This is a genomic window from Stenotrophomonas sp. TWI1409, assembly GCF_039673015.1.
Classification (GTDB): Bacteria; Pseudomonadota; Gammaproteobacteria; order Xanthomonadales; family Xanthomonadaceae; genus Stenotrophomonas; species Stenotrophomonas maltophilia_A.
The window spans coordinates 1-56796 of the sequence record NZ_JBDJKU010000005.1; the positions used below are offsets into that span (position 1 = coordinate 1).

At 66.2% G+C, this 56796-nt stretch carries 51 protein-coding genes and 1 tRNA gene (1 of these 52 only partly in view); 29 read left to right on the forward strand and 23 right to left on the reverse strand.

What is annotated here, in order from left to right; translation table 11 throughout:
* The first annotated feature begins 235 nt into the window (after nucleotides 1–235).
* The 9 genes from ABE423_RS02885 to ABE423_RS02925 all read left to right on the forward strand — a co-directional run bounded on the left by ABE423_RS02885 (nucleotide 236) and on the right by ABE423_RS02925 (nucleotide 13060).
* Complete coding sequence (locus ABE423_RS02885) at nucleotides 236–667, forward strand: DUF2946 domain-containing protein (RefSeq protein WP_346484918.1); 432 nt, start codon at nucleotides 236–238, stop codon at nucleotides 665–667.
* Between the two features lie 72 nt (nucleotides 668–739).
* A complete protein-coding gene (locus tag ABE423_RS02890) occupies nucleotides 740–2803 on the forward strand; it encodes a TonB-dependent copper receptor (RefSeq protein WP_032130215.1) in 2064 nt (687 codons plus the stop codon).
* Nucleotides 2804–3079: 276 nt separating this feature from the next.
* Complete coding sequence (locus ABE423_RS02895; RefSeq protein WP_253144035.1) at nucleotides 3080–4186, forward strand: efflux RND transporter periplasmic adaptor subunit; 1107 nt, start codon at nucleotides 3080–3082, stop codon at nucleotides 4184–4186.
* On the forward strand, nucleotides 4183–7308 hold the full coding sequence (locus ABE423_RS02900) for an efflux RND transporter permease subunit (RefSeq protein WP_346484921.1): 3126 nt from the start codon (nucleotides 4183–4185) through the stop codon (nucleotides 7306–7308). The genes ABE423_RS02895 and ABE423_RS02900 overlap by 4 nt, the downstream gene beginning before the upstream one ends.
* Nucleotides 7301–7840, forward strand: coding sequence for a GNAT family protein (locus ABE423_RS02905; RefSeq protein WP_107432154.1), 540 nt, complete (start codon nucleotides 7301–7303; stop codon nucleotides 7838–7840). Before ABE423_RS02900 ends, ABE423_RS02905 begins: the two co-directional genes overlap by 8 nt.
* A 178-nt stretch (nucleotides 7841–8018) precedes the next feature.
* Nucleotides 8019–9539, forward strand: a complete 1521-nt coding sequence (locus tag ABE423_RS02910) for an alanine/glycine:cation symporter family protein (RefSeq protein WP_125892710.1) — start codon at nucleotides 8019–8021, stop codon at nucleotides 9537–9539.
* Nucleotides 9532–10368 carry a TrmH family RNA methyltransferase gene (locus ABE423_RS02915; protein ID WP_125892712.1) on the forward strand — a complete coding sequence of 279 codons (837 nt, stop codon included), beginning with the start codon at nucleotides 9532–9534 and terminating at the stop codon, nucleotides 10366–10368. The genes ABE423_RS02910 and ABE423_RS02915 overlap by 8 nt, the downstream gene beginning before the upstream one ends.
* A 237-nt stretch (nucleotides 10369–10605) precedes the next feature.
* Nucleotides 10606–11598: a hypothetical protein gene (locus ABE423_RS02920; protein ID WP_125892714.1), complete on the forward strand. Its 993-nt coding sequence runs from the start codon at nucleotides 10606–10608 to the stop codon at nucleotides 11596–11598.
* Between the two features lie 10 nt (nucleotides 11599–11608).
* Nucleotides 11609–13060, forward strand: a complete 1452-nt coding sequence (locus ABE423_RS02925) for an alanine/glycine:cation symporter family protein (protein WP_049399972.1) — start codon at nucleotides 11609–11611, stop codon at nucleotides 13058–13060.
* A gap of 182 nt (nucleotides 13061–13242) precedes the next feature.
* Here the strand turns inward: ABE423_RS02925 and ABE423_RS02930 are convergent, their stop codons facing one another.
* From ABE423_RS02930 to ABE423_RS02945, 4 genes are all read right to left on the reverse strand, one after another.
* Entirely contained in the window at nucleotides 13243–14664 is a 1422-nt protein-coding gene (locus ABE423_RS02930; RefSeq protein WP_049425124.1) for a M28 family peptidase, read from the reverse strand.
* Between the two features lie 242 nt (nucleotides 14665–14906).
* Nucleotides 14907–15311 carry a large-conductance mechanosensitive channel protein MscL gene (gene mscL, locus ABE423_RS02935; RefSeq protein WP_032130206.1) on the reverse strand — a complete coding sequence of 135 codons (405 nt, stop codon included), beginning with the start codon at nucleotides 15309–15311 and terminating at the stop codon, nucleotides 14907–14909.
* A gap of 55 nt (nucleotides 15312–15366) precedes the next feature.
* Nucleotides 15367–16083 carry a fumarylacetoacetate hydrolase family protein gene (locus ABE423_RS02940; protein WP_107432150.1) on the reverse strand — a complete coding sequence of 239 codons (717 nt, stop codon included), beginning with the start codon at nucleotides 16081–16083 and terminating at the stop codon, nucleotides 15367–15369.
* A 75-nt stretch (nucleotides 16084–16158) separates the two neighbouring features.
* Nucleotides 16159–16440, reverse strand: a complete 282-nt coding sequence (locus ABE423_RS02945; RefSeq protein WP_005410817.1) for a hypothetical protein — start codon at nucleotides 16438–16440, stop codon at nucleotides 16159–16161.
* Between the two features lie 178 nt (nucleotides 16441–16618).
* Here ABE423_RS02945 and ABE423_RS02950 point away from each other — a divergent pair, with 178 nt between their 5' ends.
* Nucleotides 16619–16954 (forward strand): Rieske (2Fe-2S) protein, encoded by a 336-nt coding sequence (locus ABE423_RS02950; protein ID WP_049401603.1) that lies wholly within the window; start codon nucleotides 16619–16621, stop codon nucleotides 16952–16954.
* 500 nt (nucleotides 16955–17454) lie between these two features.
* Here the strand turns inward: ABE423_RS02950 and ABE423_RS02955 are convergent, their stop codons facing one another.
* From ABE423_RS02955 to thiS, 4 genes are all read right to left on the reverse strand, one after another.
* Nucleotides 17455–19302: an SLC13 family permease gene (locus ABE423_RS02955; RefSeq protein ID WP_010481466.1), complete on the reverse strand. Its 1848-nt coding sequence runs from the start codon at nucleotides 19300–19302 to the stop codon at nucleotides 17455–17457.
* Between the two features lie 27 nt (nucleotides 19303–19329).
* A complete protein-coding gene (gene trmB / locus ABE423_RS02960) occupies nucleotides 19330–20064 on the reverse strand; it encodes a tRNA (guanosine(46)-N7)-methyltransferase TrmB (RefSeq protein WP_010481468.1) in 735 nt (244 codons plus the stop codon).
* On the reverse strand, nucleotides 20064–20858 hold the full coding sequence (locus ABE423_RS02965) for a thiazole synthase (RefSeq protein ID WP_010481470.1): 795 nt from the start codon (nucleotides 20856–20858) through the stop codon (nucleotides 20064–20066). Before ABE423_RS02965 ends, trmB begins: the two co-directional genes overlap by 1 nt.
* Nucleotides 20859–21011: 153 nt before the next feature.
* Nucleotides 21012–21212, reverse strand: coding sequence for a sulfur carrier protein ThiS (gene thiS, locus ABE423_RS02970; RefSeq protein ID WP_049401605.1), 201 nt, complete (start codon nucleotides 21210–21212; stop codon nucleotides 21012–21014).
* A 207-nt stretch (nucleotides 21213–21419) separates the two neighbouring features.
* On the opposite strand from thiS, the gene ABE423_RS02975 reads away from it, so the two are divergent.
* Together ABE423_RS02975 and ABE423_RS02980 are read left to right on the forward strand one after the other, a co-directional pair.
* Nucleotides 21420–23273 (forward strand): autotransporter domain-containing esterase, encoded by a 1854-nt coding sequence (locus ABE423_RS02975; protein ID WP_032128836.1) that lies wholly within the window; start codon nucleotides 21420–21422, stop codon nucleotides 23271–23273.
* Nucleotides 23274–23401: 128 nt separating this feature from the next.
* Nucleotides 23402–23475, forward strand: a tRNA-Gly gene (locus ABE423_RS02980).
* 137 nt (nucleotides 23476–23612) lie between these two features.
* Here the strand turns inward: ABE423_RS02980 and ABE423_RS02985 are convergent.
* On the reverse strand, nucleotides 23613–24347 hold the full coding sequence (locus ABE423_RS02985; protein WP_125892726.1) for a hypothetical protein: 735 nt from the start codon (nucleotides 24345–24347) through the stop codon (nucleotides 23613–23615).
* A 296-nt stretch (nucleotides 24348–24643) separates the two neighbouring features.
* Here ABE423_RS02985 and ABE423_RS02990 point away from each other — a divergent pair, with 296 nt between their 5' ends.
* Complete coding sequence (locus ABE423_RS02990; protein ID WP_049425112.1) at nucleotides 24644–25048, forward strand: DUF805 domain-containing protein; 405 nt, start codon at nucleotides 24644–24646, stop codon at nucleotides 25046–25048.
* Nucleotide 25049: 1 nt separating this feature from the next.
* Here the strand turns inward: ABE423_RS02990 and ABE423_RS02995 are convergent, their stop codons facing one another.
* Nucleotides 25050–25907, reverse strand: a complete 858-nt coding sequence (locus ABE423_RS02995) for a PoNe immunity protein domain-containing protein (protein WP_346484929.1) — start codon at nucleotides 25905–25907, stop codon at nucleotides 25050–25052.
* 85 nt (nucleotides 25908–25992) lie between these two features.
* On the opposite strand from ABE423_RS02995, the gene ABE423_RS03000 reads away from it, so the two are divergent.
* A complete protein-coding gene (locus ABE423_RS03000; protein ID WP_346484931.1) occupies nucleotides 25993–27204 on the forward strand; it encodes a hypothetical protein in 1212 nt (403 codons plus the stop codon).
* A gap of 125 nt (nucleotides 27205–27329) precedes the next feature.
* Here the strand turns inward: ABE423_RS03000 and ABE423_RS03005 are convergent, their stop codons facing one another.
* Together ABE423_RS03005 and ABE423_RS03010 are read right to left on the reverse strand one after the other, a co-directional pair.
* Nucleotides 27330–27752, reverse strand: a complete 423-nt coding sequence (locus tag ABE423_RS03005) for a thioesterase family protein (protein WP_032128832.1) — start codon at nucleotides 27750–27752, stop codon at nucleotides 27330–27332.
* A gap of 79 nt (nucleotides 27753–27831) precedes the next feature.
* Nucleotides 27832–28197 (reverse strand): hypothetical protein, encoded by a 366-nt coding sequence (locus ABE423_RS03010; protein WP_223224661.1) that lies wholly within the window; start codon nucleotides 28195–28197, stop codon nucleotides 27832–27834.
* 167 nt (nucleotides 28198–28364) lie between these two features.
* On the opposite strand from ABE423_RS03010, the gene rimK reads away from it, so the two are divergent.
* The 5 genes from rimK (at nucleotide 28365) to ABE423_RS03035 (ending at nucleotide 32544) form a co-directional block, all read left to right on the forward strand.
* Nucleotides 28365–29243, forward strand: a complete 879-nt coding sequence (gene rimK / locus ABE423_RS03015; RefSeq protein ID WP_005418651.1) for a 30S ribosomal protein S6--L-glutamate ligase — start codon at nucleotides 28365–28367, stop codon at nucleotides 29241–29243.
* 245 nt (nucleotides 29244–29488) lie between these two features.
* The gene (locus tag ABE423_RS03020; RefSeq protein WP_010481495.1) at nucleotides 29489–29965 is read left to right on the forward strand and encodes a hypothetical protein; all 477 of its coding nucleotides are present in this window, start codon (nucleotides 29489–29491) and stop codon (nucleotides 29963–29965) included.
* A gap of 89 nt (nucleotides 29966–30054) precedes the next feature.
* Nucleotides 30055–30528 (forward strand): hypothetical protein, encoded by a 474-nt coding sequence (locus ABE423_RS03025; RefSeq protein ID WP_071229642.1) that lies wholly within the window; start codon nucleotides 30055–30057, stop codon nucleotides 30526–30528.
* Between the two features lie 8 nt (nucleotides 30529–30536).
* Complete coding sequence (locus tag ABE423_RS03030) at nucleotides 30537–31214, forward strand: response regulator transcription factor (RefSeq protein WP_005410804.1); 678 nt, start codon at nucleotides 30537–30539, stop codon at nucleotides 31212–31214.
* Nucleotides 31177–32544, forward strand: coding sequence for a HAMP domain-containing sensor histidine kinase (locus ABE423_RS03035; RefSeq protein WP_032128829.1), 1368 nt, complete (start codon nucleotides 31177–31179; stop codon nucleotides 32542–32544). Before ABE423_RS03030 ends, ABE423_RS03035 begins: the two co-directional genes overlap by 38 nt.
* 162 nt (nucleotides 32545–32706) lie before the next feature.
* Here the strand turns inward: ABE423_RS03035 and coaE are convergent, their stop codons facing one another.
* From coaE to ABE423_RS03050, 3 genes are read right to left on the reverse strand one after another with little or no spacing between them, the layout of a single operon-like run.
* Nucleotides 32707–33318, reverse strand: a complete 612-nt coding sequence (gene coaE / locus ABE423_RS03040) for a dephospho-CoA kinase (protein WP_346484935.1) — start codon at nucleotides 33316–33318, stop codon at nucleotides 32707–32709.
* An 11-nt stretch (nucleotides 33319–33329) separates the two neighbouring features.
* Nucleotides 33330–34193 carry an A24 family peptidase gene (locus ABE423_RS03045; RefSeq protein ID WP_032128827.1) on the reverse strand — a complete coding sequence of 288 codons (864 nt, stop codon included), beginning with the start codon at nucleotides 34191–34193 and terminating at the stop codon, nucleotides 33330–33332.
* Between the two features lie 8 nt (nucleotides 34194–34201).
* Nucleotides 34202–35461 carry a type II secretion system F family protein gene (locus ABE423_RS03050; protein WP_182266603.1) on the reverse strand — a complete coding sequence of 420 codons (1260 nt, stop codon included), beginning with the start codon at nucleotides 35459–35461 and terminating at the stop codon, nucleotides 34202–34204.
* 361 nt (nucleotides 35462–35822) lie between these two features.
* Between ABE423_RS03050 and ABE423_RS03055 the strand changes: the two genes are divergently transcribed.
* The 3 genes from ABE423_RS03055 (at nucleotide 35823) to pilB (ending at nucleotide 39406) form a co-directional block, all read left to right on the forward strand.
* Entirely contained in the window at nucleotides 35823–36290 is a 468-nt protein-coding gene (locus tag ABE423_RS03055; RefSeq protein ID WP_049413358.1) for a pilin, read from the forward strand.
* Nucleotides 36291–36399: 109 nt separating this feature from the next.
* A complete protein-coding gene (locus ABE423_RS03060) occupies nucleotides 36400–37566 on the forward strand; it encodes an isoprenylcysteine carboxylmethyltransferase family protein (RefSeq protein ID WP_346484938.1) in 1167 nt (388 codons plus the stop codon).
* 112 nt (nucleotides 37567–37678) lie between these two features.
* Entirely contained in the window at nucleotides 37679–39406 is a 1728-nt protein-coding gene (pilB, locus tag ABE423_RS03065; RefSeq protein ID WP_346484940.1) for a type IV-A pilus assembly ATPase PilB, read from the forward strand.
* Nucleotides 39407–39632: 226 nt separating this feature from the next.
* Here pilB and ABE423_RS03070 read toward each other — a convergent pair whose 3' ends face one another.
* Both ABE423_RS03070 and ABE423_RS03075 read right to left on the reverse strand, forming a co-directional pair.
* Nucleotides 39633–41006 (reverse strand): sigma-54 dependent transcriptional regulator, encoded by a 1374-nt coding sequence (locus tag ABE423_RS03070; RefSeq protein ID WP_346484942.1) that lies wholly within the window; start codon nucleotides 41004–41006, stop codon nucleotides 39633–39635.
* Between the two features lie 60 nt (nucleotides 41007–41066).
* On the reverse strand, nucleotides 41067–42680 hold the full coding sequence (locus ABE423_RS03075) for an ATP-binding protein (RefSeq protein ID WP_049401617.1): 1614 nt from the start codon (nucleotides 42678–42680) through the stop codon (nucleotides 41067–41069).
* 405 nt (nucleotides 42681–43085) lie between these two features.
* Between ABE423_RS03075 and sucC the strand changes: the two genes are divergently transcribed.
* The 3 genes from sucC (at nucleotide 43086) to ABE423_RS03090 (ending at nucleotide 47010) form a co-directional block, all read left to right on the forward strand.
* The gene (sucC, locus tag ABE423_RS03080) at nucleotides 43086–44255 is read left to right on the forward strand and encodes an ADP-forming succinate--CoA ligase subunit beta (protein ID WP_004154430.1); all 1170 of its coding nucleotides are present in this window, start codon (nucleotides 43086–43088) and stop codon (nucleotides 44253–44255) included.
* 20 nt (nucleotides 44256–44275) lie between these two features.
* A complete protein-coding gene (gene sucD / locus ABE423_RS03085) occupies nucleotides 44276–45151 on the forward strand; it encodes a succinate--CoA ligase subunit alpha (protein WP_005410793.1) in 876 nt (291 codons plus the stop codon).
* Nucleotides 45152–45375: 224 nt separating this feature from the next.
* Nucleotides 45376–47010, forward strand: a complete 1635-nt coding sequence (locus tag ABE423_RS03090) for an NAD+ synthase (RefSeq protein ID WP_100437657.1) — start codon at nucleotides 45376–45378, stop codon at nucleotides 47008–47010.
* Nucleotides 47011–47179: 169 nt separating this feature from the next.
* Here ABE423_RS03090 and ABE423_RS03095 read toward each other — a convergent pair whose 3' ends face one another.
* Together ABE423_RS03095 and ABE423_RS03100 are read right to left on the reverse strand one after the other, a co-directional pair.
* On the reverse strand, nucleotides 47180–48382 hold the full coding sequence (locus tag ABE423_RS03095; RefSeq protein ID WP_125892739.1) for a lipase family protein: 1203 nt from the start codon (nucleotides 48380–48382) through the stop codon (nucleotides 47180–47182).
* 190 nt (nucleotides 48383–48572) lie between these two features.
* Nucleotides 48573–49460 carry an outer membrane protein assembly factor BamD gene (locus ABE423_RS03100; protein WP_029379759.1) on the reverse strand — a complete coding sequence of 296 codons (888 nt, stop codon included), beginning with the start codon at nucleotides 49458–49460 and terminating at the stop codon, nucleotides 48573–48575.
* 113 nt (nucleotides 49461–49573) lie between these two features.
* On the opposite strand from ABE423_RS03100, the gene rluD reads away from it, so the two are divergent.
* Genes rluD through ABE423_RS03120 form a run of 4 tightly spaced genes read left to right on the forward strand, consistent with a single transcriptional unit; the run spans nucleotide 49574 to nucleotide 52272 of the window.
* Nucleotides 49574–50563, forward strand: coding sequence for a 23S rRNA pseudouridine(1911/1915/1917) synthase RluD (gene rluD, locus ABE423_RS03105; protein ID WP_080291790.1), 990 nt, complete (start codon nucleotides 49574–49576; stop codon nucleotides 50561–50563).
* A complete protein-coding gene (gene pgeF, locus ABE423_RS03110; RefSeq protein WP_346484947.1) occupies nucleotides 50563–51333 on the forward strand; it encodes a peptidoglycan editing factor PgeF in 771 nt (256 codons plus the stop codon). The genes rluD and pgeF overlap by 1 nt, the downstream gene beginning before the upstream one ends.
* A 20-nt stretch (nucleotides 51334–51353) precedes the next feature.
* A complete protein-coding gene (locus ABE423_RS03115; protein ID WP_346484949.1) occupies nucleotides 51354–51860 on the forward strand; it encodes a DUF4166 domain-containing protein in 507 nt (168 codons plus the stop codon).
* Complete coding sequence (locus ABE423_RS03120) at nucleotides 51835–52272, forward strand: thiol-disulfide oxidoreductase DCC family protein (protein WP_293796328.1); 438 nt, start codon at nucleotides 51835–51837, stop codon at nucleotides 52270–52272. The genes ABE423_RS03115 and ABE423_RS03120 overlap by 26 nt, the downstream gene beginning before the upstream one ends.
* Before the next feature lie 72 nt (nucleotides 52273–52344).
* Here the strand turns inward: ABE423_RS03120 and otsA are convergent, their stop codons facing one another.
* The 4 genes from otsA to ABE423_RS03140 all read right to left on the reverse strand — a co-directional run.
* Nucleotides 52345–53709, reverse strand: a complete 1365-nt coding sequence (otsA, locus tag ABE423_RS03125; RefSeq protein WP_253145697.1) for an alpha,alpha-trehalose-phosphate synthase (UDP-forming) — start codon at nucleotides 53707–53709, stop codon at nucleotides 52345–52347.
* Nucleotides 53706–55487 carry a glycoside hydrolase family 15 protein gene (locus ABE423_RS03130; protein WP_346484952.1) on the reverse strand — a complete coding sequence of 594 codons (1782 nt, stop codon included), beginning with the start codon at nucleotides 55485–55487 and terminating at the stop codon, nucleotides 53706–53708. Before ABE423_RS03130 ends, otsA begins: the two co-directional genes overlap by 4 nt.
* Nucleotides 55488–55526: 39 nt before the next feature.
* Nucleotides 55527–56285, reverse strand: coding sequence for a trehalose-phosphatase (gene otsB / locus ABE423_RS03135; RefSeq protein WP_032128814.1), 759 nt, complete (start codon nucleotides 56283–56285; stop codon nucleotides 55527–55529).
* Between the two features lie 146 nt (nucleotides 56286–56431).
* Nucleotides 56432–56796 carry the final stretch of a TonB-dependent receptor gene (locus ABE423_RS03140; protein WP_346484954.1) on the reverse strand. 2071 nt of this gene lie beyond the right edge of the window, so only the last 365 of its 2436 coding nucleotides appear in the window; the start codon falls outside the window, past its right edge; it ends in the stop codon at nucleotides 56432–56434.

The window sequence follows — 56796 nt, forward strand, 5'->3', positions numbered from 1 at the left end:
GGTTGCGGGGGCGTGAGCCGCATGGATGCGGCGACCGAGCTTACATGGACGTACTTGCAGCGGCCCCCGCAACCGGACCCGCCCCGCCTACCCACAGGAAGCCAGCTTTTGATGTTGCTTCGGCTCTTGCCGTGGACGTGGCCTCTGCGGGTGCAGGGCGCAGCCCTGCCGATAAACCCCCTCCTGCGACGGTTCGTCGCACGGGCAACCCTGGACCCGGCTCTACACTAGCGGGGTGACCCGCCTGTCCCGCCCGCAGCGCCTTCTGCTCCAGCTCGCCGTCCTGGCGACGCTGTTGATGGTGCTTGCGCCACTGGTCAGCCGCGCGCTGCAGGCGCAGCCGATGGAGCATGCCGCGATGGCAGGCATGGACCACGCCGCCGTGGGCCATGACATGCACGGCATGGCCATGGCCGGGCACGATCAGCACGGCGCCGCGCCGGCCGCGCCCAGCCGCCCGCCCGACCCCCACGCCATGCACGGCGAAGCCTGCGAATACTGCGTGCTGGCCATGCGCCTGCTGCCGTGGCTGGCGGTGCTGGTGCTGCTGTTGCCGCTGCTGTGGCGGCCGCGCCTGGTGTTCCCGTGGTCGCAACAGGTGCTGCCGGCGCTGCGTTGGCCGGCGCATGCCGCGCGCGGGCCGCCGCGCCTCTCCTTCGTCCGCTGATATCCCTATCGAATCTGCCGCACGACGCCTGACCGGGCGCCGTGCGCGCGTGCGTACTTTGGAGCTGTTCCGATGAAAATGACTTCCCGCCCCGCGGGCGCCTGCGCGCGCCTGCCGGTTGCCCTTGGCCTGGCCGTGGCCGCGTCACTGGCCCACGCTGCGCCTGCCGAAGAGGCACGTACCCTCGACACGATGGTGGTCACCGCCGCCGCACCGTCGTCCCCGCTGCACTGGGTGACCGACCCGCGCCTGCCGCGGCAGCCGGTGCCGGCCAGCGACGGTGCCGATTACCTGAAGACCGTCCCCGGCTTCTCCGCCATCCGCAACGGCGGCACCAACGGCGACCCGGTGCTGCGCGGCATGTTCGGTTCGCGCCTGAACATCCTCAGCAACGATGGCAACCTGATCGGTGCCTGCCCGTCGCGCATGGACAATCCGCTGTCCTACATCGCGCCGGAAAGCTTCGACCGGCTGACCATCATCAAGGGCCCGCAGAGCGTGCGCTGGGGGGCGGGCGCGTCGGCCGGCACCGTGCGTTTCGAGCGCGATACGCCGCGCTTCGAGGAGCCGGGCCTGCGTGCCGATGCCAGTGCGCTGGTCGGTTCGCGCAACCGCAACGACCAGGTGCTGGACCTGACCTTGGGTAACCCGACAGGCTACGTACGCGCCAGCGGCAACCGTTCCGAAGCCGATGACTACAAGGACGGCCACGGTGACGTGGTGCCGTCGAAGTGGCGCAAGTGGAACGGTGACGTAGCCATCGGCTGGACGCCGGATGCCGACACGCTGCTGGAAATTTCCGCCGGTGCCGGTGATGCGATCGCGCGTTACGCGGGCCGTGGCATGGACGGTGCCGCGTTCGAACGCACCAGCTACGCGGCGCGTTTCGAGAAGCGCAACCTGCCGGGGGCATGGGACACGTTGCAGGCCAACGTGTACTACAACAACGCCGACCATGTGATGGACAACTACACGCTGCGCACGCCGAACCCGAACAGCATGATGCCGATGCCGATGGCGTCGAACGTGGATCGCCGTACCCAGGGCGGCCGGGTCAGTTCCGAGTGGCGCTGGCAGGATGTGCAGCTGGTGGCGGGTATGGATGGCGAAGACAGCCGCCATCGTGGCCGCATGGGCATGGGCCGCGACACCTACCGCCAGGCCGCCTGGGAAACCGATGCCAACTTCCGCCGCTATGGCGTGTTCACCGAGTTGACCCTCGGCGCCGGCACCGACCAGCGCTGGATCAGCGGCCTGCGCATCGACCGCGCCAGCGTCCGCGATGAGCGGCAGTCGGTGCGCGGGATGATGGGCAACCGGCCGAACCCGACCGCTGGCCTGCAGCGCAAGGAATGGCTTGGCAGCGGCTTCCTGCGCTACGAGCAGGACCTGGCCGATGGCCTGACCTGGTACGCCGGCCTCGGCCACAGTGAACGCATGCCCGACTACTGGGAGCTGTTCTCGCCCAACCACGGCCCGGCCGGTGCGGTGAACGCGTTCACCGGCGTGCAGCCCGAGCGCACCACCCAGCTTGATGTGGGCATGCAATACAAGGGGCCCCGTGTGCAGGCGTGGGTGTCGGCGTACGCCGGGCAGATCCAGGACTACATCCTGTTCACCTACCACGGCAGCGGCATGATGGGCATGAGCCAGGCCCGCAACGTCGATGCCCGCATTGCCGGTGCCGAGGCGGGCCTGGAAGTGAGCGTGGCCGAGCAGTGGAAGCTGGGCGGCACGCTGGCCTATGCCTGGGGCGAGAACCGCGACCAGCATCGCCCGCTGCCGCAGATGCCACCACTGGAAGCACGCCTGAGCGCGAACTGGGAAGGCCAGCGCTGGAGTGCCGGTGCGCTGCTGCGCGCGGTGACCCACCAGCATCGTGTCGCAAATGGCCAAGGCAATGTGGTCGCGCAGGACCTGGGGCCGAGTGCCGGCTTCGCCACCTTCGCGCTCAACGCTGCTTACCGCTTCAGTTCGCAGCTGCAGCTCAGCGCGGGCGTCGACAACCTGTTCGACCGTGCCTACAGCGAGCACCTGAATCTGGCCGGCAGCGCCGACTTCGGTTTTCCGGCTGACCCGGTGCGCATCAACGAGCCGGGCCGCAGCCTGTGGATGAAGGTGAACTACCGGTACTGATCCGCCGGGTGTAAAAAAAAACCGGGGCCGGATCCCCGCCAGGATCCGCCCCCGCCCGACGCCCTCTGCCGGGCAGCTTCGACTCTACGATGGCAACGCCTGCGGTGCACGGCTGGATACACCTCGACACATGCCGACACCGCTGCGGTCAGCCTTGCACGGAACGGGTTCACGGCGCTATCGCGACGCCGGTTCCACGCCAGTAAACGCTTGGCACATATCGCTTCTGTGGGCGCTTGCCTACACTCGGCGGCCGTGGATCACTCAGGACCGTTCATGTTGGCTCGCATCGCTTCGACCCTGGCCCTTGGCCTCAGCCTGGCCGTGCTGGCCGGGTGCGCGGGCAAACAGGAGGCCGCCGCCCGTCGGCAGGGAGAAGCGGTGCCGGTCACCGCGCAGGTCGTGCAGTCCACGCAGTGGAACGACACGCTGCAGGCACTGGGTACGGCCAAGGCGCGCGAATCGATCAGCGTCACCGCCAAGGTCAGCGAGATCGTCGAGAAGGTGCACTTCGAAAGCGGCCAGCATGTTGCCGCCGGTGCGCCGATCGTGACCCTGCGCGGGCAGGCCCAGGAGGCCGCGCTGGTGCAGGCGCAGGCCACCTTCCATGAGGCCGACCAGCTGTACAAGCGCCAGCGCGAGCTGGCCACGCAGCGGCTGGTGTCCAGCGCCACGCTGGATACGCAGAAGTCGATCCGCGATGCCGCCGAGGCGCGTGTGGCGCAGATGCAGTCGGACATCGGTGACCGCCGCGTGCGTGCACCGTTCGCCGGTGTGCTCGGCATCCGCCAGGTCAGCCCGGGCACGTTGCTGACGCCGACCACGGTGATCGCCACGCTCGACGACATCGAACACATGCACATCGATTTCCAGGTGCCGGAAGTGGAACTGGCCGCGCTCGGCGTCGGTGACAAGGTCAGTGCCACCAGCGTGGCGTGGCCAGGCCGTACCTTCGAGGGCGTGGTCAGCACCGTCGACGCACGCATCGATCCGGCTACCCGTGCGGTGACCGTACGGGCCGACTTCGCCAACGGCGACCATGCCCTGCGCCCGGGCATGCTGCTGGACGTGCGCCTGTTCCACCCCGAGCGCCCGGCGCTGGTGATTCCGGAAATCGCCGTGGTGCAGGTCGGTCGCGATACCTTCGTGTACCGCATCACCGCCGACGACAGCGTCGAGCGCGTGGATGTGGTCACCGGCGCGCGCCGTGCCGGCGTGGTCGAGATCAGGCAGGGCCTGGAAGCGGGCCAGCGCATCGTGGTCGATGGCACCGGCAAGCTGCGCCCGGGCCTGAAGGTCGCGGCCAAGGACGCGGCACCGGTCACGGGTGCGAAGCCGGCTGATGCACCGGCGCCGGTCGCGGCCGAGGGCCACGGCGGATGAAGCTGTCCGACATCTCCATCCAGCGGCCGGTGTTCGCCGTGGTGATGAGCCTGTTGCTGCTGGTGCTGGGCGTGATGTCCTTCACCCGCCTGACCCTGCGCGAACTGCCCGCCATCGATCCGCCGATCGTTTCGGTATCAGTGGATTACACCGGCGCTTCGGCCGCGGTCATCGAAAGCCGCATCACCCAGGTGCTGGAAGATGCGCTGGCCGGCATCGAAGGCATCGATACGATCAACGCGCGCAGCACCAACGGCCGCTCGCAGGTCAGCATCGAGTTCACCTCCAACCGCGATATCGAAGCGGCGGCCAACGATGTGCGCGATGCGGTCAGCCGCGTCGCCGACCGCATGCCGGAAGAGGCGCGGCCGCCGGAAATCGCCAAGGTCGAGAGCGATGCCGACCCGATCATCTGGTTCAACATGGTCTCCTCGACCATGGACACGCTGGAGCTGAGCGACTACGCCGACCGCTACGTGGTCGATCGTTTCTCCAGCCTCGACGGCGTGGCCCAGGTCCGCATCGGCGGCCGCCAGCGCTATGCGATGCGGATCTGGCTGGACCGTGACCAGCTGGCGGCGCGCGGACTGACCACCGGCGACGTGGAAACCGCGCTGCGCAACGAGAACGTGGAACTGCCGGCCGGCCGCATCGAGTCGACCGACCGCGATTTCACCCTGCGCGTGGAGCGCAACTACATCAAGCCCGAAGACTTCGCGACCATCCCGCTGGGCAAGGGTCGTGACGGTTACGTGGTGCGCATGGGCGATGTGGCGAAGATCGAGCTGGCCTCGGCCGAGCGCCGCGCGTACTACCGCAGCAACGGCGAGCCGGGCATCGGCCTGGGCATCGTCAAGACCTCCACCGCCAACTCGCTGGACGTGGCGCGTACTGCGCGCGCTGAAGCCGAACGGGTCGCGCTGACCCTGCCCAAGGGCACGCAGATCTTCGTTGCCTTCGACAACACCACCTTCATCGAAGCCGCGGTGGACCGCGTCTACGCCACGCTGGTGGAGGCGATGATCCTGGTGCTGGCAGTGATCTGGCTGTTCCTCGGCAGCTTCCGCGCTGCGTTGATTCCGGCGGTGACGGTGCCGGTCTGCCTGGTCGCGGCATTCATCGCGCTGTATGCGTTCGACTTCTCGATCAACCTGCTGACCCTGCTTGCCCTGGTGCTGTGCATCGGCCTGGTGGTGGACGATGCGATCGTGGTGGTGGAGAACGTGCAGCGCCGCATCGACCTGGGCGAACCCCCGCTGGTGGCGTCCAAGCGCGGTACTGCGCAGGTCGCCTTCGCGGTGATCGCCACCACCGCGGTGCTGGTGGCGGTGTTCCTGCCGGTCGGGTTCCTGGAAGGCAATACCGGGCGCCTGTTCCGCGAACTGGCAGTGGCGCTGGCGGCGGCGGTGGCGTTGTCCGCCTTTGTGGCGCTGACGCTGACGCCGATGATGGCCTCCAAATTGCTCAAGCCGCATACCGGGCAGGCACCGCGTGGCCTGCATGGCTTCATCAACCGCAACCTGGAACGCCTGGCCGGGGCCTATGGGCGGGTGCTCGACCACCACGTGGACCGCACCTGGATCTACCTGCTGGTGATGGTGGCCGCACTGGCCGCCAGCTGGGGCCTGCTCAAGCTGCTGCCGTCGGAACTGGCGCCGGCCGAAGACCGCGGTTCGTTCCAGATCATGATCGATGGCCCGGAAGGCGCCGGCTACGACTACACCGTGCAGCAGGTGCAGCAGGTGGAATCGATGCTGGCACCGCATGTTGGCCCGGACAAACCGATCGTGCGCGCCAATCCACGCGTGCCCGGTGGTTGGGGTGCCAGCGAGGAAATGCACACCGGCCGCGTCAGCATCTTCCTGCAGCCGTGGCGCCAGCGCAGCGAAGGCACGCCGGAAGTGGCCAACGAACTGCAGAAGGAACTGGACACCATCCGCGGCGTGCGCGTGCGTACGCAGGTGGGCGGTGGCCTGGTGCGCAGCGGCGGGCAGCCGTTCCAGATCGTGCTGGGCGGCCCGGAATATGCCGAGATCGCGCAGTGGCGCGACCGTATCCTGCTGCGCATGGCCGACAACCCCGGCCTGGTCGGCCCGGACTCGGATTACAAGGAAACGCGGCCGCAGATGCGGGTCAACATCGACCGCCAGCGTGCGGCCGACCTCGGCGTGCCGGTCACCGCGATCGGTTCGGCACTGGAAACCATGATGGGCTCGCGCCGCGTCACCACCTTCGTCGACAACGGCGAAGAGTACGACGTGCTGGTCCAGGCCGGTCGCGATGGCCGTGCCAGCCCGGCCGACCTTGCCGCGATCCGTGTGCGCGCCACCTCCGGCGAGCTGGTGCCGCTGTCCAACCTGGTCACGCTCAGCGAAGTGGCCGAGGCCGGCACCCTGAACCGCTTCAACCGCCTGCGCTCGATCACCATCAATGCCGGCCTTGCGCCGGGCTATCCGCTGGGCGAGGCGATTGCCTGGGCGCAGCAGGTCACGCGCGAAGAGCTGCCGCAGTACGCGCAGGTGAACTGGAAGGGCGAATCGCGCGAATACCAGAGTGCCGGCGGCGCGGTGCTGCTGACCTTCGCCATGGCGCTGCTGGTGGTGTACCTGGTGCTGGCCGCACAGTTCGAGAGCTTCATCCACCCGCTCACCATCATGCTGACCGTGCCGCTGGGCGTGCTCGGTGCGCTGGTCGGGTTGTGGGTGAGTGGCGGTACCGTGAACCTGTTCAGCCAGATCGGTATCGTCATGCTGGTCGGCCTGGCGGCGAAGAACGGCATCCTCATCGTCGAATTCGCCAACCAGCTGCGTGACGACGGAAGAACCGTGCGCGAGGCGATCATCGAATCGGCGATGGTGCGCCTGCGCCCGATCCTGATGACCTCGATCGCCACCGTGGTCGGTGCGGTCCCGCTGGTGGTGGCCGGTGGCCCCGGTTCGGCCAGCCGTGGCACCATCGGCATCGTGATCATCTTCGGTGTGACCCTCTCGACGTTCCTGTCGCTGTTCGTGGTGCCGGCGTTCTACGCGCGGCTGGCGCCCTACACCCGCTCGCCGGAAGCGGTGAAGCGTGAACTGGAGAAGCAGGAAGCGGAATCGCCGTCGGTGGGTGGTCATGCCTGATCCGACCACCGTGCTGCGAGGCGACGGCTTCCAACTGCGCCCCTGGCGCCCGGATGATCTGGAATCGCTGCTGCGCCATGCCAACGACGCCGAGGTATCGCGGGGCCTGCGCGATCGCTTCCCGTACCCGTACACGCGCGAGGATGGCGAGGCCTTCCTCGCCGGTCGCGTGCTGGCCCCTGGCACCCTGAACCTGGCCATCGAGATCGACGGCCAGGCCTGCGGCAGCGTCGGGGCCCAGCAGGGCAGTGCCGAGCGCGGGCACATGGCGGAACTGGGCTACTGGCTGGGCCAGGCCTACTGGGGCCAGGGGCTGATGACCCGGGTGGTCGGCCTGTTCGCACCCTGGGTGATGGACGAGCTGCGCCTGTTCAGGCTGCAGGCCGGGGTGGTCGATTTCAACCTCGGCTCGGCCCGGGTGCTGGAAAAGAACGGCTTCCAGGAAGAAGGCGTGGACCGCTGCGCGGTCTACAAGCGCGGCGTGCTGCACGACCTGCGCCGCTTCGCCCGGGTGCGCACGCAGCTGCCCTGAACACGCGGGCCGGCCGCGGTAGAGCCGAGGCCGTGCCCGGCCGCCGTCATCACCACCCCGAGCATGGGCTCGGCTCTACAACACAGCGCTACCGCAGCGGCCTTCGATCAGGGAGAATCGACCGGTCCCTTCCAGCCGACGGGACGTCCTTACAACCCGCCGACTGGAGAGAGCGCGCGTGGAAGCTACCGTACATTTCATCAACAGCATCATCTGGAGCAAGGCACTGATCTTCGTGTGCCTGGGCGCCGGCCTGTTCTTCAGCCTGCGCACGCGCTTCATGCAGATCCGCGGCTTCCTCGAGATGTGCCGCCTCACCGTCAAGGGTGAGAAATCCGACGCCGGTGTGTCGTCCTTCCAGGCCCTGGCCATGTCGATGGCCGGGCGCATGGGTATCGGCAACATCGCCGGCGTGGCCACCGCCATCGCCTTCGGCGGCCCCGGTGCGATCTTCTGGATGTGGGTGATGGGCTTCCTCGGCGCATCCACCTCGTACGTGGAATGTACGCTGGCACAGATCTACAAGACCAAGGACGCCGAAGGCCGTTACCGTGGTGGCCCGGCGTACTACATCGAAAAGGCCATGGGCCTGAAGTGGTACGCGCTGGCCTTCGCCATCGCCACGATCATTGCCGCCGGCTTCCTGATGCCCGGCGTGCAGGCCAATGCCATCGCCGACAGCATCATCAACGCCTGCCGTGGCACCGCACTGTGCGGCCCGCTCGATGGCCAGGCCTTCGGCATGGAGTCGGTGCAGGCGCTGAAGCTGGGCATCGGCATCGTGGTGGCGCTGCTGCTGGGCGTGGTGATCTTCGGTGGCGTCAAGCGCATCGCCAACTTCGCCGAAGTGGTGGTGCCGTTCATGGCGGCAGCCTTCATCCTGACCGCCATCGTCATCATGATCATCAACTACGATCGCGTGCCGGAGATGTTCGGCATCATCTTCAGCAGCGCCTTCGGCACCCACGCCGCGTTCGGCGCGATGATGGGCCTGGCGGTGGAGTGGGGCATCAAGCGCGGCATCTACGCCAACGAAGCCGGCCAGGGCTCGGGCCCACACGCGGCAGCCGCCTCGGAAGTCTCGCACCCGGCCAAGCAGGGCTACGTGCAGGCCTTCGCCATCTACTTCGACACCATGATGGTGTGCACCGCCACCGCGTTCCTGATCCTGGCCAGCGGCACCTACAACGTGTACTCGCCGGCAGGTGCCGGCGCCCCGCCGATCTTCCAGGGCCTGGCCGGCATTCCGGAAGGCGCGGGCTATGCCCAGGCGGGTGTGGAAGCCGTGCTGCCGGGCTGGGGCTCGGCGTTCGTGTCCATCGCCATCTTCTTCTTCGCCTTCACCACCATCATGGCGTACTACTACATGGCCGAGACCAATCTCAGCTATGTGAACCACAACAAGAAGCGTCCGCTGACCGTGCTGGTGCTGCGCCTGGGCATCATCGGCATGGTGGTGTTCGGCGCGTTCCATAATGCAACCCTGGCCTGGGCGCTGGGTGACATCGGCGTGGGCCTGATGGCCTGGCTGAACATCATTGCCATCCTCATCATCCAGAAGCCGGCCATGCTGGCCCTGCGTGATTACGAACGACAGAAGAAGCTGGGCCTCGATCCGATCTTCGACCCCGATGCCCTGGGCATCAAGAACGCCGATTTCTGGCGTCAACGCAAGCTGGAGTTGTCCCGTAGTGAATGATCCCTGGAAGAACGCCCGCCGCCCGTCGTCGCGACCGCCGCGGGCCACCCCGCTGCCACCGCGTGAGGGCGGCACCCCGCCACCGCCGGGGCGGGGCAATGACGAACTGCGCCTGTATGGCTGGAACGCCGTGCAGGCCCTGTTCGCCAAGCGCCCGCAGGCGCTGCGCAAGCTGTACCTGGTGGACGCGCTGATTCCGCGCATGCAGCCGGTGTTGAAGTGGTGCGTGGCCAACCGTGTGGGCTACCGCGTGGTGGAGGAGGGCGACCTCAACAAACTGGCCGCTACCACGCACCACGAAGGCCTGGTGGCCGACGTGCTGCGCGCGCCTGTCGTACCGCTGGCGCAGTGGCTGGAGGATCTGGGCGAAGGCCCGGCGTTGGCGCTGTGGCTGGACGGTGTCGGCAATCCGCACAACTTCGGTGCGATCCTGCGCTCGGCCGCGCACTTCGGCGTCAAGGCGCTGCTGCTGCCGGCTGGCAGCACGCTGGCGCTGTCCGGTGCCGCTGCGCGCGTGGCCGAAGGTGGTGCGGAGTCGGTGCCGCTGGTGCAGTTGCCGGAGACCGCCCAGGCGATGGCGCAGCTGCGTGCGGCCGGCTTCGGGCTGGCTGCGACCCTCGTTGATGGTGGCGACGACGTGTTCCGTGCGTCGCTGCCGGAACGGTTGGTGTACGTGATGGGCGCCGAAGGCGAGGGCATGGACCGCGGCCTGGCCAGTCAGTGTGACCAGCAGCTGTCGATTCCCGGCAGCGGCGCGGTGGAAAGCCTGAACGTGGCCTCGGCCACGGCCGTGTTGCTGGCGCAGTGGGCGAGCCGCCGCCACGGCTGATCCCGTCGTGCTGATGCTGTGTTGATCTCCTGACCCGGCCCTCGCGGCCGGGTTTTCTTTTGCGCGGCGCAAGAGCGCAAACAATGCACGCGCAGCAAACTGGGTCATCTGCGTCAGCTTACGTTGCTTCAAACACGCTTGATGGGTACGCAAGCGATTTTAGTATTTGTCTCATTGCTGGGCCGTTTCCCGCGCCGCACGGTGGAGTTCCTTCCAACGTCGTACAGGAGTGGTTCCATGCATCGAATCCAACGCCGCACACGTCGCACTTGCCTGGTGCTGGCACTCGCTGCGCTTGCCGCACCATCGCTACAGGCCGCGGAACGCAGTCTGGATGGCGTCAATTTCACGGGACCGCTGATCACTCCCAATCCCGCCGGCCTGCCGCAGGGCAACTGGTACATCGAGCCCTATCTGGTGCGGGTCGACAGCCGCGACCACTACGACAACAACGGTGATCGTCGCCGCAGTGCCGAGCACAGTGGCGCCTGGGCCACGGTGGTGCCGATCATCTATGGTTTCAGTGACCGGGTGATGGGCCAGGTCAATCTCAGCGCCTCGCGCTCCGAATCCGGCAGTGCGCGCAGCAGCGGCTTCCGCGCCGGTGACACCACCGCGCGCCTGCAGTACCTGCTGCAGGCGCCGAATGCCGATGGCACCCGGCCGGCCATCTCGGTCGCGCTTGTGCAGCGCTTCAGTACCGGCAGCCACGATCGCATCACCGGCAATCCGTTGGATGCGCAGGGTGACGGCGTGCAGCGCACCACCGCAGCGCTGGGCGTGCAGCAGGTGGTGTGGCTGGGCAATGACCGCCCCGTGCGCTGGCGCGCACAGCTCAGCGCCGGGCCGGCACCGTCGCGCACTGCCATTTCCGGCACCAGCGTGTACGGCACCGATGACAGCTTCCAGGGGCACATTTCGCGCGGCTCGGTACTGGGCCTGTCGGTAGGCGCCGAGTACAGCTTCAATTCGCGCTGGGTGGGGGTGATGGAAATGGCCGCCAGCCGTGAGACCGGCCAGCGTCTGAGCGGCTTCGCACGCAACGGCAGTGGTGCGATCGAGCGGATTGAAGAGCACCGTCCGGCCAGCCGCAACGTCAGCCTGGCGCCGGCGGTGGAGTATCACTTCAGCCCGTCGCTGGGCCTGATCGCCGGCGTCGAATTCACCGTGGCCGGGCGCAACACCGGCCGCATCATCAGCCCCCAGGTCGCCCTGGGCATGTTCTTCTGAGGGGCTGCCGATGAACATCGAATCCATCGTCAACACCATCCTCGGCATCGTCTGGAGCCCGTACCTGGTGGTGCTCTGCCTGCTCGCCGGCCTGTACTTCAGCGTGCGCACCCGCTTCATCCAGTTGCGCGCGCTGCCGGAGATGCTGCGCCTGATGTTCCGGCACGAGCGCTCCGAAGCCGGTGTGTCACCGTTCCAGGCCCTGTCGCTGTCGTTGTCCAGCCGCGTCGGCGTCGGCAACATCGCCGGCGTTGCCATGGCCATCGCCTTTGGTGGCCCGGGCGCGATCTTCTGGATGTGGATCGTCGCCTTCCTCGGCGCCTCCAGCGCCTTCATCGAATCCACGCTGGCACAGATCTACAAGGACCGCGATGCCAAGGGCCAGTACCGCGGTGGCCCCGCGTACTACATCGAAAAAGGCCTGGGCCAGCGCTGGTATGCAGTGCTGTTTGCGCTGGTCACCGTGCTGGCCGGTGCGATGCTGGCCGGTACCCAGTCCAATGCGATCACCAGCGCGGTGAACGAAGCCTGGGACGTGCCGGTGATGACCACCACGGCGGTTCTGCTGGTGGTGCTGGGCGCGATCCTGATCGGCGGTGTGCGCCGCATCGCGCGGGTTGCCGAGTGGGTGGTGCCGTTGATGGCTGTGGCGTATCTGCTGGTGGCGGCACTGGTGATGGTGCTCAATGCAGAGAAAGTGCCGGAGGTGATCATGCTGGTGCTGCGCAGTGCATTCGGTGTGGATGCAGCGTTCGGTGCAATGATCGGCACCGCCATCCAGTGGGGCGTGCGCCGTGGTGTGCTGTCCAACGAGGCCGGCATGGGCAGCGGTGCGCATCCGGCCGCTGCCGCCGAAGTCACTCATCCGGTCAAGCAGGGCCTGGTGCAGTCGTTCTCGGTCTACATCGACACGATGGTGGTGTGCAGTGCTACCGCGTTCCTGATTCTGTCCACGGGCCTGTACAACGTCTACGACCCGGCTGTGAACGGCATTCCGGATGAGGCGCGCCTGCTGCTGGGCAATCTGCCTGGCGTCGAAGCCGGGCCGCGCTTCGTGCAGCACGCGGTGGAGTCCGCGCTGCCGGGCTTCGGCCGCTCGTTCGTGGCGCTGGCGATCCTGCCGTTCGCGTTCACCACCATCCTGGCGCTGTACTACATGGCCGAGACCAATATCAGCTACCTGTGCCGTGATCGTCCCGCGCCGTGGGTGATGGGCGGGTTCCAGCTGCTGTTCCTGGCCGCGACCGGCTACTCAGCGGTGAACAGTGCAACGATCGCGTGGTCGCTGGGCGACATCGGCGTCGGCCTGATGAGCTGGCTGAACATCATCGCCATCCTGCTGCTGCAGAAGCCAGCGCTGGCGGCGCTGCGCGACTACGAACAGCATCGCCAGGCGGGCAAGGATCCGCTGTTCAACCCGAAGCTGCTGGGTGTGCGCAACACCAGCGTGTGGGAGGGCTGACAGGATCGGGGCAGATCCCTCGCCACGGCGAGGGCTCTGACCCACGCCATCGCCCGGTGGGTGCGCCATTACTCGGTGGATGCGCCCTTACCCGGTGGGTGCGCCCTTACCCGGTGGGTGCGAACCTTGGTTCGCACCGCTCTCGACGCTGCGTTCGCCGGGCATGGCCCGGCGCTACCGCATCATTCGTTCGGCGGCGTGGTCGCCTTGGCCTCGCTGCCGAAGCTGCCATCGGCTTCCGCTGCCAGGTACGCGAACACGGTGTACGCGGCCACGTTCTGCGCCAGCGCCTTCGGGTCGATCTTGTCCAGCGTGTCGTCGGCGGTGTGGTGCAGGTGGAAGTAGTCCGAGCCGTCCTGCGCCAGCCATGCCCACGCGCCACCCTTGGCGGCCAACGGGCCGACGTCCGGGCCCGGGCCACCCTTGTCGGCCTGGTACTCGATGCCCAGCGGCTTCATCACTTCGGCAATCTGCTTCGTCGCTTCGCGCGAGCCTTCCGGGTTCGGCGAACCGGTATTGAAGGCATAGATGCGGCCGGCACCGAAGTCACTCTCGGCCGCCAGCTGGTGCAGGGCCACGTCCTTGGCATGCGCCTCGGCGTAGGCCTTGCCGCCATACAGGCCCTGTTCTTCGTTGGCGAACGCGATCACGCGGATGGTGCGCTTCGGCGCCTGCTTGAGCTGGCCGATCAGATGGCCCGCAGCCATGGTGATGCCCACGCCTGCGCCGTCATCCACCGCGCCGGTGCCCAGATCCCATGAATCCAGGTGACCGCCGATCACCACCACTTCCTTCGGCAGGCTGCGGCCGGTGATCTCACCGATCACGTTGTACGAGGTGGCGGTGCCGTCCCAACCGCAGTCCAGCGCCACCTTCACCGTGGTGCTGCCACGTGCCAGCAGGCGGGCCAGCTGGTCGGCGTCGGGCACCGACAGCGCTGCCGACGGCACCGGGGTCAGGCCGTCGTCGAAGCGGGTGATGCCGGTGTGCGGCACGCGATGCGAGTCGGTACCGGCCGAGCGCATCAGGAAACCGACCGCGCCCTTGCGAATTGCTTCGGACGGGCCCTTGCTGCGGATCGCGCCACCACGGCCATAGTCGCGGCCATCACGGAACGGCAGCATCTGGTAATCGACGAACGCGATCTTGCCCTTCAGCGAACCGGCCGGTGCGGCCTGCAGTGCGGCCAGGTCGGCGAAGCGGACCACTTCGGCTTCAACGGTGCCGCCCGGGCTGCCACCCAGCGCCGTGATCTGCAGCGGCTGCGGGTTCCTGCCGGTCACCGCGGCGTGTTCACTGCGGCGCTCCCACTTCGGGAACGTCACCGGTTCCTTCCAGACCTTGTCGAAGCCGAGCGACTTGAACTTGGCTTCGGCCCAGGCCACGGCGCGGGCGTCGGCCTCGCTGCCAGCGATGCGCGGGCCGATTTCGGTGGTGAGCGATTCAACCACTTTCCAGCCGGTGTCATCGGCCAGCGCCTGGTCGCGCAGCTGCGCAGCGGTGGACAGCGACGCCGGGGGCAGGGTGGTGGTGTGCGGCGCCGCGAAGGCCGGGGCGGCCAGCAGGGCGAGGGAGGATGCGATGGCAAGGACGCGGCGACGCATGGACAGCTCCGGGAAGGGACCAAGCCTTGGAGCTTAACAGTCGTTCAGCCCGGCGCATGGGCGGGAGGTCATGGCTGGCGCGAACGCTGTTTTCCGCCATGACCGGCAAAGCGAAAGCCCCGCCAGGGCGGGGCTTTCACATGCTTATGTAGAGTCGAGCCATGCTCGACTGCTTCATTTCGCCCAGTCGAGCATGGCTCGACTCTACAGATGGGTGGGGCGCCAGTCGGCGCCCAGCACCCTTACTTCTTCAGGCTGTCGCGGATCTCGCGCAGCAGCACCACTTCCTCGGCCGGTGCGGCCGGGGCGGCTTCCTGCTTGCGCGACAGGCGGTTGATCGTCTTGACCACCAGGAAGATGGCGAAGGCCACGATCACGAACTGGATCAGCGTATTGATGAAGTCGCCATAGCCGATCACCACGGCCGGGATTTCCTTGCCGTCGGCACCGATGCTGGCCGGTGACAACGTCCAGGCCAGCTGCGAGAAATCCACCTTGCCGATCAGCATGCCCAGCGGCGGCATGATGATCTTCTCGACCAGTGCGGTCACGATCTTGCCGAAGGCCGCGCCGATCACCACGCCGACGGCGAGGTCGATGACGTTGCCGCGCATCGCGAATTCCTTGAACTCGGTGAGCATTCCCATTGTTGTTTTTCTCCGGTGGGGGAAGTGGACAGCGCGCAGGGTAGCGCAGGTGATGTCAGCCGGCGATCACGCCGTGGCGCTCGGCCACGTTTTCCAGGCGGGCACTGAAGCGGTCGCCGGGCTTCAGCGCGGCCACTCCGGACGGGGTACCCATGAACACCAGGTCGCCGGCACGCAGCTGCCACAGCTTGGACAGCTCATGCAGAATCTCCGGCACGTTCCAGATCATCTGGTCCAGCAGCGCCTGCTGGCGCACTTCGCCGTTGACCTCCAGCGACAGGTTCAGCGCGGCCAGGTCGCCCACTTCAGCGGCATGGACAATCTCGCTGATCGGTGCCGAGGCATCGAAGCCCTTGGCTGCATCCCACGGATGGCCCTTGTCCTTGGCGGCGGCCTGCAGGTCGCGGCGGGTCAGATCCAGTCCGACGGCATAGCCGTAGACCAGAGCATCGGCATCGGCCACGGCCAGTTCGCCGGCTGGCGCATCACGGCCGATCGCCACCACCAGCTCCACTTCGTGGTGCAGGTTGGCGGTTGCCGGGGGATAGGGGATGGCATCGTCGTGGCCGACCACGATCGCATCGGCCGGCTTGCTGAAGAACATCGGACGGCCGCGATCGTCGGCCGCCGGCACTGCTGCGCCCATTTCGCGGGCATGGTCGGCGAAGTTGCGGCCGACGCAGTAGATACGGTGCACGGGGAAGCTGCCGCCACCGGCTACCGGCACACGCGGCAGGGCTACGGCAGGGATCACATCGGAGACATCGGACATGCGGGCATCCAGGAAGGGCGTGCCCGCAGTCTAGAACGCATGGCGCCCGCCGTCAGCGGGCGCGGAGGCCGTGGATCAACGCGAGGCCGGCAGCACCGGCTTGCGCACCACGCGGTACTCGCCTTCGACCACGGTCGGATCGACCGGACGGGCAACGCCCGGCTTGCGCGAGGCCAGCAGCTTCCACGCCAGGCCGACCAGGATCATTGCCGCACCGACGAATACGCCGATGAACACCATCGCGGCCAGGATCGCCAGGCCAAGCAGGCCCACGGCCACGCGCACCAGCGGGTGACGCGGCTTGCGCGGCGCGAACAGGGTGCGGAACTGGTTGAAGGCGGATGCGCGATTGAACATGGCGGCTCGATAGGCTGGGATCAGCGAAACCAGAGTATCGGGAGGTGCCACTGTCATTGAGTGAAAAACTCGTTAAATATAGCCTGTGCTTATTACGAATCAATGACTTGTGTTCATGTTGCAGCCAGTCACCTGAGCGGGCGTGCGACAATGCGCGTTTACTGTCCGAGCCTTCGCCATGACTGCCGCCGCTGCCCTGATCGCCCTTGATGCCATTGCCGATGGCGCGTTTGCCGAGGTCGAAGCGGTGGTTGATGGCGATGCCGAATCGCTGGTGCTGTACCGCGACGGCGCGCAGGTGCGTGCGTTCCTGAACATCTGCCCGCACGCCGGCCGTCGCCTGGACTGGGCGCCGGGCCAGTTCCTGAAGAGCCGCGAAGGCCACCTGGTGTGCGCCGCCCACGGCGCCTCGTTCGCGCTGGACAGCGGCGACTGCATCGCCGGCCCCTGCAAGGGCGACCGCCTGCGCGCCGTGCCGGTGGATGTGCGCGACGGGCAAATCTACCTGGCCTGACCTATCGGTGTGCGGACCAACGGTCCGCACCCACCGGATCAACAGATATCCAGAGATCCATCCACGCATGGCGTGGATCTACCGTGTCGACCAAGGTCGACACCTACCAAAGCGGTGCACGACGCCGTTCCGACAGATCGCAGAAATCTGTCGAAGGCGGGGTGGGTCCGGTTGCGGGGGCGTGAGCCGCATGGGCCCGAGGCATGCCTCGGGCGGGTTGGGCAGGACGCCCAACCCCGGTCTTGCCGTGTGCGCAGGAAAGCGCACACGAACAAGCGGCGACCGAGCTTACATGGGTGAGGGCGCTTTGCTTGCGAAGCACTGCTTCGCAAGCGCCCGAACGCACAGCCGCCAGCGGCTGGGCCGGGCCCCGGAGGGGGACTTGCAGCGTCCCCCGCAACCGGACCCACCCCGCCATCCCACGAAATGCACGCTTTTGCCGTTGCCGTTGCTTCGGCCTCTGCGGGTGCAGGGCGCAGCCCTGCCAACAAACCCAACCCTCAGAACATCAGGTTGATCATCAGCACCACCACGCAGGTGTAGATCAGCGACAGCGGGCCGCCGACCCGCCACATCTCGCGCGGGGTGTAGTTGGCCGGGCCGGTGATCATCGAAATCACCGGGTTGGAGGCCGTCATCAGGTTGTTGGACGCCGACAGCGCCACGATCAGCGCGAACGCCGTCGGGTTGCCGCCCGCCGCCAGCGCAAGGTTCACCGCAATGGGCACCATCACGATGGTGGCGCCCACATGGCTGATCACCAGCGAGAACGCCGTGGTCAGCAGCGCCAGCGCCACCTCCAGCACCCACACCGGGATGCCGGTGGGCAGCTTGTCGATGGTATGGCCGGCCACCCATGCCGCCGCGCCACTGGAATCCATCGCCCAGCCGAGCGGGATCAGCCCGGCCATCATGAACACCGTTTTCCAGTTGATCGAGGCGTAGGCTTCGTCCATGCGCAGCACGCCGGTCAGTAGCATGCCGGCCACGCCGGTCATCAGCGTCAGTGCCACCGGCAGCTTGCTGGTCAGCGCGATCAGGATGGTCAAGGCGAAGATCGCCATCGCGATCTTGAACTTGTGCGGGCGCTGCTCGCCGGTCGGGTAGTCGGTCACCACCACGAAGTCACGGCTGCGGGCGGCCTGCGCCAGGTCGGTCCAGATGCTGTGGAAGACCAGCATATCGCCGGCGCGCAGCTGCACGTCGCGCACGTCCTCGCGGATCACCTGCTTGTCGCGGTTGATCGCCAGCAGGCTGATGCCGCGCTCCTTGCGCAGGCGCAGATCGGCCGCGCTCTTGCCGATCACGTTCGAGGTCGGCGGCACCACCGCTTCGGAAATACCGGCACGGCTCGGGTTGAACAGGTCGCCCAGGTGCTTCAGTCGCGAAGACATGCGCAGGAACTGGTTCTGCGCGAAATCGTTGATCTGCTCACGCGGGCCCATCGCGCCGAGCACGCTGCCGACCCAGATGCGCATCTCCGCCGGTGGTGCCAGGCGGGTGTCATTGCCGGTTTTCAGGGCCAGCAGCAGCGGGGCATCGTGCAGGTTCTCGGCCTCGCCCAGGGTCATGCCCACCAGCGGGCTTTCGGCACTGACCACCAGCTCGAACACATCGCCTTCGATGCCATAGGTCTTGGCGAAGTAGCTCTCGGTGCGCGCGGGCGTGACCCCGTCGTTGACCAGGTTCTCTTCTTCGATCAGCTTGCGGTCGCCGTAGTAGCGGAAATACAGCAGCGAAGCGATGAGCAGCGCCACGCCGATCGGCAGCGGCGCGAACATGCGCAGCGGCTCGATCGTGGCCAGGCCGGAAGGCAGGTTGTTGTTGGCCGAGGCCAGCAGATCGTTCAGCAGGATCAACGGTGAATTGCCGACCATGGTCAGCGCACCACCCATCACGATTGCCGCCGAAATGGGCAGCAGCAGGCGCTGCAGGGTCAACCCGGTGCGCGCTGCCAGTCGCGAGGCGACCGGCAGGTACAGCGCCATCACCGACGGGTTCTGCATGAAAGAGGAATTCAGGCCGGCAATGGCCGTGGTCATCATCAGCAGCCGCTGCTCGACGCCATGGCCGCGCCGCAGCAGCCACGCGGCCAGCCGGTTCAGCGCCCCGGTGCGGTCCAGGCCCGCACCGAGGATGGTGGTGGCGATGATGCTCATCACCGCGTTACCGGAGAAGCCGCCGAAGATTTCCTCCGGCGCGATCAGCCCGGTGACACCGAGCACCACCAGGACCACCAGCGCGACCACGTCGGCGCGGATGCGCTCGAACAGGAACATCGCCATCGTGAAGCCGACCAGCCCGAGCACGAGCTTCATGTCGTTGGTCAGCGTCAGCGCGGTATCCATGTGGGGCGCGGTGTCCTCAGGCGATCGTCAGGTGCGGTCGTACAGCAGGTCCCAGACGCCGTGGCCGAGCTTCTGGCCGCGGGTCTCGAAGTGCGTCTGCGGCCGCCAGTCCGGGCGCGGCACGCTGCCACGCGGGCCGGCGCGGTTGACCAGGCCAGCGGTGGCGTCGAGCACGTCCCACATCTGCTCGGCGTAGTCTTCCCAGTCGGTGGCGCAGTGCAGGCGGCCGCCCGGGCGCAGCTTGCGCACCAGCAGCTCGGCAAATGCAGGCTGCAGCAGGCGGCGCTTGTTGTGGCGCTTCTTGTGCCACGGGTCCGGGAAGTAGATGCGCACTTCATCCAGCGCGCCATCGGCGATCTCGTTCTGCAGCACTTCCACCGCATCGTGGTGGTACAGGCGCACATGGTCGGCGTTGTCGTCGGCCAGCGCGTTCAGCAGCCGGCCCACGCCGGGCGCGTGCACCTCGATGCCGATGTAGTCACGCGACGGATCATGCTGGGCGGCGAAGCGCAGCGCGGCACCGTTGCCGAAGCCGATTTCCAGCACCTTGTGCGCCGGGCGGCCGAAGGTGGCGTCCAGATCACGCGGCTGGCCGTTGTAGTCGATGCCGAAGCGCGGCCAGCGTTCGTCGAACGCGCGCTGCTGGGCAGGCGTGAAGCGGCCCTGGCGCAACACGAAGCTGCGCACCTCGCGGCGGCCCTCGCTCACGGTGAAGGGCTTGGGCGGGGCCTTGGAACCGGCGCTGTCGAAGGGATTGGTCATCAGCCGATCAACCCATCCACCGGGGAGGAGGCGCTGGCGTAGCGCTTGCGCGGGATGCGCCCGGCCAGGAAGGCCTCGCGGCCGGCCTCGACCGCCTTGCGCATGGCGCTGGCCATCAGCACCGGGCTGCGCGCACCGGCAATGGCGGTGTTCATCAGCACGCCGTCGCAGCCCAGCTCCATCGCGATCGCCGCATCCGACGCGGTGCCCACGCCGGCGTCGACGATGATCGGCACCTTGGCGTCTTCGATGATCTGCAGCAGGTTGTACTTGTTCTGGATGCCCAGGCCCGAACCGATCGGCGCGGCCAGCGGCATCACCGCAGCGCAGCCGATCTCTTCCAGGCGCTTGGCCAGGATCGGGTCGTCGGAGGTGTAGACCATCACCTCGAAGCCGTCCTTGACCAGCTGTTCGGCGGCCTTGAGGGTCTGCACCACGTCCGGGTACAGCGACTTCTGGTCGCCCAGCACTTCCAGCTTGGTCAGGTTGTGGCCGTCCAGCAGTTCGCGCGCCAGCCGGCAGGTGCGCACCGCGTCTTCGGCGGTGTAGCAGCCGGCGGTGTTGGGCAGGATGGTGTAGCGCTCCGGCGGCAGCACGTCGAGCAGGTTCGGCTCGCCCGGGTTCTGCCCGATGTTGGTGCGGCGGATGGCCACGGTGACGATCTGGGCGCCTGCAGCCTCGGTGGCCAGGCGGGTTTCTTCCAGATCCTTGAACTTGCCGGTGCCGGTGAGCAGCCGCGAGCCATAGGTCTTGCCGGCGATCACCAGCGAATCGGGGGAGACATGAACGTTCATGGCGCGATTATCGCTTATCCGCCTGAAGATGGGATCACGCAATGGCGTGCAGGCCGTGGATGGGTAGGGTTTGTGCCGGCCGCTGGCCGGCAGATGCAGGGTGCCTGACAACGTCGGATTGCCGGCCAGTGGCCGGCACTACCCGGGATGGCCTCAGCCCCCGCCCAGCGCGTGCACGATCTCCACCACGTCGCCTTCGGCCAGGAGATGCTCGCCATGGCGGCTGCGGCTGACGATCTCGCCGTTGACCTCCACCGCCACCCGGCGCTGCAGCAGCTGCTCGGCCTCAAGCAGGTCGTGGAGGGTCGCCGAGGCGGGCAGGGTGCGGGGTTCGCCGTTGAGCTGGATGTTCATCCCTGCATTGTCGCTGATAGCCCGTCGGGATCGGAACGTTTGTAATTTGAACCGGGCGCCAGCTCCGGCACAGCAGGGTTCGGCGTGGTCAGGCGACAATCCATGCGGCGGCGCAGCGTGAGCAAACGGCGGCGCGGTGAAACCATTGACCGTGCGCCGGCGTACGTGCGCCGGATTCCAACTTGTTTACCCCACAGGAGTTCCTAGATGCAGCTCAGCAAACACCCGATCCGCTCCCTCATGGCGGCTGCGATCGCACTGGCCGCGCTGCCGGCCATGGCAGGCGAAAATCCGTACTCCAAGGCGGTGTTCTTCGGTGACAGCCTCACCGACGCCGGCTACTTCCGCCCGCTGCTGCCCGAGGCCACGCAGGGGCTCTCCGGCCAGTTCACCACCAACCCGGGCTGGGTGTGGTCGCAGCAGGTCGCCAATTACTACGGCCTCAACAAGGACCCCAACGGCAACGGCCAGAACGGCGACAACTACGCTGTCGGCGGCGCCCGCGTGTCGGTCGAAGGCAGTGGTGCCCTCGGCGCGATCCCTTCGTTGAAGTCGCAGGCGGCCCGCTACCTGGCGGCAAACGGTGGCAAGGCTGACCGTAACGCCCTGTATACCGTCTGGGGTGGCGCAAACGACCTGTTTGCCGCCGCCGGCGCTGCCGGTGCGGGTGCGCCGCCGGCCCAGGTGCAGGGCATCATCGGTGCGGCGGTCACCGACCAGATCGCGCTGGTCGGTGCCCTGAAGCAGGCCGGTGCCCAGTACGTGCTGGTGCCGAACCTGCCGGACGTGGGCATCACCCCGCAGTTCCGCGGCCCCAATGCAGCAGCCGCCACCGCCATGTCGGTCGGCTACAACAAGGCGCTGTATGGCGGCCTGAAGCAGGCGGGCATCGAGTTCATTCCGCTCGATACCTTCAGCATCCTGCGTGAAGTGACCGCCAACCCGGGCATGTACGGCTTCACCAACGTCACCGGCACCGCCTGCAAGATCAACCCGGCCAACACCACGGGCAGCATCATCGGCTGCAACCCGACCACCTACGTCAGCCCCGATGCGTACCAGACCTATCTGTTCGCCGATGGCGTGCATCCCACCGTTACCGGTCACCAGCTGCTGGGCCAGTACGCCGTCTCGGTGCTGGAGGCTCCGCGCCTGCAGCAGGTGCTGAGCCACTCGGCACAGACCGTCGGCCGTTCGCGTGCCGACCAGGTCAGCAACCACCTCGGCGCCCGTCCGGCCGATGGCCTGTCGTGGTGGGGTGGCGTGCGCGGTGACCTGCAGCGCTATGACCACGCCGACCTGTACGACGGCGTGGCGCCGGCCGGCCTGTTTGGTGTCGACTGGGCACGCAACGGCGTGGTGGTCGGCGGCTTCGCCGGCTTCGGTCGCATGAGTGCCGACTTCGGCAACAGCCGTGGCGACTTCACCCAGAAGGACACCACCGCCGGCCTGTTCGCTGCCTGGTATGGCGACCGCGTCTGGGTCAACGGCCAGGTCAGCTACACCTGGTTGTCGTATGACGTGAACCGCAAGGTCCAGCTGGGCCCGGCTACCCGCGAACACGGTGGCTCGCCGGACGGCAGCAACCTGACCGCTGCACTGAATGCCGGTTACGAGTTCGGCACCGAAGGTGGCTTCCGCCACGGCCCGATCGCTGCGGTGATCTGGCAGAAGGTCAAGATCGACGGTTACAGCGAAAGCGCTGCTGCGGGCACGCTGGCCACCGCGCTGGGCTACGACCGCCAGAACGTCGACTCGACCGTCGGCCGCATCGGCTGGCAGGCCCGCTTCGATGGCGGCACCGTCAAGCCGTACGTGCAGGTGACCTACGACCACGAGTTCGAGGACACCAAGCAGGCCAGCGCGTGGCTGCAGACCCTGCCGGAACTGGGCAGCTACCGCGTGCCGGGCCTGGACTTCGACAAGAACTACGCCACTGCCGTACTGGGTGCGCGCATGGACCTGTTCGGCCTGCAGGGCAACGTTGGCCTGAGCACCACGGCCGCGCAGAAGCGTGCCCGTGACGCGACGATCTTCGCCACCGTGGGTGGCAGCTTCTGATGAATGCAACATCCCGGGCACCGCAAGGTGCCTGGGATGCCTGCACGGCAGCGCCGGGCCATGCCCGGCGGGTGCGGCGGCCACCATTGCGCAACACCGGCCGCTCCGCATAGACTTTCACCCGCAATGCGGGCGTAGCTCAATGGTAGAGCTGTAGCTTCCCAAGCTACTGACGTGGGTTCGATTCCCATCGCCCGCTCCATGTCTCCAGGGTGTTCACCCCAGGCAGACGCGGCGCAATCGTTGAACCACACCCCAGTCCAGCGTGTGGCAACGGCGCCGGAACCTCATTCTTCAATGCGTCGGGCTGTGGCTCTTCCGAACCACAGCCCGGGTGGCTTATGCGCCCGCTTGCGCAGCCGCGTCCTTGGCCGCGGCAGTGACGGAACTCCCGAAACCGGTATAGGTCGATCCGTTGCAGTGCAGGTATGCGCGGAAGACGACGCCATTCAACTCGGCGTTGTCAAAATAGCAGTGCGTACCGGTCTTGGATGATTTCTTCACAAGCCGCATTGCCATTGCGTTTGAATCGTCGACGCTGGAGCCAAGACCGGCAACGCTCCAGGACTGGCCCGGGCGGTTGCAGGTGTAGGGATACTTATAGCCATGCGCCGACCCATAGTAGTAGTCGACATTGCACCAGGCCTGCGTCGCCGCCAGGTTGATGGCCAGCTCAAGTACGTTCTGTCCCGCAGTGGTGGTCGTCATGCCATAGGCGGAAAGCGGTGTGGAACTGCATTCCGCTTTGATGCCAACACCCGGTGCCGGGATGCTGACATAGGGATCGCGTGCGAAGACACTGCAGACGGGTCCTTCCTCGGCGACGGCAAGGAAGCCATTGGCGTTGGCCGTCGCAGCATCGATATTGCTGCCAACGCCAGCGACCGTTCCATTCGTGCCGCAGCGCCGGATCACCACCCCTCCGCCGTTCGGCAGCATGTCCATGCCGGGGTCGCAGATGCCAGGCCCGATCGAAGCCCCCGCGGCTCTGGTGTAGTCACCTTCCGCGTTTGCGGCCATCGGGGCCTGGGTGGAAAGCAGTGCCAGCATCAGCGGAAAAGAAATCGCAGCCATTCAAAACCTCGAATCCATGAGTGAGTCGTGACGCTAGCAGAGGCGCCATTCTGGAAAACTGGAATTCGACCAATCCGCCAGTGCTGCAAGCCAGTGATCCGATTCAGAATGCCCACGTCTATGGAAATGTGCGGTAGTTCGCGCTGCGTCTCTGGCTGCGCGGCTGCCGCGGCGGGCTCCTGCAACCTCCGCTGTCTGCCGGGCCCGCTGGGTCGCAGGGTTCAGTTGGTGCTGGGCTTGGGGATGCTAAAAGATCGTTAACCCTTGCCTCCCATCGTCCGCTGCCCGGAGCGCGAATGATCCCCGCACTTTTGCCCCTCAGGCGTTGCTTTGATTTTTCAGGGCGATCCAACCGGAAGGAGTTCTGGTCGTACTCCCTGTCTGCTGCCCTTGTGGTGGCAGTGGGCTACACCTTGATGGACGGCGGATACTGGCTGACGGGCACCGTGCTGCTCGATGGGGAGGCCTTCGAGCCATTCCGGACGCTGGGGTGGGTCATGACGGTCTGCGCGGTCATCGTCCTCCTTCCGCCCATGCTGGCCCTGGCCGTTCGACGACTGCACGACATCGACGAGTCCGGCTGGTACGTCGTGATCGCCTTCATCCCGTTGGGTGTGTTCGTCCTCTTCCCGGTCATGCTTCTGCCGGGCAACGAGGAAGAGAATCGATTCGGCGGTGTTTCCGGCCTGCCGGGTGCCTGACTCAACGCCGGGCGAAGTCCACCAGGTCGGAAGGGTAGTGGGGGCAGGTGCGTAGCGTGGCGTCGTCACCGCCATACAGCACCACCAGCGCAGCCACTTCAAATGCCCAGTAGCCCCACGCGTTCGGCCCGATCAGGCGCCGGGTCCGCTTTTGAGCCTTTGGCGGCAGCAGGAAGAAATCGCGGTACTGCACCTGCAGGTAGCCGGCCAGCAGTGAAGGGTCGAACGCTTCACCGTCGCGCAGCGGCGCGAACAGCTCGGCGAACGGTCGCGGATGAAAGACCTCATCACTGGCTTCCACCAGGCCCAGCGCCGGCGCGCTGAGGTAGTCCAGCACGCGGTCGGTGTCGAAACAGAGCACCTTCTCCACCAGCGCCGGCAGGCGTTCCTGCGCATCCAGCAGCACGCCCAGTGACAACAGCTGCAGTGCGTATTCGTAGTGCTGCGTTGTACGCGATTGCAACGACGCAGCCAACGCGATGTCGTGGCCTTGCTGTTGCAGGCTGTCCCGGGCAAGGGCCAGCAAATGCGCATGCTCGAGCCAGAGATCTGCTACGTCGGCATGCATCTGCTGCAACGCCGTGGGGGCGAAGCCGCGGTCAACGCCTTTCAGCAGCAGGTTGCTGCCGGTCTGTGCAACCGTCTCCCAGCCGTAGGCATGCTCCAGGGCCGCATGTCCCTGCAGCGGTTCCTCCACAGATTCACCGCCATTGCGCGCATGGCGTGCAAGCAAGGCCATGCCTGCGTTCCAGTCCGCCTGCCAATCCGGCAGGCGAAGCGTGCGGCGCGGCTGGCCCGGGGCCTTGGCCAGTGCTCTCCATCGCGGCAGCATGTCCTGCAGCAGATTCCGGCGATTCACGGCAGTCATCGATTGCATCATCAGCGAGAGTCTAGCGGCATTGCCGGTTCGAACCCCATTGCCTGGCACAGCGTTGAAGGTTTGAATGGTGCACAGTCGCCGCCACCCAGCCTGCATGACCGTTGATCGAATCGCCCTCCGCCGTTTCACCCAGTGGCTGCCGTTCCTGATATGGGTAGCGATCTGCGTGGTGTGGTGGTCGCCTTGGGGTGTGGTCGTTGGCCTGGCCGCATGCCTTGCCCTGGGCGGCGTGCTGCAGCACTTGGATCTGGTCGGCGATGCCGTAGGGGGCGCACTGCTGCGCTCGCGGGCGAAGCTGCCCTTCGCCACCCGGCCGCCCACGCATGATGTCCTGTTGGATTGGGGCGAGCTGGGCATGGGCGGGCCGGCCTACGGCACCCTGATGCTGCGCGATGGCGCCATTGTCGAGGGCGTATCCACCGCAGGCAGCCACGATGCCAGCGGCGAGTGGCTAGCGCTGGCGGGCAGCGCGCTGCGTTTGGCCAGTGGCTACAGCGATCGCAGCGAAGCGGTGATCGTCTACGACGAAGCGGACAAGAGGGTGATGCACCTGCTGGCGATTGTTCCCAGCCTGTTCTGGCAGGAGCTGCACGAGCGCCGGCAGCTTGGCGGGGATGCCGAAGCCGCGATGTGGTTGCGGGATATTCCCAGTCGATCGACCACGCTGCGCCCCTGCCGGGGTCTATGGCTGGAACAGGAGCATCCGGCGCTGGCCGCCGGGGTGCCGCAGGTGTTGCGGCATGTCCTGCCTGATGCCCGGGTGCTGCAGGCCATCCCGCTGCTTCCCGATGACCTGCGCCTGACTGCGCATCCGACCTTGTTCGCGCGCATCTGCCCGTACGCGCTCTGTCTTGATGGCGAGCCCAGTGACCGTCACGCCTGCGATCTGGAGACGGTCATTGCCAGCCCGTCCGGTCGATGCGTGGTGGTGGCGGGAAGCGTGCTTGATGGGGATCTGCGTCCCATCGAGGGCGTATGGCTCGTCCACTGGCAGGGGGGGTGGCAGGCCATTGGCCGCCGTGCGATGGGCGGCACTGGCAAGACCCGGAGTGGGGCCTGGATCGATGTCATCGCGGTCGGCGATGACGGAACGCTTCGCTGCGAAGCCTATGAGGAACACTGGACGTTCGAGGCGATCACACGCATCCCCACGCCATATACGGCATTGGCGCTGCCTGTGGAATGGCGGGAAACCGCATTGGCCGTGCGTGTCCGCGATGGGGGCTTCTCGCTGCGCCTGCCCCGCGCGGATCAGCGGCCCTCAGTCACAGGTTAGACTGCGTCGAAGCAAACAAGGAGGTTCCGGCATGCGTCGTCGATGCAGGCCGGGAAAGTGCTGGAAAAGCTGAAGAAATGGGCTGCGGGCAGTACCGGGTGCGGATGACCGGCCTTCCGTATGGCTCATGCGCCTGCCGCCTGCACCTGTTGCGCATACTCCTCGGTAAACAGCCCTGACAATGCCCGGCGCTGCTCTGCATCGATGGCGCGCGAGGCGTTGGTTGTGTAGTCGAAATGCACCATCACGCAGCGCCCGCTGGCCACCAGGGCCTCGAACTGGAACGCCTGCTGCACGATCGACAGCGAGGAGCGGCCGATGTTTTCGATGCGGGTCTCGATGCGCACTTCGTGTCCCGGCTGTATCTGCTGCAGGAAGTCGATTTCGTAGCGGCGCAGGATCAGCGTCAGGTCGCGCATGCTGGCCTCGCGGCTGAAATGGCGGAAGATCTCCTGGCGACCTTCCTCGAACCAGACGGGCAGGGCGGTGTTGGTGACGTGGCCGAGTACATCCACTTCGGAGAAACGCGGAAGGATCGTCAACGGCATGAAGTCTCCGGGGTGTAGTGGGTGGGGTCTCCGGCGACGGTGCTGCCATCGCCGGAGACAGTGCGGCGACTACCGGCTGTCAGTCTGAGTAGAAGCCGTTGCCGAGGGTGCCGGGCAGGCCGGGTTCCGGCCACGGCATCAGTGACGTGCAGGCGTCATACAGCGTGCAGAAGTCCTGCCGCAGTTGTGCAGGCACCCAGCTGCCATAGGAAACGTCGGTCGAGTCGCCCTGGCAGGCGTAGGAAACATCGATCCAGCGGGTATTGGCGTGTGAGGCAACGCCCTGGTGCTGTGTCTTGCCCGTGCAGTAGCGCAGGCCTTGGCCGATCAGGGTGTTGTTGGCATCGAAGTAGAGCCGGGAGACTGCGTGGGTGGGCGCAGCCTGTACGTGTGCGGCGCTCCCCATCAGGCCAAACAGCAACAACAGCGGAATTCCCATTCGCATCTGTGGTTCTCCTTGGGTTGTGTAAGCCGACCGTGTCCTGTCCTGTAGCCGGCAACAGCCATCTTCGCACAGCCTCGGCAGGCACGCAGATACGGCGGCCTGCAGGGCATCATCCGCCCGCCACACGCCCGCGCTATGCTGCGCGCCTGCCGTCCGATCCTGCCGCGATGAAGCTCGCCATCCTGTCCCGCAACAGCTCCCTGTACTCCACCCGCCGGCTGGTCGAGGCGGCGCGCGCGCGCGGCCACACCGTTCGCATCCTCGACCCGCTGCGCTGCTACATGCGCATCGCCGCCGATGGTTTTTCGATGCACTACAAGGGCCGGCCGATGACCGGCGTGGACATGGTCATCCCGCGCATCGGCGCCTCGATCACCCGCTATGGCACCGCCGTGCTGCGCCAGTTCGAGCTGATGGGCGCGCGTACTCCCAACCCGTCCGATGCGATCCTGCGTTCGCGCGACAAGCTGCGCGCGCACCAGTTGCTGGCAGCCAAGGGCATCGACATGCCGGTCACCGTGTTCGGCGACAACCCCGATGACACCGTCGACCTGCTGTCCATGCTCGGCCCGCCGCCGCACGTGGTGAAGCTCAACGAGGGCACCCAGGGACGGGGCGTGATCCTCACCGAGAAGGCCAGCGCTTCGCGTGGCATCGTCGAGGCCCTGCGGGGCCTGTACGCCAACTTCCTGATGCAGGAGTTCATCGGCGAAGCCAAGGGCGCCGACCTGCGCTGCTTCGTGGTCGGTGACCAGGTGGTGGCGTCGATGCAGCGCCAGGCGCCGGAAGGTGACTTCCGCTCCAACCTGCATGCCGGCGGCACCGCGGTGGCGGCCAAGGCCAGCCGCGCCGAACAGCAGGTGGCGGTGCGTTCGGCCAAGGCGCTGGGCTTGTCGGTCTGTGGTGTGGACCTGATCCGCTCCGCGCGTGGCCCGCTGGTGCTGGAGGTCAACTCCACGCCAGGGCTGGAGGGCATCGAAGCCGCCTGCGGGGTGGATGTGGCCACGCGTATCATCGAGCACGTCGAGAAGATCAAAAAGCCGTGATTAATCAATGGCTTGAAATTCTCATGGGCAAATGAGGCCGGCTTTAACGCGCCTTTAATCGGCGCCGGCGTAGCCTTCAGCGAACCGCAGCTCTGCCTCTCAGCAGGATCGGTATCGGGATACGACTTCAGACCCAGGCGGGGCACCGCCTGGGTCTTTTTTATGCCGCCGGAAGTCCCTTGTGGAGGCAGCGTGACGGCCGTAGAGTGGCGCCCATCGTTCCTGGATGGATCCGGAGGCTGGCGATGTACCGCATCACGATGATCGCGTTGTTGCTGGGGCTGTCTGGTGCTGTCTCCGCCAAGCCGGAGAAGACCGCCATACAGATGGACGGGCAGGCCCCGGTGGCCGAGCAGGTCCGGCGGGTTGAGAAGGCCCTCGATGACGGCGAGTACAGCGAGATTTCCGCCGATGACCGCGCCCAGGTGCAGCAGGCACTGGCGCGCATCACCCAGCGCATGGGCGACCACCGCACGCTTCAGGAGCTCCCGCCGCAGGTCCAGGCGGAGGTCTTCAACGACCAGGAGCGGATCAACACCGTTCTTGTCCGCGCCCACGAGGACAGCCGCCAGATCTGTCAGCACACCCGCACCACCGGCAGCAACATGCCTAAGAGCCGCTGCCTGACCGTGGCCGAGCGCCGCCGGATCGAAGAAAAGGGCAAGGCCCTGCTCAACGACCAGCGCACCTTCAACAACTTCAACCCTGCCACCAACCACTAGGCCGTCCGGTGCCCCTGCGCATGGCACTTGCTGGCGTGAAGGTGGTGCGAATACAGTCAACACTCAACTCAAACAAGGATTCGTTTGTCATGAAGTCCCTCCTGATGTCGGCGGTCCTGATCTCAGGCCTGACCCTGGCCACCGCCGCCTCTGCATCGAACCAGTCCGGTGAGGTCTTTATCCCCGGCAAGCCGCTGCAGCAGCAGATCGAGCGCATCGAAATCGAACTCAACGATGGCGAGACCTACAGCGAACTGAAGCAGACCGACCGCAGCCGCGTACGCGAGGCGCTGGTGCGCATGCGTACGGCCGTCGAGCAGCATCCTGACCGCGATTCCATGCCTGAACAGGTACGAACCGATGTCTTCAACGACCAGCAGATCGTGAACACGGTTTTGACACAGGCACGTGAGGATAGTCGTCTAATATGCCAACGTGAAAAGGCCACGGGTTCGAACCGGTCCACGACGCAGTGCACTACCGTTGCCGAGCGCGCCCGGCGGAAGGACAAGGCACAGCGTGATATGGGCCAGGCCCAGCGCATCGGCAAATTCGTAAATTAGAGGTGACAGTGAGAATCCTGGTAATCGAAGACAACAGCGACATTGCGGCCAACCTGGGCGACTACCTGGAGGACCGGGGCCACACCGTGGACTTCGCGGCTGACGGGGTTACCGGTCTGCACCTGGCCGTGGTGCACGAGTTCGACGCGATCGTGCTGGATCTCAATCTGCCAGGCATGGACGGCATCGAGGTCTGCCGCAAGTTGCGCAATGAAGCGCGCAAGCAGACCCCGGTACTGATGCTCACCGCCCGCGATTCGCTGGACAACAAGCTGGCCGGCTTCGATTCCGGCGCGGACGACTACCTGATCAAGCCGTTCGCGCTGCAGGAAGTGGAAGTGCGTCTGAACGCCCTGTCGCGACGCGGCAAGGGCGTGCAGACCCGCGTGCTGGAAACCGGCGATCTGGAATACAACCTGGATACGCTGGAAGTGCGCCGCCAGGGCAAGCTGCTGCAGCTCAACCCGACCGCACTGAAGATCCTGCAGGCGCTGATGGAAGCGGCCCCGGCCGTGGTGACCCGCCAGGAGCTGGAAACCCGTGTGTGGGGTGAAGAACTGCCCGATTCGGATTCCCTGCGCGTGCACATCCATGGCCTGCGTGCGGTGGTCGACAAGCCGTTTGAAGTGCCGCTGATCCAGACCCGCCATGGCATCGGATACCGCATCGCCACCCCGGAAGCCTGATTCGGTGGCAACCAAGGGGGAGCGCCGGCGCACGCCTTATCGGCGGCGCCTGCGCAGCCGCATCATCGTTTCGTTCGTGTTGTTGGGCTTCTGCCTGACGACACTGTTCGCGTTCGCCACCAACTGGGCCCGCCTGCGCGTGGAAAACCAGCTGGTGGAAGAGCTGATGAACCGCAACATCGACGAGTATGCGCGCCGCTATTACGAGCACCCCGGGCATAACCCGGATGCACCGGTGCTGCAGATCAAGGCCTATGCCTATTCGAAGGACAAGTTCGACCGGGTGCGCGAAGAGCGCGCGCAGTGGGCGGGCTTCTCCGATGGCATCCACAGCGTCAGCGGCGATGAGCACGGCGAGCCGTACTCCTACAAGCTGGCCGTGCGCAAGACGCCCGACGCCTGGTTCTTCCTCGCCTATGACATGACCGACAGCGTGCGCGGCGGCAAGCAGCTCAACCGCGCGCTGGTGCTGTCGGTGCTGGTGTTCAGCGTGCTGTCGCTGGTGCTGGGCTGGTGGTCGGCCTCGAAGGTGATGAAGCCGGTGTCGGATCTGGCCGCGCGGCTGCGTGCCTATCGCGGCGGCACCAGTGATCCCGAGCCGTTGGCGCCACGCTTCCCCGACGACGAGGTGGGGCAGCTGGCCCAGGCGCTGGACGACTATTCCTCGCGGCTGACCGAAGTGGTGCAGCGCGACCGTGAATTCAATGCAGACGTCAGCCATGAGCTGCGTACGCCGCTGGCAGTGATCCGTGGCGCCACCGAGCTGCTGCTGACCCGGCCCGGCCTGGACGAGAAGGTGCTGCAGCGCCTGCAGCGCATCCAGCGCGCCGAACAGCAGTGCAGCGATCTGATCGGCGCGCTGCTGCTGCTGTCGCGCAACGAGCGCGGGCAGGGCACCAGCAACGTCGCCCGCGTGGCCGAGCAGCTGCTGGACGCACACCGTGCGCAGCTGGGTGGCAAGCCGCTGGAGCTGCTGCTGGAAGGTGAGCGCAATCTGGTGATCGACGCACCCGAGGCGGCGCTGTCGGTGGCACTGGGCAACCTGATCGGCAACGCCGTGAAGTACTCGCAGGACGGCGAGGTACGCGTGTTCGTCGGCACCAACTCGGTGTCGGTAACTGACAGTGGCCCGGGCCTGAGCGAGGAAGACGCGGCCAAGCTGTTCCAGCGTGGCTACCGCGGCACGCATGCCGGCCACTCGCAGGGCGGCGGTATCGGCCTGTCGATCGTCAGCCGCCTGTGCGACCTGTACGGCTGGCAGGTAAGCGTGCGCCCCGGCGGCCAGCGTGGCGTGATCGCCACCCTGACGTTCTCGCCGAAGCCGTTGTAAGCGGTAGGTGCCGACCTTGGTCGGCACTAACCCTGCCGACCTTGCATCGCGCCCTGTGTCGCTTGTGCCACCACCGTGATCGCTGCCGCGCCCCGCGCGTGTAGATCCACGCCATGCGTGGATGCGCTTCGGTAGTGCCGGCCGCTGGCCGGCAACCAGGCCTCACCCCCCGGCCAACCCCAGATACCGCGCATGCAGCTGTTCCACCTGCACCTGCAGGTCCTCCGGCTGCCCATCATTGACCACCACGTCATCGGCCAGCGCCAACCGCTGTGCGCGGCTGGCCTGCGCAGCAATCATCCGGTCGGCCAGCGCGGCATCAATGCCATCGCGCTGCATCAGCCGCGCATGCTGCACGGCTTCGGGCGCATCCACCAGCAATACCCGGTCCAGCCACGGGTAGGCTTTCTGCCCGCCCACCTCGGTCAGCAGCGGAATCGCGGCAATCGCATAGGGGCTCTCAGCCTGCTCGCACTGCTGTTGCATCAGCAGGCGGATGGCCGGGTGGGTGATGGCTTCCAGCGCCGTCCGCTCGGCCGGGTCGGCAAACACGTGGGCGCGCAGGCGCCCCCGGTCCAGGCTGCCATCGGCCAGCAGCATGTCGGCGCCGAAACGCTCGGCGATACGGGCCAGCGCCGGGCTACCGGCAGCCACCACGGCCCGTGCGGCCAGATCGGCGTCGGCCACCACGATCCCCAGCGCCTCGAAGCGCCGGGTCACCTCGCTCTTGCCGGAGGCGATGCCTCCGGTCAGGCCAACCACATAGCGGCTCATGGGGACTCCCCTCAGCGCAGCCCGCTCATCACCAGGTACTGCTCCACCAGCGGCGCACCCCACATGAAGTACAGCCAGCCGGCGATGGCCAGATACGGCCCGAACGGGATGGGCGTGGCGCGGTCACGGCCGCGGCTGTACAGCCAGATCGAACCGATGATGGCGCCCAGCACCGACGACAGCAGGATGATCGGCAGGATGCCCTTCAGCCCGCACCAGGCGCCCAGGGCCGCCAGCAGCTTGAAGTCGCCGTGGCCCATGCCTTCCTTGCCGGTCAGCTGCTTGAACAGCCACCAGACCGTCCACAGCGACAGGTAACCCACCGCCGCGCCCACCAGGGCGGGCTTGGCCGGCATGTACAGATTGTCGATGCTGCCTATCAGCCCCAGCCACATCAGCGGCAGGGTCAACTGGTCGGGCAGCAGCTGCGTTCGCAGGTCGATGCCGGACAGGGCGATCAGGAAGCAGGTCAGCACGATGGCACCGAAGCCCTGCCAGCCGAAGCCGAATTGCCAGACGCAGGCCAGCACCAGCACCGAGGTCAGCGCCTCCACCAGCGGGTACTGCAGCGAGATCGGCGCCTTGCAGTGCCGGCACTTGCCGCCCTGGATGATCCAGCTGAACAGCGGGATGTTCTCGTACCAGCTCAGCTTGTGCTTGCAGTGCGGGCAATGCGACGGCTCCACCACGATCCCCGGTGGGGGTGGTTCATAGAAGTCCGGTTCCTCCAGGACTTCGCGCGCATCGCGCTTCCACTGCCACTCCAGCCGCTTGGGCAGCCGCAGGATGACCACGTTCAGGAAACTGCCCAGCAGCAGTCCCAGGGCGGCCGCGGCGGGGTAGCCGAGGCCGGGGTGCTGGTCGAGAAATGCCATTGATACCTTTAGCCGACGACGGCGCCGAGTTTGAAGATGGGCAGGTACATCGCGATGACCAAGCCACCGACAATGGTACCAATGAACACCATGATCATCGGTTCCAGCAGGCTGCTCAAGGCATCCACGGCATTGTTCACTTCCTGCTCGTAGTATTCAGCCACCTTGAACAACATGGCGTCCAGGGCGCCCGCCTCTTCGCCGATGCCGGTCATCTGGATGACCATGTGCGGGAACAGGTTCAGCTGCTTCATGGCCATATTGACCGGATAGCCCACCGAGACGTCGTCGCGCATGCGCAGGACGGCTTCGCCATAGACCTTGTTGCCGGTGGCGCCAGCCACGATGCCCAGCGCCTCCACCAGCGGCACGCCGGCCTTGAAGGTCACCGCCGTAGTGCGGGCGAAACGGGCAATCGAGCTGTTATGCATGATCTGGCCGATCACCGGCACCTTCAGCACCAGCCGGTCGACCGTGTGCTGCATCTTCTCCGAGCGCCGGTAGGTCATGGCGATGGCGACCACCGATCCGATCATGACAATGGCCATCAGCCACCACCACGACACCATGAAGCGGGACAGGTTCACCACCATCTGGGTGAAAGCCGGCAGGTCGGCACCGAAGCTCTTGAAGACTTCCTCGAACTGCGGCACCACCCAGACCAGCAGAATGGTGCTTACAAGGAAGGCCACCACCAGCACCATGGCCGGGTAGAACAGGGCCTTCTTGATCTTGCCCTTCAGTGCTTCGATGTTCTCCTTGTAGGAAGCGATCGTGTCCAGCACCGTTTCCAGCACACCGGCGCTTTCACCGGCGCGCACAAGATTGCGGTAGAGCTCGTCGAACTGCACCGGATGTCGACTGATCGCTTCATGCAGCGAAGAGCCACCCTCGATGTCAGCCCGGATCCCATCCACCATCTTCTTCATACGCGGGTTCTTGTGCCCGCTGCCGATGATTTCCAGCGCCGAGACGATCGGTACGCCGGATTTCATCATGGTGGCCATCTGCCGGCTGAAGAAGGCGATGTCCTTGGCATTCACCGGCTTGCCGGCCGCGCCGAACAGCGGCTTCGGCTTGGGCTTGACCTGACCGGGGTTGATCCCCTGCTTGCGTAGTTCGGCGCGCAGCATATTGGCGTTCTTCGCCAACTGCTCGCCCTTCATCTTGATACCCCGCTTGTCGGTCCCCTCCCAGACAAACGGTTGCAGCTCCATGGTGCTACGCGCCACGGGCTCTTTCTTGATCGCACTGCGACTGACAGACATGTTGGCTCCCCAAGGCCCGCCATCCCCAGGCGGGCATCCTGACCGGCGATGGTAGCCGGTTCAGGGCCGTCCGGGGAGCCTGCTGGCGTGACGCCGCGCAGGGTTTTCGACCATGCGAGACGAAAGGTGACGTACCGCGTCACATTGCCGCGTCCATCGCAGATTCGCTCCTGGGGGGTTCCCATCCGCGAAATTGCTGCCATCATTGGCGCGGGGAAATCGGGGAGACGCTGCCATGGGAGATTGGCACGTAACCTGCGTTGATCCACCCGCGGGGAAGGGCAGCCTGCTCATCCGGTCATCCGACCGGCCGGCCGCCACCCCCGACATCAACCACCACTTATCTTGGGGATGTACCACCATGAAGAACCAAAAGGGCTTCACCCTGATCGAACTGATGATCGTTGTTGCGATCATCGCCATCCTGGCTGCCATTGCGCTGCCGGCATACTCGAACTACACCAAGAAGGCCAAGGTTTCGGAAGTTATCCTGGCTGCTTCTTCGCTGCGTACCGACGTGTCGGAGTACGCGGCTAGCAACAACAAGCTGCCGGGCGACGACTGGAAGCCGGATTTCCAGCCGACCAAGTACGTTAAGACGTTGGAATGGAAGGGGGGCAAGATCGTCGCTACTGCTCGCGCCATTGGTGACACCCTGATCGATGATCAGACGATCACGCTGACCCCGGAAGGCGACGGCAGCAAGGGTGTGATTCCGAGCTGGACCTGCGGTGGCTCTATCGACACTAAGTTCCGCCCGGGCTCCTGTCAGGGTGCAGCCTCGACCAGCGGCGGCGGCACCAGCGGCGGCGGCACCAGTGGCACCTAATTGCGCTTAGTTTAGTGCTTAGGATTTGATGAAACGGGGGGCCGGTGCGGTCCCCCGTTTTGTTTTTCTGGGGAGGCTGGACTGTATGAGCAGGCGACCTGAGTCTGCAGTGCGGGCGCGTGTCGGAAGCTGGGGAGCTTTTGGCGCGTTGTTGGGATTTGTACTTGGCAGATCATTTGAATGCGATAGCTATACGCTGTGGGCGCTGCTGGTCCTGGGCGCAGCAGTTCCTATGTGGCTGTTCGAATGGAGACGGTTGCCGCAGGCGCCGCCGATGCATGATCGAAGAAGTGTGCTGTTGGGGATATTCACGATTTTGCTTTTGCAGATTGCAATTTTGTTTCTGCAGTTCCTTTTGGGTGGCGATAGTGGAGCTGGTGTTGCACTCACCCTGCCCCTCTTGCTCGTCGCCGGTAGCATCCTGCTTGTATTGGGATTGCTCCGCCCAAGCTTGTTGGGCTCGACGATTCCTGACGCAGGAGATGCTGTCAGAGCGTGGTTTGAAGGGGGGCGGCCGAATGAGTGTCAGCGAAATGCTCTCTTGGCGTGGTGCGTAAAGTGCTTTTTCTTGCCCTTGATGCTTGCGTGGTCGTGGACATGGCTAGCGAGTCTTGAGTACGCACTTCCGTCCACAGGATCACTTCGCTGGTATGCCCTGGGAATGATTGCCCTATATGCCATCGACACTGCATTCGGTGTGATCGGATATGTTTCAACCTCTAAGCATCTTGGGGGAGAGATTCGATCGGTTGACTCGACGGTGCTTGGATGGTTGTCAGCACTGGCATGCTATCCGCCGTTGAGTGCGCTGGTTCTGGATACTTGGTTGATTGCGCGGAACGCAAATGATTGGAAGAATTGGCTTTCCGAGGGGAGTGCGCTTGCGGCTATTTGGGCGATTTCCATTCTTCTGCTGACATTTGTCTACACATGGTCCACCGTTGTATTTGGGACCCGTTTCTCCAATTTGACCCACCGCGGAATCATCACGCATGGGCCTTATCGCTGGACCAAGCATCCGGCCTATATATGTAAGAACCTTTCCTGGTGGCTTGTTTCAGTGCCTTTCATCTCAAATGGAGGGGCGGTTGGGGTTCTGTTGTCTTGTCTGGCTATGCTGGCGGTCAATGCAATTTACTGGGTCCGTGCTCGTACAGAGGAACGCCACTTGTTGATGGATGCCGACTACAGGCGCTATGCAGAGTGGATTGACGACAACGGGATCGCGTCAATTCTGCGACGATGTGGCTTGAAAATGACTCGATCTCAGTCCTGAGTAAAGGCTTGGTGGCTAGCGACCTCTGGTGGCTATCCTGACCCTTCCCAGTGCAAAGGGCGAGGCAGAGTATGCCGAGGTATCGTTCCCTGTTTGTTCCAAGGTCCTGATCATGAACGCAACTACCACCCCCAACCTCGTCGGCATCACCGGCCTGGCCCGCCGCTTGGTCCAAGACGGCGTCTTGGACGAGGCCTCCGCCCGCGACGCCATGGCCAAGGCCACGGCCGCTCGCCAGCCGCTGCCCACGTGGTTCGCGCAGAACAAGCTGGTCAGCGCCTCGCAGCTCGCCGCCGCCAACGCGGTCGAGTTCGGCATGCCGCTGTTCGACGTGTCCACCTTCGACGCCAGCCAGAACGCCATGAGCCTGGTCAGCGAGGAACTGCTGCGCAAACACAACGTGCTGCCGCTGTTCAAGCGCGGTGGCAAGCTGTTTGTGGGTACCAGCAACCCAACCCATGCACTGGACGAGATCAAGTTCCACACCAATCTGGTGGTGGAGCCGATCCTGGTGGATGAAGACCAGATCCGCCGCACGCTGGAGCAGTGGCACGCCAGCCACGACACCATCGGCGATGCGCTGGGCGGCGACGACGAGGGCATGGCCAACCTCGACGTTGGACTGGGCGACGAAGACAACGCGGGCAGCGACTCCGGCATCGACGCCAAGGGCGACGACACCCCGGTGGTGAAGTTCGTCAACAAGGTGCTGGTCGATGCCATCCGCAAGGGCGCATCGGACATCCACTTCGAGCCCTACGAAGACGATTACCGCGTGCGCCTGCGCATCGACGGTCTGCTGAAGATGGTGGCGCGCGCGCCGGTGAAGTTGAACCAGCGCATCGCCGCGCGCCTGAAGGTGATGGCGCAGCTGGATATCGCCGAGAAGCGCGTGCCGCAGGACGGCCGCATCAAGCTCAACCTGTCCAAGAGCAAGCAGATCGACTTCCGCGTCAGCACGCTGCCGACCCTGTTCGGTGAGAAGGTGGTGCTGCGTATCCTGGATGGCAGCGCGGCCAAGCTGGGCATCGACAAGCTGGGCTACGAGCCGGACCAGCAGAAGCTGTTCCACGACGCCATCCACAAGCCGTACGGCATGGTGCTGGTGACCGGCCCGACCGGCTCGGGCAAGACTGTGTCGCTGTATACCGCGCTGGGCATCCTGAACGATGAGACGCGCAACATCTCCACCGCCGAAGACCCGGTGGAAATCCGCTTGCCCGGCGTCAACCAGGTGCAGCAGAACAACAAGCGCGGCATGACCTTCGCTGCAGCGCTTCGCTCGTTCCTGCGACAGGATCCGGACATCATCATGGTCGGCGAAATCCGCGACCTGGAGACGGCCGAGATTGCGATCAAGGCGGCGCAGACCGGCCACATGGTGCTGTCCACGCTGCATACCAACGATGCGCCGCAGACCATCGCGCGTCTGATGAACATGGGCATCGCCCCGTACAACATCACCAGCTCGGTGACGCTGGTGATCGCCCAGCGCCTGGCACGCAGGTTGTGCGGCAACTGCAAGCGACCGGCGAACCTGCCGGAGCACGCGCTGCTGGCCGAGGGCTTCACCCAGGCGCAGCTGGATGCGGGCATCCAGTTGTACGAGGCGGTGGGCTGCGATGAGTGCACCGAGGGCTACAAGGGCCGAACCGGTATCTACCAGGTGATGCCGATGACCGATGAGATCGCCACCATCGTACTGGCCGGTGGCAACGCACTGCAGATTGCCGAGGCGGCGCAGCAGATCGGGGTGAATGACCTGCGGCAGTCGGCGTTGAAGAAGGCGGCAGCGGGTGTGACCAGCCTGGCCGAGATCAATCGCGTTACCAAGGATTGAGGTAAATCCACGCCATGCGTGGATGACGCGATGCATGGGGGTTGCCGGCCAGCGGCCGGCACTACCACGTTGGTGGGTAGATCCACGCCATGCGTGGATGACGCGATGCATTGGGTTGCCGGCCAGCGGCCGGCACTACCACGTTGGTGGGTGGATCCACGCCATGCGTGGATGGCGCGGCGGCGCACGCCAACCAAAGTTGGCACCTACCAGGGCCGTTCGGCCCTTACTCCATCCCCAGCTTCTTCAGCTTGTAGCGCAGCGCGCGGAAGGTAATCCCCAGCTGCGCGGCCGTGCGGGTCTTGTTCCAGCGGTTCTCTTCCAGCGCGCGCTGGATGGCGCTGCGCTCCAGCTGCTCGATGTACGAGGGCAGGGCGGCACCGCCCGGCTGCAGGTCGGCCACCGCTTCGGCGGGAGCGGCGGCGCCGGGCGCACGCGGGGCGTGCTGCGGCAGGCGCAGGTCGTCGGCACCGATGCGGTCTTCTTCGGCCAGTGCCAGCGCGCGCTCCAGAATGTTCTCCAGCTCGCGCACATTGCCCGGGAACGCATAGTGGGCCAGCGCTTCCAGCGCCGACGGCGCCAGCAGCGGTGTGGCACGGCCGTGGCTGCGGGCCAGCCGCGCCAGCACGGCGGCAGCCAGTTCCGGCAGGTCCTGGCGGCGCTCGCGCAGCGGCGGCACCTTCAGTTCAATCACGTTGATGCGGTAGTACAGGTCGTGGCGGAAGCGCCCGTCCTCGACCAGTTCGGCCAGGTCACGGTGCGTGGCCGAGAGAATGCGCACGTCCACCGGTTCTTCGTTGGCCGCACCGACCGCACGCACCGACTTTTCCTGGATGGCACGCAACAGCTTCACCTGCATCTGCAGCGGCAGCTCGGCCACTTCGTCCAGGAACAGGGTGCCGCCGTGTGCAGCCTGGAACAGGCCCGGCTTGTCGGCATGGGCGCCGCTGAAGCTGCCTTTGCGATGGCCGAAGAACTCGCTTTCCATCAGCTCGCCGGGAATGGCGCCGCAGTTGACCGGCACGAACGGGCCGGCCGCACGCGCACCCTGGGCGTGGATGGTGCGAGCGACCAGTTCCTTGCCCACGCCCGATTCACCGAGGATGTACACCGGCGCCTGGCTGCGCGCGACCTTGCCGATGGTGGTGCGCAGTACGTCCATCGCCGGCGAAGCGCCGAGCAGGCGTGCAGCCTGTTCGGTGGCGGGGCCGGGCGCAGGGCGTTCGGTGTTGTTGAGTTCCAGCGCGTGCTTGACCAGGCCGCGCAGCACCGAGATGTCCACCGGCTTGCTGACGAAGTCGAAGGCGCCGGCCTTCAGCGCTTCCACGGCCAGGTCCATGCTGCCGAACGCAGTGATCATCGCCACCGGTGTGCGCGGGTAGTGCTGGGCGATCTCGCTGACGAGCTCGATGCCGTTGCCATCCGGAAGGCGCATGTCGGTGATGCACAGGTCGTACGGGTTGCTGGCCAGCAGCTCGCGCGCTTCGGCCAGGTTGGCGGCGGTACTGATGCGCAGCCCCATGCGGCCGAGGGTCAGTACCAGCAGTTCGCGGATGTCGCGTTCATCGTCGACGACGAGGGCGCTGCGAGTTTCGTTCATGGGCGTGAAAGATAAACGAGGGGGCTGGAAGCGACAAATGTTTGACGCACAGAATTGGAATCAGGTGGGCAACAGCGTGTGCGGGCCAGGCAGCACCAGGCGGAAGCAGGAGCCGCCGGCGGGCACCGGGATGTAGTCGAGCCGTGCCTGGTTGGCGCGGCACAACTCGCGGGCGATATACAGGCCCAGCCCGGTGCCGTGCTCGGAGGTAGTGAAGAACGGGCGGAACAGCTGTGCGGCCACGCTCTCGGGAATGCCGGGGCCGCGGTCCATCACGTCGATCACCGCGCTGCGCTCGTGCTGCGCCACGCGCAGGCGCACGCGCGCCGGCTGCTGGCCGATGCGGCCGTACTTCAGTGCGTTGTGCACCAGCACGGTGAGCACCTGGTACAGGTGTTTGCTGTCGACCTGCGCCATCACCGCCGTGTCGCTGATGATCGGTTCGATGCTGTCGGTCTCCAGCGTCTGGCCCTGCTTGTACTCCAGCACGAAGCGGCGCACGAAGGCGACCAGGTCGACGTTCTCGGGTGTGGCGCGCTCGCGCCGTGCCAGCCCCAGCACGCTCTCGACGATGCCGTTGGTGCGCTGGCATTGCTGGCGGATGATCTGCAGCAGGCGGCGGTCGCTTTCGTTGAAACCGGTGCCTTCCTCCAGCAGCTGCACGGCGTAGTTGATCGCCGCCAGCGGATTGCGGATCTCGTGGGCGAGGCTGGCCGAGAAGCGGCCCATCGCCGACAGGGTGAGCGATTCGGCGCGCCGCGAGACCACGCTGGAGTCGTCCAGGAATACCAGCGCCAGTTCGCTGCCGGCCAGCAGGCGGGCGAAGCGCGGTTGCACTTCCGGCTGGTCGGGGTTGAGCTGCAGCGGCAGTTCGTCCTGCGCCCAGCCGTTGCGCCAGCGCTGCAGACGGCGCGCCAGTTCCGGCGCGGCACTGGCCAGATCCAGCCGTCCCGTCTCACCGATGCCGTCGTTGTCGCCGAGCAGCATCGAGGCCGCTTCATTGGCCAGGGTGATGCGGTTGTCGGCGTCCACCACCAGCACGCCGGTGCGCATGCGGCGGATGATCAGTTCGTTGATCTGGAACAGGTTGGCCACTTCGTCGCCGCGCTGGTTGGCCAGCTGCTGGTTGCGGCGCGCGCGGTTGCCTACCTGGTAGCTGATGAAGGCCAGCGCCAGGTAGCTGGTGGCGAACATGGCCAGCTCGGCCAGCGTGCGGGTGGGGTCACCGCCTTCGAGCACCTTCCAGAGGTATTCGGTACCGGTGGCCAGGCTGGCAGCAACCGCCAGGCCCAGGCCCCAGCTCAGCGGCAGCAGGGTGGCGGCGGCGGCGATGTTGAACAGCAGCGACATCGAAATGCCGGCGCTGGCACCGGGCAGGGCATGCGCCAGCAGGGTGGCGGCGATGATGTCCACCAGCACGCTGCTGACCACGATCGGGCGCAGCCAGCGTTCGTTGCGGCCGATCGCCAGGGCCAGCAGCGACAGCAGCAGATAGATCGCCGCGACGGTATCGGCCAGACGCGGGTGATGGGCCTCGCCGACCATGCCGGACAGGGGGCTGTAGAGCAGGCCGGCGATGACCGCGGCGATCAGCACCCGGTACAGCGCGAAGAAGTACAGCTCACGCCGCGGAATCGATTCGATGCGGTCGATCAATGAAGCACTGGGTGACACGCCGGAACTCCCCTTCTGGCTGCCTGGGTCTGGAATCTGCGGCGGCCCTGCCCGGCATCCCCTGAAGCCGGGCGGGTTCGTCGCTTCTATGTGGCCTGCGGTGGAAGCCGCCGGGCAAGCCCGACACTACACACCTTGGTTGACCAGTATAGGGCCCCCGGCAGGACGCCGCCGGAGCCGCCGGGATCGCGCATTTGGCCTGCCGTGGATACCGGTGGTCAGCGCCGGCCCGGGCGCAACTGCCTGAATGGCGGTGGAAATCTGGCCGGGTGTGGCGTTTTGTACAGACTTCTTTGCGCCCCGGCGCTGGCTCGGCCACAATAGTGGGCCCGCCGCGGTCCATGCCGGCGCCCCGCCGGGGCCCTGAGGAATTGCGTGCGGTCGTTCCTATTCCCACGGTGACGCATGAATTTCCACGAATACCAGTCAAAACAACTGCTTGCCGAGTACGGCATCCCGGTCCCGGCCGGCAAGGTCGCTGCGACCCCGGACGAAGCGGTTGCCGCTGCCAACTCCCTGGGCCAGGGCCCCTGGATGGTCAAGGCGCAGATCCACGCTGGCGGCCGCGGCAAGGCTGGCGGCGTCAAGTTCTGCAAGACCACCGACGACGTGAAGGCCGCTGCGGCCAAGATGCTCGGCACCAAGATGGCCACCTACCAGACCGCTGGCGTTGAACTGCCGGTCAACCTGGTGCTGGTGACCACCGCCGGCGAGATCGTCAAGGAACTGTACCTGTCGGTGCTGGTCGACCGTGGCACCAAGACCATCACCTACATCGCCTCTTCGGAAGGCGGCGTGGAGATCGAGCAGGTCGCCGCTGAAACCCCGGAGCTGATCCACTCGCTGAACGTCGACTTCGTCGAAGGCGTGCAGGGTTACCACGGCCGTGATTTCGGCTTCAAGCTGGGCCTGACCGCCAAGCAGGCCGGCCAGTTCGCCAGCATCATGGTGAACCTGTACCGCCTGTTCAACGAAAAGGACCTGGCGCTGGTTGAAATCAACCCGCTGGCCATCCTGGACGACGGCAACCTGTACGCGCTGGACGGCAAGTTCGACAGCGACGACAACGCCGCGTTCCGCCAGAAGGCCCTGGTCGCCATGCGCGACAAGACCCAGGAAGATCCGACCGAAGTGATCGCTTCGGAGCTGGACATCAACTACGTCACCATGGACGGCAACATCGGCTGCATGGTCAACGGCGCAGGCCTGGCCATGGCCACCATGGACGTCATCAAGCTCAACGGCGGCGAGCCGGCGAACTTCCTGGACGTGGGCGGCGGTGCCAACAAGCAGCGTGTCATCGAAGCGTTCAAGCTGATCCTGTCCTCGGACAAGGTTGAAGGCATCTTCGTCAACATCTTCGGCGGCATCGTCCGCTGCGACATGATTGCCGAAGGCATCATCGCCGCCGTGAAGGAAGTGGGCGTCAAGGTTCCGGTCGTGGTGCGCCTGGAAGGCACCAACGTGGAAGAAGGCAAGCAGCTGCTGCGTGACAGCGGCATGGCCATCATCCCGGCTGACAACATCAACGATGGCGCCAAGAAGATCGTTGAAGCTGTCAAGAACGCTGCCTGATTCGACACCAAGGAATTCCCATGTCTGTTTTGATTAACAAGAACACCAAGGTGATCGTGCAGGGCTTCACCGGCCAGCAGGGCACCTTCCACGCCACTCAGATGATCGAGTACGGCACCCAGGTTGTTGGCGGCGTGACCCCGGGCAAGGGTGGCACCACCCACATCGACCTGCCGGTCTTCAACACCGTTGCCGACGCCGTGCAGAGCACCGGCGCCAACGCTTCGGTCATCTACGTGCCGCCGCCGTACGCGGCCGACGCGATCCTGGAAGCCGCTGCTGCCGGCATCAAGGTCATCGTCTGCATCACCGAAGGCATCCCGGTGCTGGACATGCTGCGCGTCAAGAACGTGCTGACCCGTTCGCATCCGGACACCGTGCTGATCGGGCCGAACTGCCCGGGCGTCATCACCCCGGGTGAGTGCAAGATCGGCATCATGCCGGGCCACATCCACCAGCCGGGCAAGATCGGCATCGTGTCGCGTTCGGGCACCCTGACCTATGAAGCGGTCAAGCAGACCACTGAAGTCGGCCTGGGCCAGTCCACCTGCATCGGCATCGGTGGTGACCCGATCAACGGCCTGAACTTCGTCGACTGCCTGAAGCTGTTCAACGAAGACCCGCAGACCGAAGGCATCATCATGGTTGGCGAAATCGGCGGTGACGCTGAAGAAGCCGGCGCCGAGTACATCAAGAACCACGTGAAGAAGCCGGTCGTCGGTTTCATCGCCGGTGCGTCGGCTCCGGCCGGCAAGCGCATGGGCCACGCCGGTGCGATCGCCTCGGGCGGCAAGGGCACTGCTGAAGGCAAGTTCGCCGCCATGGAAGCTGCCGGTGTTGTCACCGTCCGCTCGCCGGGCGACCTGGGCGCTGCCATCGCCAAGCTGGTGAAATAAGATCGCTTGTGTAGAGTCGAGCCATGCTCGACTGACGCTCTTGCTTCAAACAGAAGGGCCGCCTCCGGGCGGCCTTTCTGCGTCTGGTGCCCTGACCATCCCGGTAACCCCATCCACGCATGGCGTGGATCTACTGAGCCGGGGCTGTCCACGCAGTGAGCGCGCCCGGCGCGCGCATGGCGCAGCGCTACAATGGGCACATTGCAACCACAGGCTGGATTCCCATGGCTTCGATCCGCATCGCGATGGCGCAGTTCGACTTCCCGGTCGGCGATGTCGCCGGCAACACCGAGCGCATCATCGAGATGATCGGCCAGGCGCGCGACGAGTACGGCGCCGAGCTGGTGATGTTCCCCGAGCTGGCGGTGAGTGGTTATCCGCCGGAAGACCTGCTGCTGCGCCCGGGCTTCCTGTACGAGTGCGAGCAGGCGATGGCCCGCATCGCTGCTGCCTGCCGTGGCATCACCGCCGTGGTTGGTTGGCCGCAGGCGGCCGGTGCGGTGGTCTACAACGCCGCCAGCGTGCTGCGTGACGGCCTGGTCGAGCAGACCTACCGCAAGCGCGAGCTGCCCAACTATGCGGTGTTCGACGAGCGCCGCTACTTCGATGTCGATCCGGATGGCGGCAGCTGCGTGTTCGAGGTCAACGGCATTCCGGTCGGCCTGCTGATCTGCGAGGACCTGTGGTTCGCCGAGCCGCTGGCCGACACCGTGCGCGCCGGTGCGCAGCTGGTGGTGGTGCCGAATGCCTCGCCCTACGAGCGTGGCAAGCATGCCCAGCGCGATGCGGTGCTGGCCGCACGCACCCGTGAGAGCGGGGCGGCGATCGCCTACCTCAACGTGGTCGGTGGCCAGGACGCGCTGGTGTTCGACGGCGCCTCGGTGGTGGCCGATGGCGACGGCACCGTGCACCCGGCCGCCGCCGCCTTCGTCGACCAGTGGCTGGTGGTGGAGTACGACGGTGAAACCCGCCGCTTCATGCCGCACGTGTGGATGGACGATGGCGACGAGAGCATGGACGCGCTGGCCTGGCGCGCAGTGACCCGTGGCATCCAGGACTACTGCCGCAAGAACGGCTTCAAGAAGGTGTGGCTGGGCTTGTCCGGCGGCATCGATTCGGCGCTGGTGCTGGCCATGGCCGTGGACGCGATGGGCGCGGAAAACGTCACCGCCGTGCGGTTGCCGTCGCGCTATACCGCGGGCCTGTCCAACGACCTGGCCGCCGAACAGTGCCAGGCACTGGGCGTGAAGCTGGAGGCGGTATCGATCGAGCCGGCGTTCAAGGGCCTGATGGAATCGCTGGCGCCGATGTTCGAAGGCACTGCGCCGGACGTGACCGAAGAGAACCTGCAGTCGCGCAGCCGTGGCGTGATCCTGATGGCGCTGGCCAACAAGTTCGGTGGCCTGTTGCTGACCACCGGCAACAAAAGCGAATACGCGGTGGGTTACGCCACCATCTACGGCGACATGTGCGGTGGCTATGCGCCGCTGAAGGACCTGTACAAGACCGAAGTGTTCGGGCTGTCCAAGTGGCGCAACACCGTGGGCGGCGCGCCGGTGATCCCGCCGGCCGTGATCAGCCGCCCGCCGTCGGCCGAGCTGCGCGAGAACCAGCTGGACCAGGATTCGCTGCCGGCCTATGACGTGCTGGACGGCATCCTGTACCGCTACATCGACCAGGAGCAGTCGCGCACGGAGATCGTTGCGGCCGGTTACGACGCGGCCGTGGTCGACCGGGTGCTGCGCCTGGTGCGCATCAGCGAGTGGAAGCGGCACCAGGCCGCGCCGGGGCCGAAGGTCTCGCGCCGGGCATTTGGCCGCGAGCGTCGTTACCCGATCAGCAACGGCTACAAGGGCTGAAGCTGCGGTTGGCGGGTAGTGCCGGCCGCTGGCCGGCAACCCGTGTACCGTGCATCCACGCATGGCATGGATCTACTGGGATCTACTGTAGAGCCGAGCCATGCTCGGCTCAGAGGCAGTCGAGCGTGGCTCGACGCTACATTTCAGGCCTTCCACGCATGGCATGGATCTACCGGGCTTCGTCGAGCAGCTGTTCGAGATCGGCAGTTTCGGTGGCTTCGTCGAACGGGCTGTCCCTCAACCGCGCACGCACGAACGCCAGCCCATCGGCTGCCGCCGCATCCAGCGTGCCGCGGTGGTCGACCGGGTAACGCCGGAACGCGACCGGCTCGCCTCGCAGGGCTAGGCCTGCGGCATACAGCAGGGTGGTCAGATAGGGCACATCGCGGTCCTCGCTGCCGTGGCCCAGCATCAGCGGTTGGCTGAAGCCGCGGCGCGGTACACCGAGATAGTCGTACAGCACCGCCCAGATGCCCGGCACGCTGGTCAGCGGTGCAGTGAACATGCTGCCGGTATCTGCACCGTCCAGCGTGGTGGCCAATTCGCCCAGGCACTGTTCGCGTGCCACTGCCACGCGGGCGCGACCGGTGTCGCTGAGGACGCGGTCGATCTGTGGCGCAACCTGCAAAAGACCGTCGAGCAGATACGCGTGATACGCGTTGAGCGCGCCAGGATTGGCGGTGCGGTTGTCCGGCTTCATCACCAGCGCAGTCAGCTCGACGGCGGTGGGCGTGCCGGTGGTGAAGCTGCCGCGGTAGTGCAGGGAAGGGCCACCATAGGTGGGCGCCAGATGCCCGGCTGTGAGGGCTGCAGCGCCACCCTGTGAATGACCGACCGAGACCCAGCGCGGCGACAGCGCTGCGTTGCCCAGGTACTGGCGGCTGGCCTTGACCAGGTCGATGGCATTGCGCGCGGCCGTGCGGACGTGCAGATAGGCATGCTCGCCGGGGCTGCCGAGCCCCTGATAGTCCGCGGCGACCACCGCATAGCCCTGGGCCAGGAACTGATCGAGGAAGCGCCCGTCGCGTTCGGGTTGGTAGGGGCCGGACACCGAGGGCGCGCAGCGATCTGCGATGCCCTGGGTGCCATGTGCCCAGGACACCACCGGCCAGCCGCCCGCTGGAGCCGCGCCGGCGGGCAGGTACAGCAGGCCGGTGCCTTCGGCCAGTTGGCCGCGAAGATCCGGGGTGCGGTAGTGGAGCTTGTAGGCCTGCACAGCCTTGGACGGCACCCATGACGCGCGATAGGGGGCAGCAGACAGCAGATCGCCCGGTGCACCCGGTGCGGCAGCCAGGGGTGCCGAGGACAGCGCCAGCAGGGCGGTGGCGAGGAGGCAGGCGAGGGGGCGGAAACGGCGGGGCGGTAGGGTCATGGGGCGCTCCTTCACGGCCGGGATGGCCGTTGCGCCGCAGTGTGGAGGGCGTCGCCGGAGCGGGATGCGACCGGCGTCGCATCCGCCGGGAATTCGTAGAATTCCTAGTGTCGTGGTCCATGGGCGCACGAACCCTCCACGCATGGCGTGGATCTGCCGACAAAGAAAAGGCCCCTTTCGGGGCCTTCTTTTACTTCTTTTCCAGTCGCGCGTTGCGCTGGCCGGTGCTGGCGGACTTTTCGCCGGCGAACGGGTTCAGCTTGCGGATCATCCACGGGTACTTCGGCCACTTGCCTTCCAGCCACGGGTGGTCCGGCTGGTTCAGCTGCAGGACGCGGCGGGCATCGTCGGCCAGGGTCTTGTTGCCCAGGTGGGTGTAGGAATCGGCCAGCACAGCCACGGCGTCGTACTGGAACGCGCTCTGCGGGTAGGTTTCCAGCAGGTAGTTGGCGCGGCCGGCGGCCGAGACCCAGGCGCCGCGGCGCATGTAGTACAGGGCGTTGTCCAGCTCATGCTGGGCGAACACGTCACGCAGCTCCAGCATGCGCTGGCGCGCATCGGCGGCGTAGCGGCTGTTCGGGTAGCGGTCCACCACGATGTTGAAGTCCGAATACGCCTGGTGCGGCGTGGACAGGTCGCGACGGCTGGCATCCAGCGACCATACGCGGCGCAGGAAAACCGTACTGCGGTTGGAGTTGGCCAGGCCGCGCAGGTAGTACAGGTACGCGATGTTGCGATGGGTCGGGTAGGTACGGATGAAGCGGTCGATGCTGGACACCGCGTCATCGTGCTTGCCGGCCTTGTACTGGGCGTAGGCGGTCTCGATCATCGCCTGCTCGGTGTACGGACCGTACGGATACTGGGCCACCAGGCGGCGGAAGCTGGCTTCGGCGCCGCTCCAGTTGCCACCCTGCATCAGCTTGTGGCTCTTCTCGTACAACTGTTCGACCGGCGTCCCTTCATCGGGGCGATCGCCCTTCTTGGCACCACGGTGGCAGCCGGTGGCGGCGATGACCAGCACCAGCAGCAGGGCGGTGAGGCGGACGGGCGCGGAGAGCATGGCGGAGCGTCGGATCATGGGGTCGAGGCGGGACGCGGCTGGAATACGAAGGGTCGATGATAGCCTAGTGTCCTGTCCAGCGACTGAAACCGGCCGCCGGGACCCCAAAATTTCAAAGAATGCCCCCTGCCATGTCTGAACAACCCTCTGAATCGGCCCGCCAGGCCATCGTCCCCGACACCGCTGCCGGCCGTCGTTTCGACGCCGTGGTGGCCGAACTGTTCCCCGAATACTCGCGTTCGCGCCTGACCGAGTGGATCAAGGCCGGTGAGGTGCTGCTGGACGGCGCCCAGGTGCGCCCGCGCGATCCGCTGCGCGGCGGCGAGCTCGTGACCCTCAATGTGGTGCTCGAGACCCAGACCGACGCCCAGCCGGAGGACATCCCGCTGGACGTGCTGTTCGAGGACGAGCACCTGCTGGTGATCAACAAGCCGGTCGGCCTGGTGGTGCACCCGGGCGCGGGCAACCACAGCGGCACCCTGGTCAACGCCCTGCTGTTCCGCGACCCGTCGGTGGCGGTGCTGCCGCGCGCCGGCATCGTGCACCGCCTGGACAAGGACACCAGCGGCGTGATGGTGGTGGCCAAGACCCTGGAAGCGCAGACCGCACTGGTCGAGCAGCTGGCCGCGCGCGACGTGCACCGCCAGTACCTGGCCATCGTGATGGGTGCGCTGGTGGCCGGCGGTACCGCCGATGCCCCGATCGACCGCCACCCACGCGACCGCCTGAAGATGGCCGTGCGCGAGGATGGCAAGGAAGCGATCACCCATTACCGACTGCGCGAGCGCTTCCGTGCGCACACCGCGCTGGAGTGCCGCCTGGAAACCGGCCGTACCCATCAGATCCGCGTGCACATGGCGCATGTGCGCCATCCGATCATCGGTGACCCGCTGTACGGCGGTGCGCTGAAGCTGCCCAAGGGCGCCAGCGATGAGCTGGTAGCCGCGCTGCGCGGCTTCAAGCGCCAGGCCCTGCACGCCGAGACCCTGGAGTTCACGCACCCGATCACCGGTGAGCCGGTGCGCAACACCGCGCCGGTGCCGGACGACATGCTGCACCTGATGAAGGTGCTGCGCGAAGACAGCGAAGCTTTCGCCGCACGCGAGCGGGACCGCTGGTGATGGCCGCCGCGTTGCCTTTGCTGCAGGCGGACTGGCCGGCGCCTCCGGGCGTCCATGCGCTGACCACGCGTCGGCACGGTGCGGGCATTTCGCCGGCGCCGTTCGCGCAGTTCAACCTGGGCAACCGGCACGCGGCCGATGGTGATACCCCGGCCAACGTGGAGCACAACCGGCAGCTGCTGCAGCAGGGGCTGGCGCTGCCGTCGGCACCGCACTGGCTGCGCCAGGTGCACAGCAGTACCGTGCTGCGCTTCAACGCGCCGCCAGTGGCCGGTGCCAGCGAACCGGTAGCCGACGCCGCGGTGACCTCGGTGCCGGGCGTGGTGCTGGCGATCCTGACCGCTGACTGCCTGCCGGTGGTGTTCGCCGCCGTCGATGGCAGCGAGGTGGGCGCTGCGCACGCCGGCTGGCGTGGGTTGGCCGACGGCATGCTGGAGGCCACCGTGGCCGCCATGCACACCCCGCCGGCGCAGCTGCGCGCCTGGCTGGGCCCGGCGGCCGGACCGGCCGATTACGAGATCGGCGAAGAGGTCTTCCACGCCTTCGTCGGCCATGATCCGGCGGCCGAGGCGGCGTTTGTGGCGACACGCCAGGGGCACTGGAAGGTGGATCTGTTCGCGCTGGCGCGGCAGCGGTTGCAGGCGGCGGGGATGGATCCGGCGCAGGTCTATGGCGGCACGGTGTCGACGATGGCCGATCCGGACCTGTATTCGCACCGGCGCGACCGTCGCACCGGGCGCATGGCGACCCTGGCCTGGATCGCGCCCTGACCTCGCCGCTGTTCGCGCGCGTGCTGGGGTCGGCCTTCGCCACCCTGGCCGCGCCGGTGCAGGCGCTGCATGCCGTGCCGTTGCCTTGCCGCTACGTGGGGCAGGCGCGCATCGTGAGAGGGCGGCACTGGCTGGTGCCGCTGCTGGCCGCGTTGGCGCAGTTGCCGAAGGACGGCGACGCGCTGCCCACCGAAGTGGCGTTCAGTGCACACGGGCAGGGCGAGCAATGGGCACGACGATTCGGTCGCTGGCCGATGGTGTCGCGGCTGTGGGTACACGAGGGATACCTGCGCGAGCAGTTGGGCGCAGTGCGCTTCGAGTTCGACCTGCAGGCCCGCGAGGGTGGCATCGACTGGTCGGTGCGGCGGGTCTGGGCGTTCGGGCTGCTGCCGCTGCCGAGGCGCTGGTTTGGTGGTGTGCGTTGCCGCGAAGCCTGGCAGGGTGAGCGTTACACTTTCCTGGTCGATGTGACCTTGCCCTGGGCCGGAGCCCTGATCCGCTATGAAGGCTGGCTCGAACCGCAGTGATTCCGCCGCCGAGGCCGGCAGCGCGGTGATCGTGTTCGATGGCGTGTGCGCGCTGTGCAACCGCTGGGTGCGCTTCCTGCTGCGTTTCGACCGCAAGGGCCGCTACCGCTTTGCGGCGATGCAGGGCGCGCAGGGCAGTGCGATGTTGCGCGCGCACGGGCTGGACCCGCAGGACCCGATGTCGTTCCTGCTGCTGGACGCACAGGGCGCCTGGACCGATACCGATGCGATCCTTCGCGTGCTGGCGGGGCTGGGCGGCGTCTGGCGTCTGACCGGTGCATTGCGCGTGCTGCCGCGCAGCTGGCGTGATGCCGCGTACCGCGCGCTGGCCCGCAACCGCTACCGCTGGTTCGGGCGGCATGACGCCTGTTACCTGCCCGCACCGGAGCAGGCCGCGCGGTTCCTGGATTGAAGAAAAAAGGGGACGGTGGGTATTAAGTCGTTTGTCCAAAAACGACTTAATCCCCTCCGTCCCCTTTTTCCCTCAACCTTCCAGCGCGTCTAGATAGCTGCGGCGCCAGTGGTTGATGTCGTAGGTGCGCAGGTGCTCCATCATCGCGTGCCAGCGTTCCTGGCGCCTGCGCAGCGACATCGTTGCCGCGGTGGCGATGGCGTCGGCCACGCCGTCCAGATCATGCGGGTTCACCAGCAGCGCCTGCTTGAGTTCGTCGGCGGCGCCGGCCAGCAGCGACAGCACCAGCACGCCGGGGTCTTCCGGGTCCTGCGACGCCACGTACTCCTTGGCTACCAGGTTCATGCCATCGCGCAGCGGCGTGACCAGGCCCACTGCCGCCGCCCGGTAGAAGCCGGTGAGGGTGGCGTGGGTGAAGTTCTGGTTGACGTAGCGCAGCGGCGTCCAGTCCGGTTCGGCGTGGCCACCGTTGATGTGGCCGGCGATCTGTTCCAGCTGGCTGCGCAGCTGCCGGTACTCGGTGACATCGCCGCGCGAGACCGGGGCGATCTGCAGGTAGGTCAGCGAGCCGCGCTGATCCGGATGGCGCTCCAGGTAGCGCTCGAAGCCGAGGAAGCGTTCGGGCAGGCCCTTGGAATAGTCCAGGCGATCCACGCCGATCGCCAGCTGGCGATCACGCAGGCTGTTGCGCAGGTTCTTCACAGCGGCCTTGGTGGCGGCGGTGCCGGCCTGTCGCGCGATCAGCTCGGTGTCGATACCGATCGGGAACGCCGCCGCACGGAAGCGGCGCCCGCCCGGTGCTTCCAGCTCGCCGTTTTCGAGCACGCGGCCGCCGCCGAACAGGCGCAGGTAGGTCTGGAAGCGATCGGCGTCGCGCTGGGTCTGGAAGCCGACCAGATCGTAGGCGTACAGCGCGGAGAACAACCGAAGGTGGTCGGGCATGGCCTGCAGCAGGTCGGCCGACGGCATCGGGATGTGCAGGAAGAAGCCGATGCGGCAGCCGATGCCACGCTCGCGCAGCAGCGCACCAAGCGGGATCAGGTGGTAGTCGTGGATCCAGACGATGTCGTCCTCGCGCAGCAGCGGCGCGAGCTTGTCGGCGAACAGCGCGTTGACCTTATGGTAGGTCTCGCGGGTGCCCCGGTCGTAGTCGACCAGATCCAGGCGGAAGTGCAGCAACGGCCAGAGGGTGCGATTGGCGAAACCGTTGTAGTAGCCATCGACCTCGCGCTTGCTCAGGTCGAGGGTGACGAATTCGATATCGCCATCCTTCTGCGTGTGCAGCGTGCCGCTGCCGTCGCGCACGCTCTTGCCGCTCCAGCCGAACCACATGCCGCCACGTTCCTTCAACGCGGCCAGCAGGCCCACCGCCAGGCCGCCTGCACGGTTCTCGCCCGGTACGGCCACACGGTTTGAAACCACCACCAGACGACTCACGATGCCTCCTGCCAGGACCGCGACAGGCGCATCGCGGCGGTGATCAGGCCGACGTGCGAATAGGTCTGCGGGAAATTGCCCCAGGCCTCGCCGCTGTCGAAGGCCAGATCCTCCGACAGCAGGCCCAGGTGGTTGCGCTGTTTCAGCAGCAGCTCGAACATCCCGCGTGCTTCGTCCATGCGCCCGATTGCCGCCAGCGCATCGATGTACCAGAAGGTGCAGATGGTGAAGCTGGTTTCCGGTTCGCCGAAGTCATCCGGCGCGATATAGCGGTACAGCGAGTTGCCATGCTTGAGGTCGCGCCCGATGGCGTCGACGGTGGCAATGAAGCGCGCATCCATCGCGTCGATGAAGCCGATGTCGGCCAGCAGCAGCAACGAGGCGTCCAGCCGATGACCACCGAAGGTGTCGGTGAAGTGGCCCAGCTCCTCGCTCCAGGACTCGGCCATGATGCGCGCATGGATGGTGTCGGCACGCTCGCGCCAGTAGTGGGCGCGGTCATCGCGCTTCAGGCGCACGGCGATTTTGCACAGGCGGTCGCAGGCGGCCCAGCACATCGCGCTGGTGTAGGTGTGCACTTCGGTGCGGCCGCGGAACTCCCACAGGCCGGCATCAGGCACGTCGTGCAGGGCGAACGCCTGTTCACCCAAGGGTTCCAGGCGGGCGAAGGTGTGCGCATCGCCCGGGTCCTGCAGGCGCCGGTCGAAGAACAACTGCGTGGACGCCAGCACCACGCTGCCGTAGACATCGTGCTGGCGCTGCACCCAGGCCAGGTTGCCGCGCCGCACCGGGCCCATGCCACGGTAGCCGGACAGGCTGGGTACTTCGTCCTCGTCCAGCTTGGCCTCGAAACCGATGCCATACAGCGGCTGCAACGTGCCGTCGGTGGTGGCCAGGTTGAAGATATAGCCGAGGAACTGTTCCATCGTGCGCGTTGCGCCGAGGCGATTCAGTGCGCGCACCACGAACGCGGCATCACGCAGCCAGCAGTAGCGGTAGTCCCAGTTGCGCACGCTGCCGGGCGCTTCCGGAATGGAGGTGGTCATTGCCGCGATGATCGCGCCGCTGTCCTCGTACTGGCACAGCTTCAGGGTGATCGCACTGCGGATCACCGCGTCCTGCCATTCCAGTGGAATGGACAGGTAGCGCACCCATTCGCGCCAGTAGTCGCGGGTGCGCTGGAAGGCTTCCTGCACATAGCCACTGATCGAGCGGTTGAGCGATTCATCCACGCCCAGGATCAGGTGGATGGGATGGTTGAGCACGAACGGCAGGCCATCGCGGATGAAGCGCACCGGCACGTCGGTGGTCAGCCGCAGCACGTGTTCGGGCAGGATCCAGCGCACGTGGTTGCTGCCCCAGGTGGACTCGGGCACGCGTGCGCCCCAGTCGGCCAGTGGCCGTGCGTGCACGGTGATGCGTGGGCTGCCGGCCAGTGGTCGTACCTGGCGGATCAGGCTGACCGGTCGGTAGAAACGGTCGTTCTGGCGCCAGCGCGGGGCGAAATCAAGGATTTCCAGTTCACCACCGTGCGCGTCGCGCAGCACGGTACGCAGGATCGCGGTGTTGGTCAGGTATTCCTGCTCGCTGCTCGCGAAGTCCTCCAGCTCGATGGCGAAGTCGCCACCCGTCTGCTGGTTGGGGCCGAGCAGGGCACAGAAGGTGGGGTCGCCGTCGAAGGTGGGCAGGCAGCTCCAGACAACGCGGGCACGTTTGTCGACCAGGGCGCCGAAGCTGCCGTTGCCGACCACGCCCAGATCAAGATCGGGTTGGGTCATCACGCGGTACATCTCGGTTGCGGCCGTGGGGTGGCCGGGTCAATAGGCATTCTCACGCAGCCAGGCGTGCACGCTGCGTATGTCGGGCAGCGCGAACACGGCTTTGCTGGGTTCCCGTTCGCCCACCAGTACGCTCCAGCCATGCTGGCCATTGGCGGCGTCGAAGCCGAACTCATCGGTCAGGTCATCGCCGAGGAACACCGGCAGGCGGCCGCGGAACGGCAGGTACTGCATCATCCGGCGCACGGCACGGCCCTTGTCGGTGCCGACCGGAACGAATTCGACCACATGGTCACCGGGCTGCAGGCGATAGCTGGCACGGCCACGCACATGGCGGTCGGCGAAGGCGCGCACATCACTTGCCGCGTGCGGCGCACCGCGCCAATGCAGCGCCAGGCCGACGCCCTTGTCTTCCACCAGCACGCCGGGATGGCCATGGGCGAAGCGCATCGCCTGCTGGTGCAGCGCGTGCAGCCACTCGGCGGTGTCGTCGTCGTGTTCGTCGCGCAGGACGCGACCGTCTTCGCCGCGCAGTTCGTGGCCATGCAGGCCGGCGGCGGGCAATTTCAGGGGAGCGAATAGTTGATCCAGCTGCTCAAGCGGGCGACCACTGACCAGTGCCACGGCACCTTCCAGGCGGTCGCTGATGCGGCCGATGGCTTCACGCACATCCGGCAGCAACTGCACGGCATCCGGGCGTGCAGCGAATTCGATCAGGGTGCCGTCGACATCGAGGAACAACGCGCAGGCGTCATCCAGCAATGGCGGTGGCGGACGCAGGGGGAGCGGTTCAGCCATGACGCCCAGCTTGCCAGCGCGGGCGTGTACGTGGGGTCGAGGGCAGGCTACGGATCTGGTAGTGCCGGCCGCTGGCCGGCACCGTCATGGTCCCTGGATGCACCCTGAGGTTGCCGGCCAGCGGCCGGCACTACCGGACTGATGAATCAGAACGTATAGCGGACGCGGCCGTAGTAATACGCGCCATTGCTGCCGATCGGCGACAGCACGTCGTACGGCAGGTTGCCGAAGTAGTGGATATCGCTGTTGGATCGATCCGGGTAGTTGTCGGTCAGGTTCTGGCCGCCGATGGCCACGCTCCATTGCGGGGTGATGCGGTACTCCACTTCCGCATCCAGCTGCCATTCGGCCTGGTAGGTCTGGCGCGGGATGTAGCCATCACCGAAGTTGAACACGCGGGTGGCGCTGCCATAGCGGTTCACGCGGGTACTAAGCGACCAGTGGTCGTTGCTCCATGCGGCCGAGAGACTGCCGCGCGTACGCGGGGTGGCATCGGTGAGGGTGTTGGTCT

Excerpts from the sequence above, each read along its gene's own strand:
- ABE423_RS02930 (WP_049425124.1), bottom strand. The coding sequence starts at position 14,664 with ATGCGTCGCCGCGTCCTTGCCATCGCATCCTCCCTCGCCCTGCTGGCC.
- trmB (WP_010481468.1), bottom strand. The coding sequence starts at position 20,064 with ATGACCAATCCCTTCGACAGCGCCGGTTCCAAGGCCCCGCCCAAGCCC.
- ABE423_RS02940 (WP_107432150.1), bottom strand. The coding sequence starts at position 16,083 with ATGTCCGATGTCTCCGATGTGATCCCTGCCGTAGCCCTGCCGCGTGTG.
- ABE423_RS03090 (WP_100437657.1), top strand. The coding sequence starts at position 45,376 with ATGGCTTCGATCCGCATCGCGATGGCGCAGTTCGACTTCCCGGTCGGC.
- sucC (WP_004154430.1), top strand. The coding sequence starts at position 43,086 with ATGAATTTCCACGAATACCAGTCAAAACAACTGCTTGCCGAGTACGGC.
- ABE423_RS02890 (WP_032130215.1), top strand. The coding sequence starts at position 740 with ATGAAAATGACTTCCCGCCCCGCGGGCGCCTGCGCGCGCCTGCCGGTT.
- coaE (WP_346484935.1), bottom strand. The coding sequence starts at position 33,318 with ATGAGCCGCTATGTGGTTGGCCTGACCGGAGGCATCGCCTCCGGCAAG.
- ABE423_RS02945 (WP_005410817.1), bottom strand. The coding sequence starts at position 16,440 with ATGTTCAATCGCGCATCCGCCTTCAACCAGTTCCGCACCCTGTTCGCG.
- ABE423_RS02920 (WP_125892714.1), top strand. The coding sequence starts at position 10,606 with ATGCATCGAATCCAACGCCGCACACGTCGCACTTGCCTGGTGCTGGCA.
- ABE423_RS03020 (WP_010481495.1), top strand. The coding sequence starts at position 29,489 with ATGTACCGCATCACGATGATCGCGTTGTTGCTGGGGCTGTCTGGTGCT.
- ABE423_RS03010 (WP_223224661.1), bottom strand. The coding sequence starts at position 28,197 with ATGCGAATGGGAATTCCGCTGTTGTTGCTGTTTGGCCTGATGGGGAGC.
- ABE423_RS02905 (WP_107432154.1), top strand. The coding sequence starts at position 7,301 with ATGCCTGATCCGACCACCGTGCTGCGAGGCGACGGCTTCCAACTGCGC.
- pilB (WP_346484940.1), top strand. The coding sequence starts at position 37,679 with ATGAACGCAACTACCACCCCCAACCTCGTCGGCATCACCGGCCTGGCC.
- pgeF (WP_346484947.1), top strand. The coding sequence starts at position 50,563 with ATGGCCGCCGCGTTGCCTTTGCTGCAGGCGGACTGGCCGGCGCCTCCG.
- thiS (WP_049401605.1), bottom strand. The coding sequence starts at position 21,212 with ATGAACATCCAGCTCAACGGCGAACCCCGCACCCTGCCCGCCTCGGCG.
- ABE423_RS03120 (WP_293796328.1), top strand. The coding sequence starts at position 51,835 with ATGAAGGCTGGCTCGAACCGCAGTGATTCCGCCGCCGAGGCCGGCAGC.
- ABE423_RS03070 (WP_346484942.1), bottom strand. The coding sequence starts at position 41,006 with ATGAACGAAACTCGCAGCGCCCTCGTCGTCGACGATGAACGCGACATC.
- rimK (WP_005418651.1), top strand. The coding sequence starts at position 28,365 with ATGAAGCTCGCCATCCTGTCCCGCAACAGCTCCCTGTACTCCACCCGC.
- otsB (WP_032128814.1), bottom strand. The coding sequence starts at position 56,285 with ATGGCTGAACCGCTCCCCCTGCGTCCGCCACCGCCATTGCTGGATGAC.
- ABE423_RS02975 (WP_032128836.1), top strand. The coding sequence starts at position 21,420 with ATGCAGCTCAGCAAACACCCGATCCGCTCCCTCATGGCGGCTGCGATC.
- ABE423_RS02965 (WP_010481470.1), bottom strand. The coding sequence starts at position 20,858 with ATGAACGTTCATGTCTCCCCCGATTCGCTGGTGATCGCCGGCAAGACC.
- ABE423_RS03055 (WP_049413358.1), top strand. The coding sequence starts at position 35,823 with ATGAAGAACCAAAAGGGCTTCACCCTGATCGAACTGATGATCGTTGTT.
- mscL (WP_032130206.1), bottom strand. The coding sequence starts at position 15,311 with ATGGGAATGCTCACCGAGTTCAAGGAATTCGCGATGCGCGGCAACGTC.
- ABE423_RS03035 (WP_032128829.1), top strand. The coding sequence starts at position 31,177 with ATGGCATCGGATACCGCATCGCCACCCCGGAAGCCTGATTCGGTGGCA.
- rluD (WP_080291790.1), top strand. The coding sequence starts at position 49,574 with ATGTCTGAACAACCCTCTGAATCGGCCCGCCAGGCCATCGTCCCCGAC.
- ABE423_RS03050 (WP_182266603.1), bottom strand. The coding sequence starts at position 35,461 with ATGTCTGTCAGTCGCAGTGCGATCAAGAAAGAGCCCGTGGCGCGTAGC.
- ABE423_RS02990 (WP_049425112.1), top strand. The coding sequence starts at position 24,644 with ATGATCCCCGCACTTTTGCCCCTCAGGCGTTGCTTTGATTTTTCAGGG.
- ABE423_RS02895 (WP_253144035.1), top strand. The coding sequence starts at position 3,080 with ATGTTGGCTCGCATCGCTTCGACCCTGGCCCTTGGCCTCAGCCTGGCC.
- ABE423_RS02900 (WP_346484921.1), top strand. The coding sequence starts at position 4,183 with ATGAAGCTGTCCGACATCTCCATCCAGCGGCCGGTGTTCGCCGTGGTG.
- ABE423_RS02985 (WP_125892726.1), bottom strand. The coding sequence starts at position 24,347 with ATGGCTGCGATTTCTTTTCCGCTGATGCTGGCACTGCTTTCCACCCAG.
- sucD (WP_005410793.1), top strand. The coding sequence starts at position 44,276 with ATGTCTGTTTTGATTAACAAGAACACCAAGGTGATCGTGCAGGGCTTC.
- ABE423_RS02925 (WP_049399972.1), top strand. The coding sequence starts at position 11,609 with ATGAACATCGAATCCATCGTCAACACCATCCTCGGCATCGTCTGGAGC.
- ABE423_RS03045 (WP_032128827.1), bottom strand. The coding sequence starts at position 34,193 with ATGGCATTTCTCGACCAGCACCCCGGCCTCGGCTACCCCGCCGCGGCC.
- ABE423_RS03100 (WP_029379759.1), bottom strand. The coding sequence starts at position 49,460 with ATGATCCGACGCTCCGCCATGCTCTCCGCGCCCGTCCGCCTCACCGCC.
- ABE423_RS03000 (WP_346484931.1), top strand. The coding sequence starts at position 25,993 with ATGGTGCACAGTCGCCGCCACCCAGCCTGCATGACCGTTGATCGAATC.
- ABE423_RS02955 (WP_010481466.1), bottom strand. The coding sequence starts at position 19,302 with ATGGATACCGCGCTGACGCTGACCAACGACATGAAGCTCGTGCTCGGG.
- ABE423_RS02950 (WP_049401603.1), top strand. The coding sequence starts at position 16,619 with ATGACTGCCGCCGCTGCCCTGATCGCCCTTGATGCCATTGCCGATGGC.
- ABE423_RS03025 (WP_071229642.1), top strand. The coding sequence starts at position 30,055 with ATGAAGTCCCTCCTGATGTCGGCGGTCCTGATCTCAGGCCTGACCCTG.
- ABE423_RS03005 (WP_032128832.1), bottom strand. The coding sequence starts at position 27,752 with ATGCCGTTGACGATCCTTCCGCGTTTCTCCGAAGTGGATGTACTCGGC.
- ABE423_RS03095 (WP_125892739.1), bottom strand. The coding sequence starts at position 48,382 with ATGACCCTACCGCCCCGCCGTTTCCGCCCCCTCGCCTGCCTCCTCGCC.
- ABE423_RS03130 (WP_346484952.1), bottom strand. The coding sequence starts at position 55,487 with ATGACCCAACCCGATCTTGATCTGGGCGTGGTCGGCAACGGCAGCTTC.